58 protein-coding genes and 3 tRNA genes (1 of these 61 cut by a window edge) are annotated in these 56,857 nt (G+C 50.6%); 42 read left to right on the top strand and 19 right to left on the bottom strand.

Annotated elements, in window-relative coordinates:
* The 11 genes from ACFOE0_RS08465 to ACFOE0_RS08415 all read left to right on the top strand — a co-directional run.
* Positions 1–183: the 3' end of a hypothetical protein gene (locus ACFOE0_RS08465; protein WP_248937660.1), read on the top strand. The gene continues 213 nt to the left of window position 1, outside the view; 183 of the gene's 396 nt are visible here — the last part of the coding sequence; its start codon lies off the left edge, out of view; its stop codon occupies positions 181–183.
* 35 nt (positions 184–218) lie between these two features.
* The gene (locus ACFOE0_RS08460) at positions 219–569 is read left to right on the top strand and encodes a hypothetical protein (RefSeq protein WP_248937661.1); all 351 of its coding nucleotides are present in this window, start codon (positions 219–221) and stop codon (positions 567–569) included.
* Between the two features lie 115 nt (positions 570–684).
* Positions 685–1,371: an ABC transporter ATP-binding protein gene (locus tag ACFOE0_RS08455; protein WP_248937662.1), complete on the top strand. Its 687-nt coding sequence runs from the start codon at positions 685–687 to the stop codon at positions 1,369–1,371.
* Complete coding sequence (locus ACFOE0_RS08450; RefSeq protein ID WP_248937663.1) at positions 1,361–2,323, top strand: HlyD family secretion protein; 963 nt, start codon at positions 1,361–1,363, stop codon at positions 2,321–2,323. Before ACFOE0_RS08455 ends, ACFOE0_RS08450 begins: the two co-directional genes overlap by 11 nt.
* A complete protein-coding gene (locus tag ACFOE0_RS08445) occupies positions 2,316–3,488 on the top strand; it encodes an efflux RND transporter periplasmic adaptor subunit (RefSeq protein ID WP_248937664.1) in 1,173 nt (390 codons plus the stop codon). The genes ACFOE0_RS08450 and ACFOE0_RS08445 overlap by 8 nt, the downstream gene beginning before the upstream one ends.
* Complete coding sequence (locus ACFOE0_RS08440; RefSeq protein ID WP_248937665.1) at positions 3,485–4,675, top strand: efflux RND transporter periplasmic adaptor subunit; 1,191 nt, start codon at positions 3,485–3,487, stop codon at positions 4,673–4,675. Before ACFOE0_RS08445 ends, ACFOE0_RS08440 begins: the two co-directional genes overlap by 4 nt.
* A complete protein-coding gene (locus tag ACFOE0_RS08435; protein WP_248937666.1) occupies positions 4,672–5,916 on the top strand; it encodes an ABC transporter permease in 1,245 nt (414 codons plus the stop codon). Before ACFOE0_RS08440 ends, ACFOE0_RS08435 begins: the two co-directional genes overlap by 4 nt.
* A gap of 56 nt (positions 5,917–5,972) precedes the next feature.
* Complete coding sequence (locus ACFOE0_RS08430; protein WP_248937667.1) at positions 5,973–6,359, top strand: VanZ family protein; 387 nt, start codon at positions 5,973–5,975, stop codon at positions 6,357–6,359.
* 492 nt (positions 6,360–6,851) lie between these two features.
* Complete coding sequence (locus ACFOE0_RS08425; protein WP_248937668.1) at positions 6,852–9,653, top strand: ExeM/NucH family extracellular endonuclease; 2,802 nt, start codon at positions 6,852–6,854, stop codon at positions 9,651–9,653.
* 410 nt (positions 9,654–10,063) lie between these two features.
* Positions 10,064–10,816, top strand: a complete 753-nt coding sequence (locus tag ACFOE0_RS08420; RefSeq protein WP_248937669.1) for an SDR family NAD(P)-dependent oxidoreductase — start codon at positions 10,064–10,066, stop codon at positions 10,814–10,816.
* Between the two features lie 77 nt (positions 10,817–10,893).
* Entirely contained in the window at positions 10,894–12,156 is a 1,263-nt protein-coding gene (locus ACFOE0_RS08415; RefSeq protein ID WP_248937670.1) for a DUF418 domain-containing protein, read from the top strand.
* Between the two features lie 2 nt (positions 12,157–12,158).
* Here ACFOE0_RS08415 and ACFOE0_RS08410 read toward each other — a convergent pair whose 3' ends face one another.
* The 7 genes from ACFOE0_RS08410 to ACFOE0_RS08380 form a co-directional block, all read right to left on the bottom strand.
* Positions 12,159–12,476 carry a YdbL family protein gene (locus tag ACFOE0_RS08410; protein ID WP_115138206.1) on the bottom strand — a complete coding sequence of 106 codons (318 nt, stop codon included), beginning with the start codon at positions 12,474–12,476 and terminating at the stop codon, positions 12,159–12,161.
* Positions 12,477–12,489: 13 nt separating this feature from the next.
* Positions 12,490–12,672 carry a YnbE family lipoprotein gene (locus tag ACFOE0_RS08405; protein WP_240317127.1) on the bottom strand — a complete coding sequence of 61 codons (183 nt, stop codon included), beginning with the start codon at positions 12,670–12,672 and terminating at the stop codon, positions 12,490–12,492.
* Between the two features lie 19 nt (positions 12,673–12,691).
* Entirely contained in the window at positions 12,692–15,823 is a 3,132-nt protein-coding gene (locus ACFOE0_RS08400) for an intermembrane phospholipid transport protein YdbH family protein (RefSeq protein ID WP_248937671.1), read from the bottom strand.
* 8 nt (positions 15,824–15,831) lie between these two features.
* Positions 15,832–16,677 carry a D-hexose-6-phosphate mutarotase gene (locus ACFOE0_RS08395; RefSeq protein WP_248937672.1) on the bottom strand — a complete coding sequence of 282 codons (846 nt, stop codon included), beginning with the start codon at positions 16,675–16,677 and terminating at the stop codon, positions 15,832–15,834.
* Between the two features lie 115 nt (positions 16,678–16,792).
* Positions 16,793–17,392 (bottom strand): DUF938 domain-containing protein, encoded by a 600-nt coding sequence (locus ACFOE0_RS08390; RefSeq protein WP_248937673.1) that lies wholly within the window; start codon positions 17,390–17,392, stop codon positions 16,793–16,795.
* A 13-nt stretch (positions 17,393–17,405) separates the two neighbouring features.
* Positions 17,406–17,984, bottom strand: a complete 579-nt coding sequence (locus ACFOE0_RS08385) for a VOC family protein (protein ID WP_248937674.1) — start codon at positions 17,982–17,984, stop codon at positions 17,406–17,408.
* A gap of 17 nt (positions 17,985–18,001) precedes the next feature.
* Entirely contained in the window at positions 18,002–18,475 is a 474-nt protein-coding gene (locus ACFOE0_RS08380; protein WP_248937675.1) for a L,D-transpeptidase family protein, read from the bottom strand.
* A gap of 197 nt (positions 18,476–18,672) precedes the next feature.
* Here ACFOE0_RS08380 and ACFOE0_RS08375 point away from each other — a divergent pair, with 197 nt between their 5' ends.
* Positions 18,673–19,503 (top strand): ion transporter, encoded by an 831-nt coding sequence (locus ACFOE0_RS08375; protein WP_248937676.1) that lies wholly within the window; start codon positions 18,673–18,675, stop codon positions 19,501–19,503.
* Between the two features lie 13 nt (positions 19,504–19,516).
* Positions 19,517–20,962, top strand: a complete 1,446-nt coding sequence (locus tag ACFOE0_RS08370) for an MATE family efflux transporter (RefSeq protein ID WP_248937677.1) — start codon at positions 19,517–19,519, stop codon at positions 20,960–20,962.
* Positions 20,963–21,027: 65 nt separating this feature from the next.
* On the opposite strand, the gene ACFOE0_RS08365 is transcribed toward ACFOE0_RS08370, so the two are convergent.
* On the bottom strand, positions 21,028–21,240 hold the full coding sequence (locus ACFOE0_RS08365) for a DUF2986 domain-containing protein (RefSeq protein ID WP_115138215.1): 213 nt from the start codon (positions 21,238–21,240) through the stop codon (positions 21,028–21,030).
* A gap of 152 nt (positions 21,241–21,392) precedes the next feature.
* On the opposite strand from ACFOE0_RS08365, the gene yqfB reads away from it, so the two are divergent.
* Positions 21,393–21,698, top strand: coding sequence for a N(4)-acetylcytidine aminohydrolase (yqfB, locus tag ACFOE0_RS08360; RefSeq protein ID WP_248937678.1), 306 nt, complete (start codon positions 21,393–21,395; stop codon positions 21,696–21,698).
* 359 nt (positions 21,699–22,057) lie between these two features.
* Here the strand turns inward: yqfB and ACFOE0_RS08355 are convergent, their stop codons facing one another.
* On the bottom strand, positions 22,058–22,216 hold the full coding sequence (locus ACFOE0_RS08355; protein WP_248937679.1) for a YqaE/Pmp3 family membrane protein: 159 nt from the start codon (positions 22,214–22,216) through the stop codon (positions 22,058–22,060).
* A gap of 153 nt (positions 22,217–22,369) precedes the next feature.
* On the opposite strand from ACFOE0_RS08355, the gene ACFOE0_RS08350 reads away from it, so the two are divergent.
* Genes ACFOE0_RS08350 through ACFOE0_RS08335 form a run of 4 tightly spaced genes read left to right on the top strand, consistent with a single transcriptional unit; the run spans position 22,370 to position 24,238 of the window.
* On the top strand, positions 22,370–22,825 hold the full coding sequence (locus ACFOE0_RS08350; protein ID WP_248937680.1) for an SMI1/KNR4 family protein: 456 nt from the start codon (positions 22,370–22,372) through the stop codon (positions 22,823–22,825).
* A gap of 8 nt (positions 22,826–22,833) precedes the next feature.
* The gene (locus tag ACFOE0_RS08345) at positions 22,834–23,250 is read left to right on the top strand and encodes an ABZJ_00895 family protein (RefSeq protein ID WP_248937681.1); all 417 of its coding nucleotides are present in this window, start codon (positions 22,834–22,836) and stop codon (positions 23,248–23,250) included.
* Positions 23,251–23,262: 12 nt separating this feature from the next.
* Entirely contained in the window at positions 23,263–23,697 is a 435-nt protein-coding gene (locus ACFOE0_RS08340; protein WP_248937682.1) for a VOC family protein, read from the top strand.
* Positions 23,648–24,238 (top strand): hypothetical protein, encoded by a 591-nt coding sequence (locus ACFOE0_RS08335; protein ID WP_248937683.1) that lies wholly within the window; start codon positions 23,648–23,650, stop codon positions 24,236–24,238. The genes ACFOE0_RS08340 and ACFOE0_RS08335 overlap by 50 nt, the downstream gene beginning before the upstream one ends.
* 6 nt (positions 24,239–24,244) lie before the next feature.
* Here the strand turns inward: ACFOE0_RS08335 and ACFOE0_RS08330 are convergent, their stop codons facing one another.
* Positions 24,245–24,670 (bottom strand): hypothetical protein, encoded by a 426-nt coding sequence (locus ACFOE0_RS08330; RefSeq protein WP_115138223.1) that lies wholly within the window; start codon positions 24,668–24,670, stop codon positions 24,245–24,247.
* 65 nt (positions 24,671–24,735) lie between these two features.
* Here ACFOE0_RS08330 and ACFOE0_RS08325 point away from each other — a divergent pair, with 65 nt between their 5' ends.
* The 4 genes from ACFOE0_RS08325 to ACFOE0_RS08310 all read left to right on the top strand — a co-directional run bounded on the left by ACFOE0_RS08325 (position 24,736) and on the right by ACFOE0_RS08310 (position 27,923).
* Positions 24,736–25,437: a hypothetical protein gene (locus ACFOE0_RS08325; RefSeq protein WP_248937705.1), complete on the top strand. Its 702-nt coding sequence runs from the start codon at positions 24,736–24,738 to the stop codon at positions 25,435–25,437.
* 279 nt (positions 25,438–25,716) lie between these two features.
* On the top strand, positions 25,717–26,724 hold the full coding sequence (locus ACFOE0_RS08320; protein ID WP_248937684.1) for a 2Fe-2S iron-sulfur cluster-binding protein: 1,008 nt from the start codon (positions 25,717–25,719) through the stop codon (positions 26,722–26,724).
* Positions 26,725–26,821: 97 nt separating this feature from the next.
* Positions 26,822–27,529: a DUF445 domain-containing protein gene (locus tag ACFOE0_RS08315; protein ID WP_248937685.1), complete on the top strand. Its 708-nt coding sequence runs from the start codon at positions 26,822–26,824 to the stop codon at positions 27,527–27,529.
* Between the two features lie 34 nt (positions 27,530–27,563).
* Positions 27,564–27,923 carry a VOC family protein gene (locus ACFOE0_RS08310; protein ID WP_248937706.1) on the top strand — a complete coding sequence of 120 codons (360 nt, stop codon included), beginning with the start codon at positions 27,564–27,566 and terminating at the stop codon, positions 27,921–27,923.
* A gap of 228 nt (positions 27,924–28,151) precedes the next feature.
* On the opposite strand, the gene ACFOE0_RS08305 is transcribed toward ACFOE0_RS08310, so the two are convergent.
* The 4 genes from ACFOE0_RS08305 to ACFOE0_RS08290 all read right to left on the bottom strand — a co-directional run bounded on the left by ACFOE0_RS08305 (position 28,152) and on the right by ACFOE0_RS08290 (position 33,360).
* Entirely contained in the window at positions 28,152–28,784 is a 633-nt protein-coding gene (locus tag ACFOE0_RS08305) for a DUF2238 domain-containing protein (protein WP_248937707.1), read from the bottom strand.
* 127 nt (positions 28,785–28,911) lie between these two features.
* Positions 28,912–30,261, bottom strand: coding sequence for a sodium/glutamate symporter (locus ACFOE0_RS08300; RefSeq protein ID WP_248937686.1), 1,350 nt, complete (start codon positions 30,259–30,261; stop codon positions 28,912–28,914).
* A gap of 278 nt (positions 30,262–30,539) precedes the next feature.
* Complete coding sequence (asnB, locus tag ACFOE0_RS08295) at positions 30,540–32,204, bottom strand: asparagine synthase B (RefSeq protein WP_248937687.1); 1,665 nt, start codon at positions 32,202–32,204, stop codon at positions 30,540–30,542.
* A gap of 409 nt (positions 32,205–32,613) precedes the next feature.
* On the bottom strand, positions 32,614–33,360 hold the full coding sequence (locus ACFOE0_RS08290) for an HAD-IIA family hydrolase (protein WP_115138230.1): 747 nt from the start codon (positions 33,358–33,360) through the stop codon (positions 32,614–32,616).
* A gap of 261 nt (positions 33,361–33,621) precedes the next feature.
* Between ACFOE0_RS08290 and ACFOE0_RS08285 the strand changes: the two genes are divergently transcribed.
* Together ACFOE0_RS08285 and ACFOE0_RS08280 are read left to right on the top strand one after the other, a co-directional pair.
* Positions 33,622–33,792, top strand: a complete 171-nt coding sequence (locus ACFOE0_RS08285; protein ID WP_248937688.1) for a hypothetical protein — start codon at positions 33,622–33,624, stop codon at positions 33,790–33,792.
* Complete coding sequence (locus ACFOE0_RS08280) at positions 33,792–34,049, top strand: hypothetical protein (protein WP_248937689.1); 258 nt, start codon at positions 33,792–33,794, stop codon at positions 34,047–34,049. Before ACFOE0_RS08285 ends, ACFOE0_RS08280 begins: the two co-directional genes overlap by 1 nt.
* 76 nt (positions 34,050–34,125) lie before the next feature.
* On the opposite strand, the gene purN is transcribed toward ACFOE0_RS08280, so the two are convergent.
* Together purN and purM are read right to left on the bottom strand one after the other, a co-directional pair.
* Complete coding sequence (gene purN, locus ACFOE0_RS08275) at positions 34,126–34,770, bottom strand: phosphoribosylglycinamide formyltransferase (RefSeq protein ID WP_115138232.1); 645 nt, start codon at positions 34,768–34,770, stop codon at positions 34,126–34,128.
* Positions 34,770–35,807, bottom strand: coding sequence for a phosphoribosylformylglycinamidine cyclo-ligase (purM, locus tag ACFOE0_RS08270; RefSeq protein ID WP_115138255.1), 1,038 nt, complete (start codon positions 35,805–35,807; stop codon positions 34,770–34,772). The genes purN and purM overlap by 1 nt, the downstream gene beginning before the upstream one ends.
* 393 nt (positions 35,808–36,200) lie before the next feature.
* Between purM and upp the strand changes: the two genes are divergently transcribed.
* On the top strand, positions 36,201–36,827 hold the full coding sequence (upp, locus tag ACFOE0_RS08265; protein ID WP_115138233.1) for a uracil phosphoribosyltransferase: 627 nt from the start codon (positions 36,201–36,203) through the stop codon (positions 36,825–36,827).
* A gap of 137 nt (positions 36,828–36,964) precedes the next feature.
* On the opposite strand, the gene ACFOE0_RS08260 is transcribed toward upp, so the two are convergent.
* On the bottom strand, positions 36,965–38,284 hold the full coding sequence (locus ACFOE0_RS08260) for a Na+/H+ antiporter family protein (RefSeq protein ID WP_248937690.1): 1,320 nt from the start codon (positions 38,282–38,284) through the stop codon (positions 36,965–36,967).
* 269 nt (positions 38,285–38,553) lie between these two features.
* Here ACFOE0_RS08260 and ACFOE0_RS08255 point away from each other — a divergent pair, with 269 nt between their 5' ends.
* Together ACFOE0_RS08255 and ACFOE0_RS08250 are read left to right on the top strand one after the other, a co-directional pair.
* A complete protein-coding gene (locus ACFOE0_RS08255) occupies positions 38,554–39,159 on the top strand; it encodes a peroxiredoxin (RefSeq protein WP_115138235.1) in 606 nt (201 codons plus the stop codon).
* A gap of 118 nt (positions 39,160–39,277) precedes the next feature.
* Positions 39,278–39,829, top strand: a complete 552-nt coding sequence (locus ACFOE0_RS08250) for a hypothetical protein (protein ID WP_248937691.1) — start codon at positions 39,278–39,280, stop codon at positions 39,827–39,829.
* Positions 39,830–39,870: 41 nt separating this feature from the next.
* Here the strand turns inward: ACFOE0_RS08250 and rnt are convergent, their stop codons facing one another.
* Complete coding sequence (rnt, locus tag ACFOE0_RS08245; RefSeq protein ID WP_248937692.1) at positions 39,871–40,557, bottom strand: ribonuclease T; 687 nt, start codon at positions 40,555–40,557, stop codon at positions 39,871–39,873.
* Between the two features lie 147 nt (positions 40,558–40,704).
* Between rnt and ACFOE0_RS08240 the strand changes: the two genes are divergently transcribed.
* On the top strand, positions 40,705–41,574 hold the full coding sequence (locus tag ACFOE0_RS08240; RefSeq protein ID WP_248937693.1) for a flagellar protein MotY: 870 nt from the start codon (positions 40,705–40,707) through the stop codon (positions 41,572–41,574).
* Positions 41,575–41,617: 43 nt separating this feature from the next.
* Here ACFOE0_RS08240 and ACFOE0_RS08235 read toward each other — a convergent pair whose 3' ends face one another.
* Positions 41,618–43,885 (bottom strand): TonB-dependent receptor, encoded by a 2,268-nt coding sequence (locus tag ACFOE0_RS08235; protein WP_380711769.1) that lies wholly within the window; start codon positions 43,883–43,885, stop codon positions 41,618–41,620.
* 242 nt (positions 43,886–44,127) lie between these two features.
* Here ACFOE0_RS08235 and ACFOE0_RS08230 point away from each other — a divergent pair, with 242 nt between their 5' ends.
* The 14 genes from ACFOE0_RS08230 to ACFOE0_RS08165 all read left to right on the top strand — a co-directional run bounded on the left by ACFOE0_RS08230 (position 44,128) and on the right by ACFOE0_RS08165 (position 56,671).
* Positions 44,128–45,129 (top strand): LacI family DNA-binding transcriptional regulator, encoded by a 1,002-nt coding sequence (locus ACFOE0_RS08230; RefSeq protein ID WP_248937694.1) that lies wholly within the window; start codon positions 44,128–44,130, stop codon positions 45,127–45,129.
* Positions 45,130–45,215: 86 nt separating this feature from the next.
* Positions 45,216–46,463, top strand: a complete 1,248-nt coding sequence (locus ACFOE0_RS08225; RefSeq protein WP_248937695.1) for an MFS transporter — start codon at positions 45,216–45,218, stop codon at positions 46,461–46,463.
* Between the two features lies 1 nt (position 46,464).
* Positions 46,465–47,958, top strand: a complete 1,494-nt coding sequence (locus tag ACFOE0_RS08220; protein WP_248937696.1) for a trehalase family glycosidase — start codon at positions 46,465–46,467, stop codon at positions 47,956–47,958.
* A gap of 668 nt (positions 47,959–48,626) precedes the next feature.
* Positions 48,627–50,789, top strand: a complete 2,163-nt coding sequence (locus ACFOE0_RS08215; RefSeq protein WP_248937697.1) for a prolyl oligopeptidase family serine peptidase — start codon at positions 48,627–48,629, stop codon at positions 50,787–50,789.
* Positions 50,790–50,955: 166 nt separating this feature from the next.
* Positions 50,956–51,354 (top strand): tol-pal system-associated acyl-CoA thioesterase, encoded by a 399-nt coding sequence (ybgC, locus tag ACFOE0_RS08210; RefSeq protein ID WP_248937698.1) that lies wholly within the window; start codon positions 50,956–50,958, stop codon positions 51,352–51,354.
* Positions 51,344–52,033 carry a protein TolQ gene (tolQ, locus tag ACFOE0_RS08205; protein ID WP_248937699.1) on the top strand — a complete coding sequence of 230 codons (690 nt, stop codon included), beginning with the start codon at positions 51,344–51,346 and terminating at the stop codon, positions 52,031–52,033. The genes ybgC and tolQ overlap by 11 nt, the downstream gene beginning before the upstream one ends.
* Entirely contained in the window at positions 52,033–52,470 is a 438-nt protein-coding gene (gene tolR, locus ACFOE0_RS08200; RefSeq protein ID WP_115138242.1) for a protein TolR, read from the top strand. Before tolQ ends, tolR begins: the two co-directional genes overlap by 1 nt.
* 22 nt (positions 52,471–52,492) lie before the next feature.
* On the top strand, positions 52,493–53,407 hold the full coding sequence (tolA, locus tag ACFOE0_RS08195) for a cell envelope integrity protein TolA (protein ID WP_428848490.1): 915 nt from the start codon (positions 52,493–52,495) through the stop codon (positions 53,405–53,407).
* Positions 53,408–53,416: 9 nt separating this feature from the next.
* Positions 53,417–54,745, top strand: coding sequence for a Tol-Pal system beta propeller repeat protein TolB (tolB, locus tag ACFOE0_RS08190; RefSeq protein WP_248937700.1), 1,329 nt, complete (start codon positions 53,417–53,419; stop codon positions 54,743–54,745).
* A 29-nt stretch (positions 54,746–54,774) separates the two neighbouring features.
* Positions 54,775–55,320, top strand: a complete 546-nt coding sequence (pal, locus tag ACFOE0_RS08185) for a peptidoglycan-associated lipoprotein Pal (RefSeq protein WP_115138244.1) — start codon at positions 54,775–54,777, stop codon at positions 55,318–55,320.
* Between the two features lie 21 nt (positions 55,321–55,341).
* Positions 55,342–56,088 (top strand): tol-pal system protein YbgF, encoded by a 747-nt coding sequence (gene ybgF, locus ACFOE0_RS08180; RefSeq protein ID WP_115138245.1) that lies wholly within the window; start codon positions 55,342–55,344, stop codon positions 56,086–56,088.
* Between the two features lie 136 nt (positions 56,089–56,224).
* A tRNA-Lys gene (locus ACFOE0_RS08175) sits at positions 56,225–56,300 on the top strand.
* Between the two features lie 86 nt (positions 56,301–56,386).
* Positions 56,387–56,462, top strand: a tRNA-Lys gene (locus ACFOE0_RS08170).
* Positions 56,463–56,595: 133 nt separating this feature from the next.
* Positions 56,596–56,671: transfer RNA gene (locus ACFOE0_RS08165), tRNA-Lys, on the top strand.
* Positions 56,672–56,857: the final 186 nt, after the last annotated feature.

Genomic DNA, 56,857 nt, shown 5'->3' with positions numbered 1-56,857 from the left:
GGCCAGTATCTTGGTGCTGAAGCCCTGGCTGAGGCGTTGGAGCAAGCAAGACAGAACAAGATTATGACCATGAAGGATGCCAGCGATCTGCGAGGCCTTATGGCAACTTACAAGGATAAATGTAAAGCCATTATGGCGGACCCCAAGGCCAGACTGGATTACTGGATCATGGCAACAATGTAATTGCGCTGGCCACATTAACTGGCAGGAGAAATCGGATGACACCAGGAATATTGGTTGCGGCCTTTTTAGCACTGGCTGTATTGATAATGCAGTTAAAAGAGCTGAGAGGGGAGTCGTTGGAAAACGGCGTTTCCCAGCGTTGGATTGCCGGACTCATGGTTCCTCAGGTGTTGGCGGTTATCGTGTTGGCGGCCGCCGGTTTCGAGCTGCTTAATCTTGGCCAGAATTACACTTTGTTACTCTTTATCGCTCTGCAGTATGCCCTGGCCGCCATCTGGGAAATCTACCGATTGAGCACTGAAGAAAGCCCGGCGAAAAGCCTTTCTCGCTGGCTATGGTTGGTGCAGGGGGCAGTAACTGCGGTATTGCTCTCAAGTTTTTTGTAACCGTTATTCGTTGTGCGGCTTTGCATGGATTGCAAATTAGTTTAAACAGTATTGGCTTGTCTGCCATTGCAAGGCAGACTGCTGAACTGGCAGGGAAAGTTGTGAGCTACATAGAATGATAACAGTAAACGGGCTGACCAAGTCCTACCGCATGGGGGAGGCAGAAGTTCAGGCCCTTAAAGGGGTCGGCTTCGAGATTAAGGCCAATGAATTTGTGGCCATTATGGGCCCCTCAGGTTCCGGTAAATCCACTCTGATGAATATTATTGGTTGCTTGGACCGCCCCACGTCCGGCAGCTACCGTCTTAACAACCGTGAAGTCGCAGAACTCTGCGACGATGACCTTTCGGCAGCCCGTAATCGGGATATCGGGTTTGTATTCCAAAGCTTCCACCTGTTACCCCGTCTGTCTGCACTGGACAATGTGCTCTTGCCACTGCGTTTCTCTGACTCTCCTGCGGGTGATGAAACCCACGCTAAAGCCCTGCTTACCAGAGTTGGTCTGGACACACGCATGGACCACAGACCCAATCAGCTGTCGGGTGGTCAGCGTCAACGGGTAGCCATTGCCCGTTCACTGGTCAATCGACCTGCCATTTTGTTGGCTGATGAACCTACCGGGGCGCTGGACAGTAAAACCTCGGTGGAGATTATGGAACTGTTCACCGAGCTGCACCGGGCCGGACAAACCATCATTTTAGTGACTCATGAAGAGGAGGTCGCTGCTTATGCCCAGCGAATCATTCGCATGCGGGATGGTCAGATAGTCAAAATAGAAGAGCGTGATAATCATGCTGCGTAACCTTTCTCTTTGTTTAAGTCTTGGTGCACTGTTGGCCATTCCTCTACCTGCGTCGGCATTGGTGCTGTCAGGGCAGATTGCCTCAGCCGAATCCCAGCGTTTTACTGTCCCCAAAGCCGGCAGAGCCTGGCGCTATCAGATCCAGTGGATGCTTCCCGAAGGGGAGGTAGCCAGTCCGGGGCAGACAGTGGTGATATTTGATAAAAGCGAGATCGATAATCAGATTGAGCAGTTGGAAGCGACTTTGCTAAGGGTAACGGCTCAGGAGCAAAGTCAGAAAAATGAGCTTCAGGCTGCTTTACTGCAGGCCAGATTTAATCTCAAAAAGACCAGACTGGAGGTGGAAAAAGCCGGTTTGGATGCCGAGATCCCGGCTGAGTTTATTGCGGCAAAAGAGTACGCCGATAACCAGTTTAATTTGCTGCAAACCAGGGCTGAATTGAGCAAGGCCAAAAAAGCCCTGGAAGAGGCGGAGGCCAGGCAGAAAGCAACGATGGAAAAGCTGGCTCTGGACCGCGAAGAGGCGCGGCTCAAATTGGAACGCGCCATGACAGATCTCGACAGTCTGGAGTTGAAAGCCAGATTTGCCGGCCCCTTACTTTATGCCTACAACTTCCGCTCCAAACGCAAGACAGAGGTTGGTGATACTGTGCAGGTCGGACGCTTGATTGCGGATATTCCAGCCATGGATGGTTTGCAGGTAAAAGCCTGGGTGAATGAGGTTGATATCGACAAACTGGCCATAGGCGACAGTGCCACACTGAGACTGGATGCCCAGTTAGAAAATGAGTTTAACGCCAGAGTCACCCGAATCAGTAGCCAGGCACAGCAGAAGCAGGCCTGGGGGCAAAGTAACTGGTTTGAGGTGGAGCTGAGTATTGATGCTCCGGATCTGGTGTTGCAACCGGGCATGAGTGTGCAGGTGGTATTGGAGGAAAAATCCAATGGCTGATAACAGAAACCTGTTGGCATTGCTGATGGCGACACTGGTCCTGTCCGGCTGTGAAAAAGCCCCTTTGACTGAGGTGACTCAGGGAGCCTTGCCTCAGTCCATTGAAGTGACCGGAGAGTTGGAATCTGCCGGGACTGTATCCATGATGCCACCGGCACTGAGGCGGGTTTGGCAATATCAGGTGAAGCAGTTAGCACCGGAAGGAAAGCAGGTCAGCGAAGGGACTGTGGTGGCCAGTTTGGACACCTCGGAAATTGCTCAGCGACTTCAGGTAAAGCAGGCGGAGCTGGATGCCACAGTGCAGGACATAGAAACCTCACGACTCAGAAATGCACAGAAGATAGAGGAACTTAAACTGGATCTTGCTCAGGCTCAAATGGAGCATGAAAAGGCAGATATGAAGTTCAACATCTCTGATGACACTGTTGCCAAAATTGACAGGCTCAAATATCAACGGGATGCGGAAATCGCCAAAGACAGAGTAGCCCTGGTTAAACGTAAGCTGGAACTGGAGAAAGCGAGTATCACCCAGCGCGAAGCCATGCTGGAAGGCGACAGGCAGAAGTTTGCATCTGAGGTGAGTGCTCTGCAGAACGCGATTAAGGCGATGACGCTCAAGTCCCCAAGAGAGGGGATTCTGGTTTATGGCACAGATCCCGAGGGCAACAAAATTCAGGAAGGTCAGTCTATTTTTGCCGGTGGCACGGTCGTCAGCATCGCTGATTTGACTATGATGCGGGTCAAAATGGAGATACCTGAAGTCGAAGCCCGACGTTTGGCTTTGGGGCAAAAGGTGAGTATTCGTCTCGATGCCAACCCAGAGCGCAGATTTCTGGGGCAGATCACCGAGCTTGGCGCCGTATTCAGGCCCAAGAATCAGGAGATGCCGTTAATGGTATTCGACGCCCTGGCCAGTATTGACGACCCGGATACCGAACTCATGCGTCCGGGGATGACTGCCAAAATCAAAATTGAGCTGCCTTCCCGTGCCGATGCGATGTTATTGCCCAGCAGGGCCGTGCATTACGATGCAGGAGAAGCCTATGTGTTTGTGCCATCCCTGTTTGGTGACCGACGCCAGCCGGTTGAAGTCGGCGTCAGGGGAGATGGCATGGTAACCATAGTCGACGGTTTGACCCCGGGTGATGAGGTACGCATGCCATGAGACTGATTTATGCAATGTTTACCCTGGGGCTGTTGGCTGCCTGCAGTGATGGTGCGCGCCAGGATGTATTGACCATGACTGTGGCCGACTCCGGGCTGGAAGTCAGGATCCCCGCCCAGGGAGAGCTGGAGGCCAGCCAATCCACAGCGGTCACGGTTCCTCCCCGCCTCAGAGGACCTCAGTCTCTGGCCTGGATCAGGGACAACTTCAGTGAAGTAAAGGCCGGGGACGTTGTTGCCAGACTGGACCCTTCACGGGAGAGCCACAATCTTGAGCTGGAGCGTTTTGCCTTCGACAAGCTGGGTCTGGACAAAGAGATACAGACTGAGAAAGACACTACTGCCAGTCGCCAGCTGAACCTGGATGCTGACGTCAACGATGAAGAGTTGGAGCTGGCAAGACGGTTTTTCAGCGAGGATGAGCGTGTCTACACCAAGATAGACATTATCGATCAGATGCGTAATCAATCCTACCTGGAAGCCCGGCAGGACTATCTGGGGTGGGGACTTGATCAGCATGACAGTCAGGCACAGGCGGAGCAATCTTTGCTGGAGCTGAAACAGAAAAGCCATTTGAGCAAGATGAACCGATACGAGAACAATCTGGCCTTTATGGAGATCAAGGCTCCCCATGATGGCATTTTTGTCTATCGCCGTGGCTGGAGTGGTGAAGAGCCAGCGATTGGTGACATGGTGTGGTCGGGCATGGAGATAGGCATATTGCCTGATACATCCAGGATGCAGGCCAGACTCTATGTACTTGAGTCCGAAGCCGCGGGACTGGCCGTTGGCAAACGGGCTCAGGTGAGGCTGGATGCATACCCTGAAAGGGTTTTCACTGGCACAGTATCTCAGGTGGACGCGCTGGCCAAACCCAGAGAGAAAGACAGCCCGGTGAACTACTTTGAGCTGGTGGTCGCACTGGATGAGACCTTGCCCGGGTTGATGAAACCCGGACGTCAGGTCACCGCCAGCATAGATGTGCTGGATTTGGACACTGGCATTACCGTGCCTAACCAGGCTTTGTTCCAAAAGGATGGTGAGTATTGGGTATTTGTTCGCGATGGCGGCGAGTTTCGTCAGCAAACAGTGGAACCTGCGCAACGCAGCCTTAACCGCACAGTGATTGCCAGTGGATTGCAATCTGGTGATGTCGTGGCACTGACCCGGCCGGGAGAAATAAGATGAGACAGTCGGGGATCTGGCCGGGTATTAATCAGGCCTTTGCTGAAATGCGCCACCATAAACTGCGTACTGCTCTGACGTTGTTGGGGATGATATTCGGTGTCGGGGCAGTGATTGCGATGCTGAGTGTGGGGGAAGGGGCGGAAAAGGAAGCGCTTAAGATGATTGAGTCCATGGGCGTACGCAATCTGGTGGTGGACAGTCGTCCTCTGACAGGTGAGTCGCTTAAAGCGGTGCGGGAGCACAGTGTCGGTCTCAGCCTGCGGGATGTGGATTCGGTTGGTGATACCTTGCCCTTTATCACCCAGTGGAGTGCAGAGAAGCAGATAAAAACCTATAGCCTGTTCAGCGCCAATGGTACCAGTGATGCCAGAGTCGTGGGTGTCACGCCCAGCTATTTTTCACTCAGTGCCATGAAGCTTGCTTCCGGGCGGGCGATCAATGAAGACGATGAACTTCACTATACCCAGGTGGCGGTATTGGGCCCCGAGGCTGCCAGAAGTTTGTTTCCCCGGGGACAGGCGCTTGAGCAACTGATCAAGGTCAATCATCAGTGGTTTACCGTGATTGGGGTGCTGGCCGAGGGGGAGGAGATTAAGTCCAAAATTGAAGGCGTTAAACTCGGCGGCGAGCGTAACCAGGTGTTTATTCCCCTGAGTACCGCACTGAAGAAGATGAATATTGCTCCACTTGAAGATCAGCTGGACAGGCTCAAGCTGGCTCTGGCCGATGGCGTAGAACCGTCTTTGGCCGCGGCATCTTTGAATCATCTGCTGTCACGTCGCCATGGTGGTGAGCAGGATTTCGATGTGGTGGTTCCGGCGGATCTTTTGGCGCAACACCAGCGCACCCAGAATATCTTTAATATCGTGATGGCTTGTGTTGCCGGGATCTCCCTGCTGGTAGGGGGGATAGGCATTATGAATATTATGCTGGCCACCATTCTGGAACGAACCGGGGAGATCGGGTTGCTCCGGGCGCTGGGTGCCAGACAGAAAGATATTGCCAGACAGTTCCTGCTGGAGAGTGTGGTGATTTCAGCCACAGGCGGGCTTATTGGTATTGCCATGGGCATGTTGTTGGCTATGGTGATTGCAACCGCGGCGGGTTGGCCGGTTGCCTGGTCCCCTTTTGCTATTTTGCTGTCGCTGGGGGTTTGTATGGCGGTAGGCATAGGCTTTGGCCTGTACCCGGCCAGAAAAGCGGCGCAGCTTGATCCTATAGTGGCATTGCAGCGGGATTAATACCCAAATTAAAGAAGGGAGCATCTGCTCCCTTCTCCATTTATATGAGTATTGAAATGAAGTATTGGCTTTCAGCACTGGCTCTGGGCTTTTTCGGATTTATTCTTTGGGTTATCTATCTGGCCAATACTGGCCAGCAGAGCATCTTTTTTCAGTTTATAGCAGGAGTCCCCTACGGCGATAAGTTGGGGCATTTTGGCTTGTTTGGAATGCTGACCCTGGTCGCCAACCTGGCCTTGTCCTGTCGATATTGGCGTATTGGCAGGGTGACGATATTAACAGGGACTTTATTGGTTACCCTTTTTGCATTGTTGGAAGAGGGCAGCCAGGCCTTTCTCCCTAATCGCACTCTCGACTGGCAAGATTTATTGGCAGATGCAGCCGGGATTATTTTATTCAGTTTTGTGGCTGTGAAAATGTATGCCTGGATGAGCCGCCACTGAACAGGACTATATCTCTGCCACTAAAAGGTTTAACTGCGCTCACTAATGAATCGGGATTAAAGTGAGAGCCAATGACTATTGTCCTGACAAATACCAGGGTTATATCTAAGGTAATAATTGTCCTGTAAATAAATTTGATAAACTCAACAAAATAAATGGAATGGCTGTTTTTGTTTATCACGCTGTTTTTTATTGGTAAATATAATTTTGTTTCGAGCCTGTTTTCTCAATAAAACAAACAAATGATTGTGGTGGTTAATATTTGAGCGGTAAATACCTATAGAGAGTAAATATGCAGTGACATAGGTTGTATGTTGCTACTTTGTTGACATTTTATTGTAACTCCTGTCTTGTATATTAGCGTAATCTGGGGTTGAGTTATGCGGTATCAAATCCCGGCTGAAAACTAAAGGCAAACGTGAAGCCTGTACCGGCTTACACCTTGGTTAATTTGCCAAGAAATAACTGTCAATAGACTTTTAGGGGTTTACCATGTCCAATTCAAGACGTGTGCTGGCGCTCGCTTTGAGCGGGGTCAGTATGATGTCCTATGCTGCCGATGATCTTATTATTACTGAATATGTAGAAGGCAGTTCTCTTAATAAAGCGGTCGAAATATATAATCCAACTTCTGCTTCTATCGATTTATCCGCATATCAACTCGATATCTATTTCAACGGTTCAACCAGTGCCAATACCCGAATTTCACTGAGTGGAAATCTGGCCGCCGGTGACGTTTATGTTGTTGCCGATGATGGTGCTGATCCTGCTATTTTAGCGGTCACTGATCTCACCAGTTCAGCCAGCTTTTTTAATGGTGATGATGCCATTGTGCTGCAAAAGAACGGCACTGTGGTAGACAGTCTGGGCCAGGTGGGCGTTGATCCGGGTAGTGAGTGGGGCAGTGGTGACCTGTCTACCGCCAACAATACCCTGCGCCGTACTGAGTTGACTGCCGACACTATAGTGGACGATGCCGTGACTCTGGCAGGCTGGGAAGGCTTTGCCAATGATACCTTTGATGATCTGGGCAACTACGACGGTGGTACTACACCGCCACCTCCACCGCCGGTAGATTTTGCCTGTGATATTGAAGCAACAGCGATTCATGCTGTTCAGGGTAGCGGCGATGCCAGCCCTCTGGTCAATACCACCGCGGACGTTCAGGCCGTGGTTACTGCTGTCATGCCTGGACTGAAGGGCTTGTACGTACAGACGCCTGATGCGGACGTTGATGCTGACGCCGCGACCTCTGAAGGTCTGTTTATTTACCTGGGGACAACGGATATCAGTTATCAGGCAGGTGATCTGGTGCGTTTCCGTGGTCAGGTGACTGAGTTTTACAATCTGACTCAGTTGGGCAGCATCAGTGATGAGCTGCTGTGTGGCAGCGATCAGGTTATGCCTTCCTCTGTATCGGTAAGCTTGCCGGTGACTGAGGTCGGTGATTTGGAAGCCTTTGAAGGCATGTTGGTGAAGTTCCCGCAGAATTTGGTCGTCAACGATGTCTATAACCTTGCCCGCTTTGGTGAAGTGATTCTGGGCTCAAGTCGCCACTATATTGGGACTCAGGTCGCTGAGCCGGGCGCGCCTGCACTGGCGGTATCCGCTGCCAATGCCAAAGACTCGATTGTGATGGATGACAATCAAACCGCGCAGAACCCGGATCCTGTTGTATATCCTGCACCTGAGCTGAGTGCGGCCAACACCCTGAGGGTGGGGGACAGCGTCACGGATCTGGATGGCGTGCTGCATTATTCATTCAGCAAATACCGTGTGATGCCGACCGAAACCGTGAACGTAGTTCACACCAATGCCCGTACTGAGGCGCCTTCACTTGAAGGTAACCTCAAGGTAGCCAGCTTTAACGTACTGAACTACTTCAATGGTGATGGCGTGGGCGGTGGCTTCCCAACCCCACGTGGTGCAGATACTGCTGAAGAGTTCACCCGTCAAAGAGACAAAATCATCAACGCTATGCTGGCAATTAACGCCGATGTGTTTGGTTTGATGGAGATTGAAAACGACGGATATGGTGCTGACAGTGCCATTGCAGATCTGGTTAACGGACTGAATGCTGCTGCCGGCAGTACCGAGTTCGCCTACCTGAACCCAGGTGTATCGCAAATCGGTACCGACGCCATTGCAGTTGGTATTATCTATCGTCCGGCTGTAGTCAGCCCGCAAGGTGCTGCTTCTATCCTGGACAGTGGTAACTCTCCACTTGATGCAGATGGGCAGCCGCTGTTCCTGGATACCAAAAACCGTCCAATGCTGACTCAGGCATTTACCCATGTCGCCACAGACGAATCCATGGTGGTAGCGGTCAATCACCTTAAGTCCAAGGGCAGTAACTGTGACAGCCTGGGTGACCCGGATCAGGGCGACGGTCAGGGTAACTGTAACCTGACCCGTACCCGTGCAGCTGAAGCTATCCATACCTGGTTGGCCAGTGAGTATCCTGAGCAGGCTATTGTGGTTATGGGTGACCTGAATGCTTATGCCATGGAAGATCCTGTGACTGAGCTGGAATCTGCAGGTTATGAAAACCTGTTCACCCTGCTTGAGAAGCCTGATGAGTACTCCTATGTGTTCTCCGGTGAAACCGGCAGTCTTGACCATGCATTGTTGAATGCCGCTCTGGCCGAGAAACTGGTGGATGGTGCACATTGGAATATCAATGCCGATGAGCCAAGGGCGCTGGACTACAACACTGAGTTTAAATCTTCGTCCCAGCAAATCGATTGGTATGCAGCAGATGCTTATCGCTCATCTGATCACGACCCTGTCATTCTGTCTTTGGATATGACGCCGACCAATGCCTTGCCGGAAGCTGCCTTTGAATATCAGGCAAACCGTAACCGCGTGCGTTTCACCTCAACCTCAACTGACTCTGATGGTGAGATTGTCAATTGGATGTGGGACTTTGGTGACGGCAGCACAGGCTCTGGCGAGCAGGTCAACCACAGGTTCGGTGCTTCCGGAGATTATCAGGTTACTTTGACAGTGACAGATAATGCGGGAGGTCAGGCGAGTGTGACTCAAACCGTGACGGTAGATGCCGGTCGCTCTCCGGTTGCCCGGGTTTATCATGCAAGCTTCTTCCGTCTGCATTTCTTCCTGTCGCGCAGCTATGACCCGGATGGTCGTGTTGTCAGCCACAACTGGGAGTTCAACGATGGCACTGTCAGAAACAGCCGCTTTGCCATCTATCGTGGTCGCGATGCCGATGAAGTGACACTGACAGTGACCGATGATAATGGTCTGCAGGACAGCACCAGTGTGAATTTCTGACACTGATTCTGTTGTGATTAAGCCGGCGCTGTCAGCGCCGGCTTTTTATTTTCGACATCCTGTGAAGTATTAGGGTCTGTTGACCTTTCATGGTTGAATTTTGCTCGAGATAGACGCGCTTTAATCGCGACGGAAGGTGTGCCGCCTAGTGGGCCTAAGCAAATACCTTGCAACAAAGAGTAAAGCGCGTATAGCCGAGCCCTTCGCGCAGCGTTTGTCGTCGCTTTCTACTGCATTAACGCTCATTTATGTAGAACAACTACACCGCAATCGCGTTGCTTTGTATAAAACAACGACAAAGAGCTGCAAAAACCATCTTCAAAGGTCAACAGACCCTATTAGTCCCGCAAGACGATTTCCCGTTTTTGTCATCATGACAAGCTGTATCTGTATTGGGATAACCGGGAACTATGATGAAACTAATTGGGAAAACTGCGCTTATTACAGGTGCCAGCAAAGGGATTGGAAGAGCCATTGCCAGGCTGTTTGCCAGTGAGGGCGCAGTGGTGATCTGTTGTGCCAGAAACCAGACTGAACTGGACCTGCTTATCTCAGAGATTGAGTCAGATAATGGGCGTGGAGTTGCAGTGGTTGCTGATGTTACCAGGCCAGAGCAGCGCCGGGCGTTGATGGAAAAGAGCGTCGCGGTCAGCGGTAAAATTGATCTTCTGGTAAATAATGTTGGCGGAGGCGGCCCCAACAACGCATTGGAATGTCAGTCGGAGCTTCTTGAAGAGCTATTTGCCTTTAATGTGACTCCGGCATTCGCTCTGACTCAGTTGTGCGTGCCTTATATGGGTGATGACGGGGCGATTATAAATATCTCCTCAGCGGCAGCTCGCTACATACAAACCCAGTTTACGGCTTATGGAACGGCTAAAGCCGCTTTGTCACATTTAACCCGTTTATTGGCCCAGGAGCTAGCTCCCGGTATCCGGGTTAATGGTATTGAGCCCGGTCCTGTGCTGACTGATGCCTTATTGGCTGCGGCCCCGGAGCAGATGCTGGATACCATGTGCAAACGCACTCCACTCAAGCGGATGGGAACCCCGGAGGATGTTGCGCAGGCTGCACTGTTTCTTGCCAGCGACAGCTCAAGCTGGATAACCGGCAAGATGCTGGAGTTGGATGGCGGCGCTGAACAGACTGTCTGGCCCGGTTGAACACTATTACCTGACCAGCTCGACTCTTGTTGGCTCCTGTGCCAGCATGGTCAAAATTTAACTGGAGAGGTTCGGATTTGTCAGGGAAAGAGTTGGGTACAGGCGCGCCCACGGGAGAGAGGCTGAAGAGTCTGGATATTATCAGAGGGTTTGCGCTGCTGGGCTTGCCCTTTATGAATATTATTAGTTTTGCCATGCCCATGAGTGCCTATTTGAACCCCATGTCATGGGATACTGATAATCCTCTCAATTACCCCTTCTTTGCTGTTTCTTATCTGTTTTTTGACCAGAGGTTTATGGGGCTGTTCGCTCTGCTTTATGGGGCCGGGGCCGCTTTGTTATGCGACAAGCTTAGAACCGAACAGGGCAGTGCAGGCGGCATTTTTATCAGACGCCAGTTGTGGTTATTGGTGATCGGGATAAGCCATGCCTGGTTTCTCTGGAACGGCGATATTCTCACCTTGTATGCCATGCTCGGCTTTATGTTGTTTCCTCTGCTTAATCTCAGAGCGGTTAACTTGATGATCATCGCCGGCCTGTGTTTGGCTGGCGCGGCTTTCCTGGGAACCATGGATGGCGTCAGTCATGAGGCATTGGGCGATGCGGCCTGGCGGGATTTGGGGGCTTTTTTTGCGCCGGATGCTGAACAGCTGATTGCGATGAAAGCCTTCTATCAGGGTGATTATCAACAACTGATGCATTTTCTGCGAGGGGCCAATTGGGATGGTGGCGAAATGGCTACCGGAGCTGACTTCGTGTTGCTGAACTGGTTTTTCTCTGTGGCACTCAAGGCATTTGCCATGATGTGTATCGGCGTTGCTCTGCTGCGCATGGGGTGGCTCAGCGGCAGCGCGCCAGTCCGGCTCTATCAGAGGTTGGCATTTGCAGGTGTGGGCGGCGGTTTTGCATTGTCTTTGTTCGGGCTTTGGTGGAATCATGATATGGGTTGGAGTATGTCCGCCTGGTTCAGTTTTGGGCTGGTGCCCAATATTCTGGCGTCGACACTCATGTCCCTGGGATACCTTGGACTCCTTTGCCTCTGGATCGGGAGGGGAGACGGGGGGAAAACGCTGCAAAAAGCATTGGCCAATGTTGGACGCATGGCATTAACCAATTATCTGGGGCAGTCATTGATTATGGCGCTGATCTTTTTCGGCTATGGACTTGGTTGGTATGCGCAGTTGGGCCGGGAGGCACTGTTTTTGGTGGCTGTGTGTATAGGCTTGATGCAGATTGTCGTGAGTGGATTGTGGCTGGCGGTATTCAGGCAAGGACCTATGGAGTGGCTGTGGCGGGCATTGACCTGGTGGACTCTGCCGCCACTGCTTAAACGCAATTAGGGTTATTTCTTAACCCAGCTACCCTGAGCGCTCTGAATAAATTCTCCGGACTTGGCAGCGGCAATCGCCTTGGCACCAACTTGCTGCTCCACAAAAGCCAGACTTACGCCATTTTGTTTGGCGATTTTTTGGTACTGAGCTTTACGCTTGGTATTGACTTCCAGCATCACTGCGGCGGCGTCACTGTTGGCAACCACCTGGCCCAGATAGCCATTAAGTTGCTCACCCAAATACCCCTGTGACTTGGCTTCCTGCAGTGTCATGGCAAAAGCACTGGCACACAGCATCAGGCTTATCATCAGGCCGGCAAGATATTTCATATCAGGACTCCTTTTAAAACAGGCTTTTATCAGTCAACAAGCTATCCAGCTCCTTGTCGACTTTGATGCGGATGTCGTGTTCAACCTTGACATTAAGGTCTATCACTATGGGCTTGTCCGGGGGCTCAATTTTGACCGTTGGAGTACAGGCTCCCACTGCCAGCAGCAGTAGAACAAGTGTCGACGTCTTGGTGATTACATTCACTGAAATTCCCCTATTCGAGTGAGTCTTGCAGCTGTTGTTGCAGTGTGTTGCCTATTTGCAGGCTTTGCAACAGTTGCAGCAGATTTTCCTCATGGTTGTAGTTGAATTCTATAGGTCTTTCTATACCGGGACTGCGGCCTTTAACCTGAACCTTAAGCTCGGCTTCCCCCCCGGGTTGCATATCAAAGGTACTGGCCAGTGTGTTGTACTCCAGATGTTCCAGCGCATTAAATGCAAAATCCAGATGTGGCTGAGATTGCCTGAGTGACAGCACAGTTGGGTTGTCGGTCACCGCAATCAGCCCTCCTGGCGCTCTGGCTGCAAGACGACCGCCACTGACACTGATCTTGCCCTTTTCAATTTTAGCGGGCAAAACACCATCAAAGATTCCGGTTGCGGTGACGCCTTCCAGTGGTTGTAACGCCAGCAATTGCGGCAAGCTTAATCCCTGTAGTACCAGATAAGCATGGGAAGTATCGTTGCGGCTCAGGTTAAACTGAGGCAATAAAAACTCACCACCCAACAGCTCGCCCCCACCTTTGATATTCAGTTCGCCCCCATCGCCCAGGGTGTCAATATCCATTTGGCCATCGAGTGTAATGTCGTTGATCGGTAGCCCAGGATTAAAGGTCTCCAGTGTGACAGCCAATTGCTGACAGTTAACTGAATTTGAGTCCGAGGAAAGCTGGCATACTGCCGAGACTTTGCCATTCTCAGCACTGACAGCGCCTTTACTGGCTTTAACCAGACTCAGCCTTGGCGCAAGCTTAAGCTGCCATTGGCCAAGCTGCATCTTCCGGGCTTGAGGCTCAATCTTGTCATCACCAAGAAGAGGGCGACTGAGAATTGGCAGGGCTAAATTCGCCTGGCCTGACACCTGGGTTTCCAACATACCACTGAGGCTAAGCTCCCTGGGGCGATATTGCTTCCACATTTCTGCGGGCAGAGTGGAGGCCAGTAGCTGCTCCAGCGTGGGCAGCAGGCTTTGATTTTGCCATTGTCCGGTAAGGCGCCAATTCTGTTGGCCCATATTCACAAGCTGGTGGTGACTGGTGACAGGCAGGGCGCCAATTTGCCAGGTCTCACTGGTGGTCATTTGTCCCGTTTGGCCGGTAGCCGTGGGTTGCCACTGCAGAGACTGTTTCAGGCTGGTAAGAGGCAGGTTCCATAGCTCCCCTTGCTGATTGAGCTTCAACTCTCGGGCTGAAATATCCAATGACATGGCCTGTGGTGCCTGTTTGTCCAGCGGTTGCCACAGAGCGAGTTGCTCACCACTGGCACTGAGCTCTGCGACGCCGGAAAGCTCACGGTTTAATGAGATGAATCTAAAACCCTGTGTGGACAGTGCAAACTGAGGCTTATGCAGGCTCAGTTTATCGCCATTCATGCCCAGACTCAGCTCAGCTTTCATAGAGGGGGAGGTGAGTGACAGTCTCTGCTGGTTCTCAGCCATTTCACCATCAAGCTGGTTTGCATCCAGTTGCAAACTTGCGCTCAAGAGCAGCTGGGAAGAGGCGGGCTGTGGAGCGTCAGCCTGCTTTTGAGAACTCTTCTCAGGGCTAAAAGCTGCAGTCAGCTTGCCTTCTCCTTTGAGCTTGCCCTGTTTGATAGACCACTGGTTTAACTGTGATGCATTTAGGTGTGATGTACTTGACTGAGATAAATGTGCAGGTGGCTGTGTGCTCTTATTTTTAGCTGAGTTGCCGGCAATAGAGTGAAGGGGCCAATTGAGTTCCTGGAACTGGAGCTTGGTGTACCAGTCCGAGCTCACACTGCAACCTTGTGCGCAGCTGAGTTCAGTTTGCCTTAGCGACAAAGCTTGTTTGCCTGCACTTAGCCGCAACTCTCCCGGGCTTTGCACTCTGAGGAAAGTGTTTGTCCGGTTATCTTCCACAACGGCATGGGAAACCTGTATTGGCTGTTGCCAGGCAAGTTGAAGTTCACTGCTGTTATTCAACTCCAGTTTGTTGGTGACAGCCAGCCAGTTATCTGATTGAGGCAGCAGAGCGAAGGCGTTATTCAGCTTTAGGCTGCCGGGCGATAGCGTGATGCTGGTTCCTTTACCCCTGGCTGAGTCTTGTGAGCTTGAGCTCAGGGAAAATTCGATACTGTCTGAACCTAGGGAGATAACTTCAGCATTTTCCCGGGTATCTGGGGTGGCGCTGGGTTTGTTCTCTTCTCCGACTATATCTTTGGTTGTGCCTGTCCCGGAAAATTTGGCAACCAGAGTGTTCAGAGGGGCGGAGACAGACAATGACCTGACTTTTCCTGTTAACAGCAGCTGTCCATCAAACTGATAATCAAGATCCAGATGGGCATTCCCTTCGAGCTGTAATTGGCTGATAGCCTCCAGTATTTCCCTTGTTTGTGCCGGGATTAAGGCTGTGAGGAGTGGGTGCTCCTCAAGTTGCTGTAGCGTTTGATTCCACAGGCCAAGGGGACTTTGGGCATCCAGATGCACCGCAGAGCGGCTCAGTTCACCGGTTAATTGGATTAATGGCTGCTGTGGCGCTTGCTGAGAATTTGATAAGTAGGCTGGATAAAGATCCCCTGCAAACCTGATGCTGTTGGCAGCGCTGCGCTGAGCTTTGTCTTCCCCTGTATCTGCGGGGCTGCTGTTTAAGCCAACCTCTTCAAAACTAATGTTTCCAAGTCCAACGTTCTCAAAACTAATATTTCCAATTCTCAGGGGCAGTCCGGCGAGATTGAGTTGGGCTTGCCGGAGCTGAATTGAAGGCAGCGGGGGCAAAGGTTCGGATTGGGAACCGGGGGCCGTTCCCGGGGTTATGCTTTTGCGGGGCAGCAATGCCGGGGGCAGGCGGATCAGGTTTAAATCCAGCCGTTGCAGTTTAACTTGGGTCTTGCCAACTTGTTCCATGGAGAACTGGTAGAAGGGGACGGGAAGCTCTAGCTGTAAGCCGGTCAGGGTGAGCTGATTTCCCCGGTTTTCAAGCTGTAACCGGTCAACAGCAATGGTATCAGAGTCAGTGAGTTTGAAATCAAGCTGTTGAATTTGGATTTGGTGGGGTTCAAGTGCCTGATTGACGAGCGTTTTGGTCAGCCATTGATAGTTGAGCAGCAAGATGACAGTGGCTGCCAGCAGTATGCCGGTCAGCCATAGCAGCAGTTTTCTGCCTGTCATCAAAGGGCCTAGAGCCAGCGAATGCTTGTGGTCAGAACATGTTCCTGCCCCGGCTCCAGTACCAGTTTATCTTCCAGTACGTTAGCCGCTTCATGGCAAACCATGGTCAGGTAATCTTCATCGTTAAAACGACTCAGCCACTTTGATTTGTCAATCCAGGGGTTCCACAATACTGCTGACTGACTGTTTTCACGGCTCACTTCTATGGTGCCGTCCGGTGTGTGCAGCAGCTGAACCGGTCCCAGCTCGGTATAGACTCTGTCGGTTTCTTTATCGAATCTGACTTCATCTCCTTCCTGCGGATAGGGACCTTTGGCAAACTCGATATACTTTGCACCGCTGAAACCTGTCGCTTTCAACTGATGAATATCGCCAATGGGGAAGTAAGTATGTAAAGCCTGAGTCAGAGTGATTGTGTCATCGCCAGAGTTGCGGTTGATGAGGCTGACTTTGAGTGTCTCTGTCAATTCAAACTCTACGGCAACCTGAGTGTTGTGGGGCCAGAAAACCTTGTCAGCTTCGTCGATATTAAGGACAAACCTCAGACGCGCCACTTCATTTTGCATTTTGACCGATTCCAGCGACCAGATGCGGGTGCGGGCAAAGCCATGTTGCGGGAACCCCTCTTTATCGCTCATGCCAAACCATGGCCAGCATACTGGAATACCGCCGCGGATCCCGTTCCCGGGCTGATAGTCATCGGCTTCAGAGACCCACAGCAGCGGGCCTTTTCCTGTCGGCTCAAAGTAATCGATTTGCGCACCTTGCATAAAGATGCGGGCCTTGCAAAGTGTGGTGTTGATTTCAACATATTCCAACCCGTTGGAATGGGTTTTAGTCGTCACAGAGCCCATGATAATTCCTTAATTTGTCTCTAATCCGCTTAAGCTTACCCCTTTACGTCTGTTGGTATAAGTCGACTCGTGCGGAAAAGTGTTTCACTTGATGAAAATTCATCAAGGTATTGGCTTAGATAGATTTTTTGAAAACCAACATGCGATTATTAGCTGGCATGGGAAGGTCTTCCAACAGACTCAGACCAGCGTTATCTGCCCATAGTCTCAGTTCGTCCATTTCCCGTAATCCTGACAGAGGATCCCTGCTTTGCAGAAACTGGTCGAACTCCCTGTTTGACTCCGAAGTGTATTCACCCTGATAGCGAAAGGGGCCATATACAAACAATGTCCCGTTTGCATGGAGATGGCTGGCTGCACACAGGAAGAAATCCGGGACAGCTGAGCCGGGCATAATATGCAGTGTATTGGCGCTGAATATCGCATCATACCTGCACTCACCCCTTGAGCGGGTAACATCCAATTCAACCACTGTCGGCAGGTTGGCACGTTCAGTCTGGTTTTGTCTCAGCCTCAGGTGAGGCAGGTTCGCAGCAAGATCTGACATCTGCCATTCAAGCGCAGGCAGATTGGCAGCAAAAAAGGCTCCATGCTGGCCTGTTCCGCTGCCGATTTCTAATAGCCTCAGCGCCTGTTTCAGCCTTGGTTTCAACTCGTCGAGGATCGGCTGTTTGTTGTTTTCACAGGCCTGGGAAAAGGGCAGGGATGAGGCCATTGGGATCTCCTTATTACTCTGCTTGCTCGCTGGCAATCACAGCTTCAATGGTATGGGCATGAACTTTGACGCAGATGCCATCACGCTTGAAGGCAATCGTCGGGTTGGGCAAGCGCTCCTGCTCACCTTTTGGGGAGCTGAGTTTTACCTTGATATCACGCTTACCATCCAGTACCGACTGGATTTCAGGCACCCGGCTAATCAGAGCTTGAGCAAGGGTATCACAGTCTTTGGCATCAACCGTCAGCACCAGTTCAGCATGTTCCCAGCCTTCAACCGGATAGAGCTTGTCGCCGGGGAACGGCAGTTCGACACAATACACAGACTGGTCGCCAAGCATCAGCGGCTGGTGGAGTTTAATGATCAGTATCGGACGACCGTTGATAATATTGTTGGAGATTATTTCGCCCCTGGCTGCGAAGGCATCAGCCAGAGCCTGTGCTGTATCGGCACTGTTTACCCGCAAAGCGACGTGGTCGCATTCAAGTCCCAGCTCGGCCAATCCCAAATCTGTGGTAAAGGCCTGAATACGGCCTGCAAAATCCGGCCAGCTCAGCATCAAGGTGTCCAGGGTTAACTTTGTGTCGGTCATTCTTTTATCTCAGGTGTTCAGGGCCAGATTTCAATGGGGGTGCCGGGGCGGATAAGTTGCCACAGTTCATCCATCTCTTTGTTGGTGACGGCGATACAACCATTAGTCCAGTTGAATGCCTGCTGCTCCTCTGGGGAGAGTTGCGAGTTGGGGTTTTCACCGTGGATCATAATCTGGCCGCCTGGGCTGACACCCAGCGCTTTGGCGCGCAGACGATCTGCTGCGTTGGGGTATGAAATATGAATTGAGCGATAGTAGGCGCTGTCTTCTTTCTTGTAGTCCAGAATATAGCGGCCCTGAGGGGTTCGCTGATCTCCCTCTTTAATCTTGTGTCCCGCAGGCGAGTCACCCATGGCGATATGGTAGCGTTTTATCTCCCGGTTGCCGTCATACAGCGTCATAGTGCGGTCCGCTTTTTGAACCACCACCAGATCCACTGCCTGCAGCGGCAAACTTACTATCAGGATACACAGGCAAAGCAGTGTGCGCATTTCGTCTCCATGGGGCTGGGCGCGGTATTTTATCGCTGCATCTTACACTAATTAATCCCGCTGACTCTCGTTTCCTGTTGATTTTCTTAACTTGACGTCAGCAGGGAATTTCCGGACAAAGGTCACATATTCTGTCGTATTGGTTTAAAGTATCGGCAGTTTTTATGACAAAGAAACCATGTAGGCAGGTTAAGTGTATGACCAAAGAAGCTGATGACAGTGTGTTACGACTGAGACTCAGAACCATTATTTTTGGCACAGACACCCGGGCAGGCAGGTATTTCGACATTGCGCTGATTATCTGCATCGTGCTGAGTGTGGCCTTGGTATTGTTACAAACAATAGGCCATGTTCAGGTGGAATATGGTGAGCAGATCATGATGTTGGAGTGGTTTTTTACCATCATCTTTACCATTGAATATGCCCTTCGCCTGTACTGCTCGGCAGCTCGACTGCAATATATGCGCAGTTTCTATGGTGTGGTGGATCTGCTCTCAATTCTGCCCAGCTATCTGGAGCTTATCTTCCCGGGCGCACATATGGCGCTGCTGATCCGGGTACTGAGGCTCTTCCGTATCTTCCGGGTACTTAAGCTGATACGTTATTTAAGTGAAGGCAATATGCTGCTGCGGGCGATGAAGTTGTCCGGCCGCAAAATCTTTGTGTTCTTTTTCTCTATCAGCCTGTTGGTCATGGTCCTGAGCACCATAATGTATGCGGTGGAAGGACCGGAGAATGGCTTTACTTCGATTCCTCAGTCTATGTACTGGACCATAGTGACCATTACCACTGTGGGCTATGGCGACATTACGCCGCATACGGCGCTGGGGCAGGCGATAGCCGCTCTGACCATGTTGCTGGGCTACTCCATTATTGCCATTCCCAGCGGCATAGTAACGGCGGAAATACATCAGCAGATGGTGCACAGACGCGATCTGCGCCGCTGCCCAAATTGTTTGAAAACCGGGCATGACCCCGAAGCTCACTACTGTAATCGCTGTGGTGGTGAGTTACCGGAAGATATCTAAAAAAGGGAGCTACATGGGCGAAGCCAAGTTTGTCAGTGGCAGCATAATGCGCCATATCTGGGTAATGAGTTCCACCGCAGCAGTGGGGATCTCAGCCCTGTTTATAGTGGATTTGCTGGATATGTTCTTCCTCAGTCTGTTGGGACAGGAAGAGCTGGCTGCCGCGGTAGGGTATGCGGGAACCATTTCGTTTTTCACTACTTCAATTGGTATCGGACTCTCTATTGCCCTCGGGGCTGTGGTGTCCAAAGCCATAGGCCAGAAAGACTTTACTGCAGCCAGACGCCTGCTGCTCAACGCAGCGTTGGTGACTCTGGTCACCTCTGTATGTCTTTCTATCATAGTGACATGGAACATTCCCAATCTGTTGGAGTTGGTGGGAGCCAGCGGCAAGACCAAGGCACTGGCAGAGGATTATCTCTATATTCTGGTGCCATCTTTGCCCTTCATCTGTTTGGCCATGGCACTTGGCGCTGCCCTCCGGGCCGTGGGCGATGCCAAACTGTCGATGATGTCGACTCTGGCTGGTGGTGGCGTAAACGCGGTACTGGACCCTATTTTTATTTTCCTGTTTGCCATGGGAGTAGAGGGGGCGGCAGTAGCTTCTGTACTGGCGAGGTTCTCTGTGCTGCTAGTATCTGCCCGGGGCGTGATATTCAAACACCAGCTACTGGGCCGCTTCTGCTGGCCTGACTTTAAAGCAGACCTCAGACCGATACTGGCCATCGCCATTCCCGCCATTTTCACTAATATTGCCACGCCCATTGGTAATGCTGTGGTGACCCGGGCAGTGGCAGAATATGGCGATGCCTATGTCGCGGGGTGGGCCGTTGTTGGGCGGGTTATTCCGGTAGCCTTTGGAATGATATTCGCCCTGTCCGGCGCCATAGGGCCCATTGTCGGCCAGAACTTTGGGGCTCAGTCATTTGACAGGGTGCGGGAAACCCTGACCCGGGCCATTCAGTTTTGTACTGCTTATGTATTGGTGGTGTCGCTGGTCCTGCTGCTGTGCCGCGGCCCACTGATTGACGCTTTTGACCTGTCTGGGCAGAGTGCCGATATTGCCAGCTTTTTCCTTACCTATATTGCCGTATTCTTTATTTTTAACGGCATATTGTTTGTCGCCAATGCGTCATTCAACAATCTGGGCAAGGCTAAATACTCCACCTTCTTTAATGTAGGCAAGGCAACCCTGGGGACCATTCCATTTGTCTATCTGGGTGGCCTGTGGGGCGGAGTACATGGTGTGCTGCTGGGGCAGGCGCTGGGTTCAGTAGTATTTGGCCTGGCCGGCGTATATACCGCTTATCGTTTGGTCGAGAAGGTGCGCAAAGCCCACGAGCCGGAAGCGGAGGAGGAGGAGTTTGATGATCTTACGCCTGCCAGTTCCAGTGCCTTGTCTTCATCCTGCGTACAGATGCAGTTGGCTGATGCCGGTGACGCTGAAGATAAAAAATAGCGAAAAACACCCAAATTTTGGAACAAAAAAGCCCCGGGAACGGGGCTTAATGATCAGAGGTGAACTTATTCCTGCTCTGCAGATGGGGTTGCGTCGGCCTGACCTTGTTCTTCCTGCTGTTTTGCTTCTTCGGCAGCCAAAGCTTCCAGTTTGGCGCGCTCCGCTTTGGAGATATATCTTGGCTTTACCTTAGAGCTTGGGTTCGGCTTCTCTTTCTTGTTTTCTCTGGCCTTGGCACGCTTGGCCATCTGTTTCAGTAACTTCTGTTTCTTGTTCACGACGTACTCCTGGACCGGCTTTTCGGGGCGGTCGACTGCGTTGGGCGCGCATTCTACCTTAATGACAGATCATTGTCATATGCGGGACTGAATTGTCGTCATATAATCCAGCTTTGGCACAAACTACAGTGGGTATAACCATGACACAGCCAATGCATAAGATAACATTTTTTGAGCGATTTGAAGCGGACATTCTGGCCGGCCGTAAAACCATTACCCTGAGGGATGAAAGTGAATCCGGGGTGATAGCGGGTCAGACCCTGCCGGTCCATACTCTTGAGGCCGACCGTTGGTTTTGCGATATCCGTATTATTGCGGTGCAGGAAGTGGAGTTTGATGACTTGTCTGATAAGGAAGCGCAGCAGGAGAATATGACTCTGGAGCAGCTTAAACAGGTGATTCAGGAGATCTATCCCGGCATCACACACTTGTATAAGATTAGCTTCGAGCTTTGTTAGTTATTGGACCTTACTGACTTTAGGCAAGATTGCCAGCAGTATCAGCGTCAGCAATGGCCAGCAAAAGTCCAGCATTGTCAGGGATGACAATGGCATGTCCGCGCTATAGATTATGCTTCCGGTCAGCTGCCCCGACTTAAACAGGCTGATGAGCAGCAAAACAGGGTAAGAGGTGATTATCAACTTCCGGCCAATCGTGTTAATCAAATCCAACTGAGCCCCTCCTTTGTAGCCGCCCCCTCCATTATTAACCTTCCTTATTCACATCACGGCGACTCACTGGCTTAAACATAAAACGGCCAACAATCTTGCTGGCCGTAATAAGGTTTCCAGTGTAATTCACACCGGCTGACATGCCATCAGCGGGTGATGACCCACAGGGCGTGGATCACCCCGGGTACAAAAAACAGCACACACAGGACGATATTAATGATCAGGTCCTGACCCACACCTTTTTTCAGAAATACCGCAACAGGCGGCAGCAAAATAGCCAGAATAATCAGCAAAATCTTGTTCATGGTTTTCTCCTTGTTTTAATTTTGTTAAACACAGTTATCATAAAGCCCGGTCGGTTGCAATTTGCTGATGTTGCAGTGAGATGCACCGGATAACGGTTTTGGGTTGGCAGGGTGTTTCGTTTGGCGTGGGTTGGAAAAGGAGATAGTGGGGAGTTGGACTTTACAGCACTGATGGCGCAATTGGTGGCGGCAGACCCGGATTGGCAATGTGCCGGACCGCAACCTATGGAGAAAATCAATGAGGTAGCCGCGCAATTTGACCTGATATTGCCTGACTCCTATATCAGCTTCCTTAACCAGCTTGGGTGTGCGGATTACCTGGATTGTCATTACGCCGGGTTGGATGAAGACTATCTGGATCCTGAGTATGGGTTTATGTGGCCAACTCATGTTCTGCGTGAAGAGAGTGATTTGCCCCATCATCTGTTGTGTATCGAGTATGACCATGATGCCCATCAATTGCCCTGCATTGATCTCAGCACGCTTGTAGATGGTGAATGTCGGTTGGTTTGGTTTGACATTAACCTCAGGGCGGTTGTGGGTCACTGCGCTGATTCATTCGCCGGGTATTTTTTTCAAAGGGTGTCCCCCTGGTTGGATAAAGGATAAATCTGAATATGACGATGATGGGATTCTGGGGAAGGTTTACATTGATCTACGTGGGATTGTCAGCTTTGGTGATGGTCTTGCTGTATTTGACAGGAATTGAGGGTAATTCAGGTGTCAGTGCCGGAATTATGGTGGGCAGCATATTCTGGGCCTATAGCAATTTCTATAACAAGAATGGACGTCTGTTTACCTCTTCAGAGGTGTGGCTGGCAGTATTGGGAGTGATAACGACTCAGGTACTGCTGAGCTGGATGGGGCTGTTGTTGATGGGTTATGCACAAGGGCTTGAGATAACGGCGACCATGCTCATGCTCGCATTGGGGCTGGGATTACTGATATACGGTTTGGGAAGTTATATTTTTATCAGGTTTATTGGCGGCTCAATTGTCAAACAGGCTGAAAAAGCCGCTCAACAAAAGCGATGAAAAAGGATATTCATGGAGCTGAATCAAGTCACTTTGCCTGTCAGGGATATGGACAGGGCAACCACCTTCTATCTGGCACTTGGCTTTACCCAGATAGTCGACACTCCCCACTATGCAAGGTTTGCCTGTCCGAATGGTGGCAGCAGCTTTTCTTTGTCGCTGGAGCAGGGAAAGTTCAGTAATGGAGCCGTTATTTACTTCGAAGTGGTTGAACTTGAACGCAAGGTGGAGTCACTGATCCACAAAGGGATAGTGTTTGACCAGTTGCCAACTGAGCAAAGGTATCTGTGGACCGAGGCGGTTTTGCATGATCCCTCAGGCAACAAAATCAAGCTTTACCGGGCTGGAGAGAACAGGCTTAACCCTCCCTGGCGGGTAGATATCAGAGCAGGAGAAGATGATGATAGCGGCGCTGGTATTGACCGTCAGTCTGACTCAAGGGACTGAGATAAACACAGGTAATGCTGCGCCTGAATCTGTTGGCTGCTCCTATGTTCATAAGCGCAGCCGGGAGCTGGAGTTAACACAGCAATGCGGTGTGCTGGCAGCTGATGGATTACTGCAACTAGATGATGAGGTCCTGAGGCAGCTATCCTGGAGTCAATTTGGGTTGGAGTGTATCCACGTGTTCGGCAGCGAAATCCAAAACGGATGGTACTTTATTAATCAGTCCGGTTTGGGGCGTTGGGCCCCTTTCTCCCAGGATAATGACTGCGCACCATTTACCCAGGGCGTCGCGGTCGGACTCTCCCGGGGCAAGGTGATATTTTATAATCAGCTGATGCAGATTGAGCAGCTTACCGATTACAGTTGGGCCAGTGGTTTTTATCAGGGCGCGGCCAAGGTGTGTCGGGGAGAGCTGGTCAAAGAGTTCGACACTTTTGGAGAGCATTACAGCTACCTTGGTGGAGAGTGCGGTTTTATCAATCGGGACTTTGAGGTTCTGGTTCCTCTGGTTCACCCCTATGAATCGACTCCCAGCCCCTGAGTGACTTTAGTTGGTACTGGTACCAAATCTGGTCATATCTGAGTCGCTGGCACCTTCGTTACACTCACCTTTCAGTTCTCCTCTGTCGGCCTCAACCATACGGAAAAGCTCAAGGTAGCCATCGCGGCAATAGCCCGTCATTTCAAGCGTTCTGGCCAGGCCAAGATCAAACTGTTCTTCAAAGTCCTCTCTGGCCTGCTGCATTTGTCTGGCCATTTTGATCGCTTCCCGCTTGCTTTGGGGTTGCGCTCTGCTCAAGGTCGGCATCATTGCCAGCGAAGCTCTGTAGGTAAAGAGTTTCAGTCCGTTATCTTTAATGTCTGTGGTGAGTTGATCACGAATTTTCCCTGCATACTTTTCGGGAGAGGGGGAAGAGCTGCAGCCAGACAGGAGTGCAGACATCAACAGGAGCAGGGTAAGGCGATTCGACATCTTAGGGATCTCAATATTATGCTTTTTTATATCATAACCTTATTCGGACATCAGAACCTGTGTCAATTTGGGTTGAGCTGACCACAAGAGCATCTGAAATAGACTGGCAATGGACAACGACAGATCTTGCTGCGTTGTTGATGCTGGTACTTTGGTGGTGGCTGATTTGGCCCAGCAAAAACATGGCCGTGCTGTTGGAAAACCGGTCACTGCAGCGCAGGTTGCTGTGGACACTGATGGGGATCAATCTGCTCTGGATGCTCAATGCCAGTATATACAGCCAGCTGCATGTTCATTTTCTCGGACTGGTGGTATTGATGCAGATGTTCGGTTGGCGACTCGCCAGTATCGGCGTGATCTTCCCTGTGGCGCTGTTTTCCCTGTTGGTACAGGGGCAGGCTGGTTGGATAGCTCCTTATGCTTTGTTTGGTGCGGTTTTACCTCTGTTTATCAGTTTTCTGGTATACAGCCGATGCTTCCACCTGCTGCCCAGAAACATCTTTGTCTATATTTTCTGTGCAGGCTTTTTCAATGCCGCGCTGGTGTTGATAGGCCATATGTTGTTCTGGGCAGTATGGCTTTGGTTGACGACAGATTACCTGTGGGCGGAACTTGTAGACAGATATTTGAATTTGATCCCTTTGTTGGCATTTCCGGAGGCCCTGCTCAATGGAATGGCGATTACCCTGATGGTGGTGTACAAGCCGGAGTGGTTGTACGATTTTAGAGACAATCAATACTGGTCTAACAAAAATAATAAAAATTAAATTAATTCAGGAGATTAGTTTGATTTCCCTGATGTTTTAGCGATTTCTTGCCAATTGTGGGGCTTGACACTCGATATCAAAGACATAGGCTTAATTGAAAGAAACCGCTTTCATAATCGTATCTTGCCGAACAGGATCATTAACTGAGAGTCGTTTGCAAATAATAGTGCTGATATTCACTCAGCAACCATAATAAAAAAGTAACAGCCGCTGATTTGGGCCTCTGGTCCGGGTGACTTCCTTGTGTTCGCATTGGTTTTGACTGGCATTGGTGGGGAAATGACACTTTTTTATTTGGATAGCCACTCTTTTCATGCCCAACCGGGCGAAACCGTACTGGATACCTTGCTCAGGTATGAATATCCAGCCAACTACTCCTGTAAAAAGGGCCGTTGTCGTTCCTGTCTGTTGCAGTTCATCGAAGGGGATTTAACCATGATCTCCCAGCGGGGACTGGAACCTGAGCAGAAGAAAGCCGGGCTGGTGTTTGCCTGTCAGTGTATTCCGTCACCGAAAATGGTACTGACCACCCCCGAGCCCAACGACCTGTATCTGGACACCCCAATCATAGAGAAGCAAGTACTGACAGATAATATTGTCTCAGTGACTGTCGGCGTCCCCGAAGATCAGAAATATCAGGCTGGGCAGTGCGTTAACCTTCGTCGTCCCGATGGTGTAAGCCGCACTTATGCGATAGCGCGCGTGTCCGCTCCCGGTGCCGTAGAGCTGCATGTCAGACGTAAGGTTAACGGGGATTTCAGCCAATGGCTGTATCAGTCTGCCAGGTCACAGGACCTGTTGCAGATGCAGGGGCCCTGGGGTTTTTGTCACTATTTTCCAGGACTGCCTGATGACACTTTGGTGCTGATAGGCAGTGGCACCGGGCTTGGCGCTGTGGCCGGTATTGCCGAGGAGGCATTGAGCCGTGGACACAGAGGAGAGATCCACCTTTATCACAGCGCCCGCAATCTGGCAGATCTTTATCAGCATAAAGAGATGTTGAAAAAGATGTTGTTACACAGGAATTTCTTCTACCAGGCCTGCATCAGTGCAGAGTCAGAAAAGCATGAGGTCGATGGCAAACGTGTACGCCTGGCGGACCCGCTGGAGTTGGCCGCCGGTCGTCATAATTATGACCGCAGCCACAGAGTGTTTTTGTGTGGTGAACCCAAAATGGTGTTGAAGGGACAGGAGCGGGCATTTCTTGGCGGAGTCCCCATAGAGCGAATTCATGTGCTGTCGTTCGATTACCGGGAGCTTCGTAAACATCCCCGTACCTGGGTATAACACCTGAAAATTGGAATCTTACCGGCTGCAGAGTGCAGCCGGTTTCGTTTACAATAGCGACCAGCTTCATTTTACTGATTTGCATGAGGAAGTTTCCTTGAACAAGAGTTTGGTAACCAATCTGCTGGCGGCAGCTCTGGTCGTGGCAGGTTATCTGCTGCCCAACGATATTCTTTTTACCGTGGGCCTGTTCGCCCTTTCCGGTGCTGTAACCAACTGGCTGGCAGTGCATATGCTGTTTGAAAAAGTGCCCGGCCTTTATGGCTCCGGAGTGATTCCTGCCCGTTTTGAAGAGTTTAAAAGCGCCATTGCCCGATTGATGATGGAGCAGTTTTTTACCCGGGAAAATATCGACCGCTTTCTGAGCCAGTCTGACGGCAGCCCGGCGCATCTGGATCTGGGGCCTGTGATTGATAAGGTGGATCTTGAACCTTCGTTTAATGCTCTGGTTGATACTGTGGCGCAATCTTCACTGGGAGGCATGCTGGCCATGTTCGGTGGCACCGATGCCTTGCAACCTTTGAAAGAGCCATTTATCGAGAAGATGAAGGCCTCGCTGAAAGATCTGTCAGAGAGTGAGCAATTCTATGAACTCTTGAAACAGGAGCTGGAGCAGCCGGATAAAATGGCTGAGATGCAGAATAACATTGAAGATATTGTGCGCCAGCGTCTGGATGAACTGACACCGCAAATGGTTAAGATTATGGTGCAGCAGATGATACGCGAGCATCTGGGCTGGCTGGTGGTCTGGGGTGGTGTCTTCGGTGGGGTAATTGGATTTGCCGCGGCCTTGATGCAGAGCTAAGCTGAGGTTCTGAGTCCTTCACATGAGTAAGGCAATGGAACATCACAACAGCATTAACTATATCGAGATGCCGGTCAGGGATCTCGATGCCACCAAATCCTTTTTTACCCGGGCATTTGGTTGGCAGTTTGAAGATTATGGTCCTCATTACAGCTGTTTTATCAATGCGGGCATTAATGGCGGTTTCTATCAGGATGCGCTGACATTTAATGTAACCAAAGGCTGCCCCCTGGTGGTGTTGTTCAGTGAAGATCTGGAGAAAACCCAAAGTGGAGTTGAGCTTGCCGGCGGTGAAATCACCAAGGCGATATTCAGTTTTCCCGGAGGTCGGCGTTTTCATTTCGCTGATCCAAACGGCAATGAGTATGCGGTTTGGGGCCACGAGCCGGAATAGCGGAGTAGTCCCTCGGATACTAGAGTAAACAGGCCCCCATAGGCGACCAATTCCAATAAGAAAGCCCCGACCAGCTCGGGGCTTTTGCTTATCTAACTCTGTGCTGACGCCAATGTCTTGAGCTGACGGTCATGCAGTTTACTCAGGGTCGACAGCGCTACAATTGCGCCCATTAAGGCGTATCCCATATCACTCTGCTTGTATGTGAGCCCACTCAATCCCTTACTATTAGCCTGCCTTTAACTGGCTATGACTGGATAATCTTGCCAACTGTCTGTCGTGGATCTTGCTTAAGGTGAGCAGGGCGACGATAGCACCCAGCAGGGCATAGCCCATGTCGCTTTGAGTATCCCACTCGTAACCCTGTGTGCCGAGGAAGGCTTCGGCGCCTTCACCCGTGCCGATAGCAACCCACCACTCGATTAGTTCGTAGAAAGCACTGAAGGCGAGACAGAAGCAGACAATAAAGAAGTTGCGCCAGGCACCAGAGTTAAACACCTGGCGTCTGATGGTTATTTCACGGGCAATCATCACGGGAATAAAGCCCTGGGCAAAGTGTCCCAGTTTGTCGTAGTTGTTTCTGTCGCCCCCGGTGGCGTCTCTTATCCAATCAAACAGTGGCACTTCAGCATAGGTGTAATGACCGCCTACCATAAGGATGACGCAGTGGATCAAAATCAAGGTGTATAGCAGGGGAGTAAAGGGGAAGCGTTTTATTGTGCCTGCCAGCAGCACAAAGCCGATAATGGCGGGCAGCACTTCCAGAAACCAGGTAAATCTGTCAAAAGGATTGATAGCCGACCAGATAAAAACCAACACAAAAATCAGGCTGTAACTGACCAATAAAGGTTTGGATGTCATATGCTTGCTGCCGTTATGGAAAACTACCATTATGTGGCAAATTCCGGCATGACTCCAGCGCATCACTTTGCACTGTCATTAATGAGGCTGGCCAGTGGCAGCCCCCATAATGCTGCCACTGAAGGGGTTAAGCTTGTTGAAGCTCAATTCCAGAGTGGTTTTTACGGCGCAGTAACCGGTACCAGAGCACCAGAACCAACGCCAGATAGCCAAAGCCCACCAGGAAGGCTTCCGCCTGATAGCCTTTCACCATGGCTATAGGCATCATGGAGATAATAAAGACATCTGTGATGCTGCCGGGCACATAGGCGATGGCGTAATCATCCAGCACTGTACCTTTCATCTTGGGGTCGATAACCCGCAGCAGTGCAATACCCATGGCGACAGTACCGGTCAGCCAGCCCCAGGAGAATATGCCCTTTTCAAACCAGTCATCTCCCAGCATTCGAGGCGCGACCCAGAGCACCAGAAACAGGGTAAAAAGAATGCCTCCGGTAAGCAGCAAAATCATAGGCAACAGGTACTGGGTCAGTACGGTAATCTTGATGGCCGATATGCCAAATACAATCAGAAAGTCTGTGGTGGTGGCGCCTGCGTGGCTGAAAACCTTGTCACACAGGTAGCGCTTGCCCCCGGTTCGTTTGGCTATCGCCCTGACCAACATACCGCCGATAAATGCAGTGACAAAGTTGGGGATCTGCATTTGCCCCATAAGAGATGAGAGATAGTTGGCACTGTGATAGGCGAATGCTGTGACGCCCGCGACGATAGCCAGATGAATGGCAAAGGAGTCCACCGACAGGGCGGACAGGGTTTCCCGCATAACCGGTTGTTGCTCAGAGGGAGCTATCAATCCCTTTTGTTGGTAGCTGTCCATTTTGTCGAAGCAGGTAAAGCCCTTCACCAGCCCGAATTTTACCGCACCCTGAAGAATCACCATGCCCAGGCTGATAGAGATAAACACGCCTGCGGTGGCAAAGGTCAGACCCAGTGTCATGGCATCGGCCCAGCCCAGCTGGCCAAAGATGTTACCGACAACCACAGAGGTCCCGTGGCCACCCATAAAACCGGCCGACAGCACCAGACCAAAGCCCGGGTTCAGCTCAGGCCAGATAAAGGTGGCCATTATCAGCCCCATGAGGGCGGCAAACAGCCATTGAGACACAGTAGCTACCTGATTAAAGGCCCAGAGTGACCCTGCTCTTTGTGCCAATAAGCGGGGTGAGGGCAGATCGGTTGTCAGTCCCAGAGCAGCAAACAGCGCGGCAGTGAGCAAACTTGCGTTGGTGGCGAATCCCTGGCTCCAGGGCAGTATGTTCAGGCCAGATGGACCCAGAAATAAACCGATAATACCGGCGAGGACGGCAGCGGGAAGATACAGACGCTGCAGTGGCGGGCAGTATACCCGCAGGATTTTGCCAGCCAGTAACAGGGCACCGGCAAGGGCGAAGTCAGTAAGCATGACCCATTCTGTCATTTAACTGTCCTTATGAGTTGAATTGTGAGAGCAGGGCGATAGCACCCTGATAAATTGATGTCATCGCGATGACAAGGTGTCTGGTCATGGGATCCCAGACTGTGCCCGGTTAAGAATCCGGACAGCAGAGGTTGAAGTGGCACACCTTAATGAAATAAGTGGGATTTAAAATGAATCTAATGGGAATTTGTGATCTTAAGCGGACAATTTAATCTTTGGAGGCAGGAGAACGGCAAAGCCCCTGAGAAGGGGCTTGGGTAACAGGTTTGATTTTACTGTCAGTAGCTGTCCGAATGCACCGAGCGAACTGCGCGACCTGAAGGGTCAATAACCCCACTGAGACTTTCATCCCAGGCCAGCGCTTCAGGTGTTGAGCAGGCGACTGACTTACCACCGGGTACCGTTTCTGCTGCCGATGACAGTGGGAACAGTTCCTCGAAAATGCTGCGATAGAAATACGCCTCTTTGGTTTCCGGCGTGTTGTGACTGAAGCGGAAGTGGGCGTTGGCCAGATCTTTGTCGCTGACATGCTCAGCAGCCTGATCCTTAAGGCCATCAATCCAGGAGTAGCCTACGCCATCGCTGAACTGCTCCTTCTGACGCCATGCCACTTCTGCCGGTAACTTATGTTCAAAGGCTTCACGCAGGATCTGCTTCTCGATTTTGCCCTCCACCGACATTTTGGCCTGAGGGTTAATTCGCATTGCCACGTCCATAAACTCTTTGTCCAGGAAGGGCACTCTGGCTTCCACTCCCCAAGCAGCCATCGCCTTGTTGGCGCGAAGGCAATCAAACAGGTGCAGTTTATCCAGCTTGCGAACCAACTCTTCATGGAATGCCTGAGCGTCAGGCGCTTTGTGGAAGTAGAGATAGCCGCCAAACAGCTCATCCGCTCCTTCACCCGAGAGCACCATCTTAATGCCCATCGCTTTGATTTTACGCGCCATCAAATACATGGGCGTGGCGGCACGAATGGTGGTGACATCATAGGTTTCCAGGTGATAAATCACATCACGAATAGCATCCAGTCCTTCCTGGAAGGTGAAGTGAATTTCATGGTGTATGGTGCCAATCTGATCGGCAACTTTTTTCGCTGCTGCCAGGTCTGGCGCGCCTTCCAGCCCCACAGCAAAAGAGTGCAGTTGAGGCCACCAGGCATCGGATTCACCGTCATCTTCGATTCGACGCTTGGCAAAGGTCTGGGTAATTGCCGAGATAATCGAGGAATCCAGCCCGCCGGACAGCAGCACACCATAGGGCACATCTGACATCAGTTGGCGCTTGACCGCGGCTTCCAGCGCGTCTCTGAGCTGCTCTTTATCTGCCTCGTTGTCTTTGACTTCCTCGAATGTCATCCAGTCTCTGACATAATAACGGCTGGCTTGCTGCAGCTCTGAGCTCTGAAAGCAACCTGGCTGAAACTCGGCGACGGTTTTACACACCGGGGTCAGGGACTTCATTTCAGAGGAGACATAGAAGTTACCATCGGCATCGTAACCTGTGTACAGCGGGATAATACCCATATGGTCGCGGCCGATCAGCCAGCTCTTGTTGCGCTTGTCGTACAACACAAAGGCGAAGATACCATTGAGCATATCCAGAAACTCAGTGCCATATTCCTGATACAGAGCCAGGATCACTTCACAGTCTGAGTTGGTACGGTACCTGTATTTATCACCCAGTTGAGCTTTAAGTTCTTTATGGTTGTAAATCTCGCCATTCACCGCCAGAACCAAAGACTCATCTTCACTCAGCAGGGGCTGAGCACCATGGTCTACGTCGACAATAGCCAGACGTTCATGAGCCAAAACAGCATAGTCATCCGCGTAGATACCTGACCAGTCAGGACCGCGATGACGCATCAACTTTGACATTTCCAGTGCCAGGCTGCGCATGGATTTGGCGTCGGACTGAATATCTAAAATGGCGAAAATGGAACACATAAGGGAAAACTCCAAAGGATCTTCAAAATCTGTTGGATTTACTTTGCCATTCAAAACTCAAATTGCCAAATCGTTAATTGATGAAAGTGGTGTTATCTTGGGTGTTTTTCTGGTTTATATCTTGATTTTGGTGGGGGATTTTTGGGGATTGTTCAGTATTTCTGTGTTTTGTTTGAATTTTTTCTGATTGCTTACCGTCTCTGCGCCGCCTGATTAAGGATCCCTTAACTGACTTGGTGCTTTTGATTTTTTTCGATAATTAAGCCCTTTGTATGACAAAAAGCCCGCATTTATGCAGGCTTTTTCAGAATCCCTTTGTTAACAGGGGTAAAGCTTAAATAGCTTTCATTGTTCTAGCTGTTAATACGCACTGGCAGTTGCAATACGCCGGGACTGTGACAAACACATGCTAAATGACGTCGATATCACCGGCGCAGGCGAAAATATGGTTGGGTCGGAAGGGCTCCTTGTCGATATCTTCCAGTTGACTGACCCCTGAGGTCACCAAAATGGTTTCCAGCCCCGCCTGAAAGCCCGCCAATATATCGGTACGCATATTATCGCCAATAATCACGGTATTCTCTGAGTGAGCATTAATACTGTTGAGGGCAGAACGAATAATCCAGGAGGAGGGCTTGCCGACAAAAAATGGCTTTTTACCTGTGATACGTTCGATGGGCGCGCACATAGCGCCGCAAGCCGGGCTAAACGAAGGGCCATGGGTGTCCGGGTTGGTGGCAATAAACTGTGCGCCCTGAGCCACGAATCTCGCTGCCTTGTGGATCATCTCCCAGTTGTAGGAGCGGGTTTCGCCCACAATCACAAAGTCCGGGTTGATGTCCGTCATGGTAAAGCCTGCATTATAGAGCTCATGGATAAGCGCACCTTCACCGATAACAAATGCCTTGTTCCCCTCCTGATGCGTTAAAAAATCTGCGGTGGCCATCGCCGAGGTATAGAAGCAGGATTCGGGAACCTGAATACCGGCAGAGCCGAGTCGGTTTTGCAGGTCTTTGCCGGTTTGCACCGGATAGTTGGTCAGTATCACCAGAGGATTTCCCTGTTCAACCAGGCGGTGAATAAACTTGTCTGACCCGGGAATGAGTTTATTGTTGTGCAGCAACACGCCATCTATGTCGCAAATTACATTTTTCATTACTTTTCATCTCTTTTGCCTTTTGTCTCAATCTATAGCGCATTTGTGATGTGCATCAATGAAAGATTTGTTAATTCCGCTGCTTATTGAAAATAAATCCTGATATATCAGTATTCTTGATTGCGTATCTCAGTGGTTCAAACTGTGAGCGATGTCAGGTCCTTGTGCTTTTTTTCAACTAAATCAGCTGGTAACCTGTGCAACTAAGCAATAACAAAGTGCACAAACTGATTTTAAATCTACCGGAGTGGAACGACAGGGATGCAGAGGTTGAAGTTCGACGAAGATCTTCGGGATATTGAATTGGCCAGACAAATTGCCGAAGTCAGAAAAATCAAAGCCGAAACTGCGGATAATATAGTGAGCTTGCTGATCCTGGTTGCGCTTTATGGCGCGGCAATTACCTGGCTTGGTAACTGGATGTTGGGGTAATGGCAGACGTGATGAAAGATGTCGATCATCTTGCGCCTGACAAGGATGATAAAAACGCAGGCGTAAAAGCCGCCATCGAGCGCCAAAAGTCTTTGATTATCAGAACCAAAGAGCTGGAGATTGCTCAACTGAAGCTGGAAACTCTCAATATATACGCGTCCATCTTTATCAAGTTCCTGCTGTTGCTCTTAATGGTGACCATATACCTTAATTGGGATACGGTCAGCTTACTTTGGAGTGTGGTTGCTGACGTGTAAACACAGTACCGCAGAGGCAGAAATTAATGCATAACAGCAAAAGAAAACCCGCCAAATGGCGGGTTTTTTAATGGAGTTAATCCGGTGCGTAACCGTTGGGGCCAATGAGCTCCCCATCCAGCCAGGCCTGGCCGTCCTTCATCTGCAGACGTCCCTGGCTGAACCACTTCACGACCAGCGGGTAGATGGCGTGTTCCTGCTCATGGACACGTTCAGACAGAGTTTCTATGGTGTCGTCGCCATACACTGGCACCTTGGCCTGCAAGATAACCGGGCCGGCATCCAGAGCCGGGATTACAAAGTGCACGCTGGCACCATGTTCGCTGTCGCCGGCCTCCATGGCACGGGCGTGGGTATGTAAGCCCGGGTAGAGTGGCAGCAAAGAGGGGTGAATGTTCACCATGCGGCCCTCATAACGCTCTACCAAAGCCGGGCTCAGAATCCGCATAAAGCCTGCCAGTACAATCAAATCTGGCTGGTAACGGGAAATAGCGGCATCAAGACGAACGTCATACTCCTCGCGGCTTTCTCCTTCACGAGATATCACGCAGCTGGTGTCGATTTCGTTTTGATGAGCCCGGATCAGACCATAGGCATCCGGATTGTTACTGATGACGCCGACAACATCGGCGTTCAGATTGTCATAGCAGCTATCAATGATAGCTTGCAGGTTACTGCCATTGCCGGATATAAGGACCAGAATGCGACAGCTTGATTCCATTAGCGGATCTCCACTTGCTCTTCATTGCCGTCGCGGTTGGCGATCTCACCGATCAGCCAGGCCTGTTCGCCTTCGGCATTGAGCAGTGACAGGGCAGCGTCTACCTTGTCTTTTGGCAGTGCGACAACCATACCAACACCACAGTTAAAGGTGCGGTACATTTCGTACTGTTCAATATTTCCCTGCTCCATCAGCCAGTCGAACACTACAGGCCATTGCCAGGAGTTACCGTCGATAACGGCTTTGCAATGTTGAGGCAGCACTCGTGGGATATTTTCCCAGAAACCACCACCTGTAATGTGGGCCATCGCATGAACATCAGATTCTTCAATCAGCTTCAGCAACGATTTGACGTATATCTTGGTAGGTTCCAGCAGGTGGTCTATCAGGGGCTTGCCTGCGAGATCCTGCTGGGGGTCGGCCTGACTCACTTCCAGCACTTTGCGGATAAGTGAATAGCCATTGGAGTGAGGACCACTGGACGCCAGAGCAATCAGGGCATCACCTTCGGCGACTTTAGTGCCATCGATAATCTCGGCTTTCTCGACCACACCCACACAGAAGCCTGCCAGATCATAATCTTCGCCTTCGTACATACCTGGCATTTCTGCAGTTTCGCCACCGATCAGGGCAGCGCCTGACTGATGACAACCTTCTGCAATACCGTTAACCACAGAGGTGGCGGTATCTACATCCAGCTTGCCAGTGGCATAGTAGTCCAGGAAGAACAGGGGCTCAGCACCCTGAACAATCAAATCATTGACACACATGGCCACCAGGTCGATACCTACGGTGTCATGCTTTTTATAGTCAATGGCCAGACGCAGCTTGGTGCCAACACCATCGGTACCTGATACCAGCACAGGGTGCTTGTATTTGGTTGGCAGTTCGCAAAGGGCGCCAAAGCCTCCCAGATTACCCATAACTTCAGGGCGGTGGGTGCGCTTAACGGCAGATTTGATGTTATCGACCAGTTGGTTACCAGCATCGATATCGACACCGGCATCTTTGTAGCTCAGTGGGGTAGGCGTGCTCACAGAGGTCCTCTCGGGTACATCGTTATAGGATTTTATGCGCGGGTATTCTAGCAGCTTGGAACCTGTGCCGAAAGGCGCCATTTTCCTGTGACAAGAACGGAGTATGTTGAATTGTGTGCCCATAAAAACCAATTTCCGGGAGCAGATTTGCTATTCATGGTGATCAGTTTCTGTCACAGAATCTGAGCCAGAGCCGGTGGCATAAGGGAAGCAGGGCTATATACTCGGACAAGTTGACCCCGGGCGCGTACTTTGTGGGCAAACCTGACGGGATGGCGCGATATGCTTCACGATTTGGCGCCCGGAAGAAACTTTATGTTTGATAGCAAAAACAAATGCTCTACACTCGGAACAATTTGCTTTCTGGCTACGCAAAAAATACAGGAGACACCCATGAAAGTCGTTGAGGTTAAGCACCCTTTGGTTCGCCACAAAATCGGTCTGATGCGCGAAGGTGATATCAGCACCAAGCGTTTTCGTGAACTGGCCGCAGAGGTTGGCAGCCTGCTGACTTATGAAGCGACCGCAGACTTCGAAACTGAAACTGTGACTATTGAAGGTTGGAACGGTCCGGTTGAAGTTGAACAGATCAAAGGTAAGAAGGTGACCGTAGTTCCTATCCTGCGTGCCGGTCTGGGCATGATGGATGGCGTTCTTGAGCACATGCCTTCCGCCCGTATCTCTGTTGTGGGTATCTACCGTGACGAAGAGACGCTGGAGCCAGTACCTTACTTTGAAAAACTGGCAAGCAACGTAGATGAGCGTATCGCGCTGATTGTTGACCCTATGCTGGCAACCGGTGGTTCTATGATTGCAACCATCGACCTGCTGAAGAAGCGTGGTTGTAACTCAATCAAGGCCCTGGTTCTGGTTGCTGCGCCTGAAGGTATCGCAGCCCTGGAAAAAGCTCACCCTGATGTTGAGCTGTTCACCGCATCTATCGACAAGTGTCTGAACGACAAAGGCTACATCCTGCCTGGTCTGGGTGACGCCGGCGATAAGATTTTCGGTACCAAGTAATTTCACCCTGGCGTGATTGGAAAAGGAGCCTCATTGGCTCCTTTTTGTTATCTGTTATTTGACAATATCTGTGACGCCAGATTTAAGTGAAACAAAAAAGCCCTCAATCAAGAGGGCTTTTCATTGTGTATCCTTTCTTACAGGACCATGGCCGCTACCCAACCAAACACCAGCAGCGGGATGTTGTAGTGGATAAAGGTTGGGATCACACTGTCGCGCATATGGTCATGCTGGCCGTCAGCATTCAAACCCGCAGTCGGGCCCAGGGTGGAATCCGATGCCGGAGAACCCGCATCACCCAATGCCGCTGCCGTGCCGACGAGTGCAATGGTCGCAGGAACCGAGAAACCGAAGCTCAGCGCCAATGGCACATATATGGTGGCGATAATCGGGATAGTAGAGAATGAAGAGCCAATCCCCAGGGTGATAAGCAGACCCACCGCCAGCATCAGGAAAGCCGCAAGGGCTTTATTGGGACCGAGCATACCTTCGATAGCCTGTACCAGAGTAGATACTTGACCTGTCTCTTTAATGACGGCGGCAAAACCTGCAGCGGCAATCATAATAAAGCCGATATTGGCCATCATGCGCACGCCCTGATTAAAGATATCCTGATCCGCTACATGCTTAAGGGCACCGGAGAAGCTGAACACCATAAAGCCGACCAGCGCACCGAAAATCATTGAGTCGGTATATAACTGCACAGACAAGGTGGCAGCAATGGCCACCAGAGCAATAAAGATATTACGCTTGTTGAGTTGCTCTTCCGGCTCTGCGGCCAGGATTTTGCTTTCATTGTACTCGCGCGGTTTGCGATAGCTGATAAACACAGCGGTCAATAACCCGGTCAACATCCCCAATGCAGGTAACAACATTGCCGGAGGGATCTGGTCTGCGGTGGCACCCAGGCTGTTCTGATTCAGGTTGGCCAGCAAAATGTCGTTAAGGAAGATGCCACCGAAACCTACTGGCAGAATCATATAAGTGGTGACCAGACCAAAGGTCAGTACACAGGCTACCAGGCGACGGTCCAACTTAAGTTTGGACATTACGTGCAGCAGTGGCGGCACCAGAATCGGAATAAAGGCGATATGGATAGGTAGCAGGTTTTGAGAAGAGATCGCCATTGCCAGCAGGGCCATCAATAGCCCCCAACGTACCATCTTGGTATTGCTGTCATTCGGCTCTTTCCCCAAAGAGCGGATCAACTTGTTTGACAGTAGGGTTGTCAGTCCGGAATGACTCAATGCGACGGCAAATGCCCCCAGCAAAGCGTAACTCAAGGCAATTTGGGCTCCCCCTCCCAAACCAGTATTAAAGGCGCTGATTGTCTGATGCAGGTCCAGTCCCGCCACCAAGCCGGCCACCAGAGAACTGATGGTCAGGGCGATCACGACATTGACCCGAGCCAGGCTTAACCCCAGCATCAGAATCACAGCGACAACGACTGCATTCATATTGGATTTCTTATTCTAGGATGACAAAGCCGATAGTTTTTACAGGGTTTTGCCTCAATGTCCAGCTATATAAGTATGTTTGCATAAAAAGTGCGAACTGTTTGAGCGAGCCCGGATAATAAACCCACTGAAATCGCGGGTTTGAATCAAAAATTCGGCAAAACCTTGATATTGATCCTAAATAGGTTGTCACGCCTATTGAAGCTCTTATAATGCCAATTGATTTACAGGAACAATCCAATAGCTCAATCCATAGATGGAGGTAATCAATGAGCGTATTAGTAGGCCGTCCGGCACCAGACTTTACTGCAGCAGCTGTGCTGGGTAACGGTGAAATTGTTGACAACTTCAACCTGACTGCTGCCATCAAGGGCAAGCCAGCGGTTGTGTTCTTTTACCCACTGGATTTCACCTTCGTATGTCCTTCCGAGCTGATCGCATTCGATCACCGTATGGAAGAGTTCAAGAAGCGCGGCGTTGAAGTTATCGGTGTATCTATTGACTCTCAGTTCACCCACAACGCATGGCGTAACACCCCAGTTGATAAGGGTGGTATCGGCCAGGTTCAATACACTCTGGTAGCTGACGTTAAGCACGAAATCTGTAAAGCCTACGATGTAGAGCACCCAGAAGCTGGTGTTGCTTTCCGTGGCTCTTTCCTGATCGACAAAGAAGGTATGGTTCGTCACCAGGTAGTGAACGATCTGCCACTGGGTCGTAACGTTGATGAAATGCTGCGTATGATCGACGCGCTGCAGTTCCACGAAGAGCACGGTGATGTGTGCCCGGCTGGTTGGGAAAAAGGCAAGAAGGGCATGTCTGCCAACCCAGACGGCGTGGCTTCTTACCTGTCTGAAAACGCTGACGACCTGTAACAGGGATTCTGCGATAAGTTCCTTTAAAGCTGCCTGCGGGCAGCTTTTTTTATGCCAGTCTTGAACCTGACGCCCTCGTTGATTAGCTTATCCTAAAAAAATCGGGAGACAGGGCGGTATGGAAAATAAAAGCTGGTTTCAACAACCTGAGATGATCGTTGGGCTGTCGGCACTTCTGGTCAGTCTGGTGGCCGTGGGGGTAGCGCTGTACTCAGCGTATATCGATAGAGCTTATGCCAGAGCCTCTGTCTGGCCCAGGCTGGAGGTGGGCAGATCATTTAACTCTGACGTCTATGCCTATCTGGTCACCAACAATGGTACCGGACCTGCAGTGGTAAAATGGGCCGAACTGACGCTGAAAGGCAAACCTCAAATTCATTGGCATCAGTACATGGCCAGCATAGCTGGGGACAAAAAGCCGGACGCTGATAAGATTCACTATGGCCAATCCCATATCTCAACCAGTGTCCTGCCAGCCACCAAACAGATTAAGGTGATGTCCAGTGATGAGCCTGAGTTGATTGCGATGTTGCATCAGGCATCATCAGAAACTGATCTTAAGCTCTGCTATTGCTCCATTTATGATGAGTGTTGGACGACCAGCTGGAAGCAGCCTCAGCCTCTTGCCGTGGACGACTGCATTACGCCGCAGCAGGCTTTTAGCCAATAAAAAACCGGACTCTAGTCCGGCTCTTTATCACTGCGAATGAATTATTCTGCTGTGTTATCACTGTCACTTCCTGGTGCGTCAGATTCAGCATCGAGGACAGGTATTGGCCAGCCACCCAGGGCTTTCCAACGATTCACGATATAGCAGAACAGCTCAGCGGTTCGCTCTGTGTCGTACAGGGCTGAGTGAGCTTCTTTATTGTCAAAGGGAATGCCCGCCATCATACAGGCTTTGGCCAGCACAGTATGGCCGATAGCCAAGCCTGCCAGTGTAGCGGTATCAAATGTCGCAAATGGATGAAAAGGCGAGCGTTTCAGGTCATTGCGTTCGATGGCTTTACTGACAAACCCATGATCAAACGCCGCATTGTGAGCCACGATAATACTACGATGACAGTCTGCTGCTTTCTGGGCTTTTTTCACTTTTTTGAAGATATCCAGAAAAGCTTCTTTTTCGCTGACAGCACCACGCAAAGGGTTATTGGGGTCGATACCGTTAAAAGCCAGAGCTTCCGGTTCCAGGTTGGCACCTTCGAATGGTTCGATGTTGTAGTGCAGGGTTTGATCCAACTCCAGCAAGCCCTCATCGTTCATCTTCAGCATAGTCACTGCAATTTCAAGCAACGCATCGGTTTGGGCATTGAAACCTGCGGTTTCCACATCAATCACCACGGGGAAATAACCGCGAAAACGGTGTTTCATTTTATTTGCGTCGCAAATGTCGCTCATAACAAACTCAGGCAGAAAATCGAGCGGGTATTATGCTAAAGATAGATTCGGGTGTCATGCTCGATTGATTGAATTATCGTCTAAAGGTTTCAATAAATTCGCCGATACAAGAATAGTTTCCAGTATCTGCGGGGAGTTGCAAATTACATGACCAGAACACTGCTAAGTTTCCTTTGCCTGACGGTGTCCTTTTCTGCGGCAGCAGAGCTAAGGCACTACCGTGCGGGTTTGGAAAATTCCCAGTGGCAGTTCAGCCAAAGCCCCCGCATAGAGTGTCGGTTGGAACATGATATTCCAGCCTATGGTAAAGCGGTTTTTGTCAGTCGCGCGGGTAAAGATTTGAATATGGCCTTTACCCTGGATATGTGGGTAAAGCCTGACTCAGCAACAAAAGCTGTATTGATGAGTAACGCCCCTCAGTGGCGCCCGGGGATTCCGGCCCGGGAAATCACTTCATTGACCTACCAAAAATATTTTAATGGCGAAGTCCCGAAAAAGGCGGCCTGGTCAATGCTGACTGAGCTGGAGCGTGGCATGGAACCTACGTTTTACTATGGCGATTGGTATGAACAGCGTAATCAGGTTGCCGTAGGTCTGTCTGCCGTTAACTTTGGCAATAAGTACAGTGACTTCAAAGCCTGTCTGTCGTCGCTTCTGCCATACAGTTTTGAAGATATTGCTTTTACTGTACTCAGCTATCACAGTGGTGGCAGTGAGTTGACTGAGTTCTCCAAGCAACAACTGGCAAGAGTACAGGAGTACCTGACCTATGACCCTGAGGTGGAACTGGTGTTGGTTGATGGTTACACCGACAGTCATGGCGGTCGCAGCGTCAATAAGAGGGTATCGGAACGGCGCGCGGGGTCGGTTAAAGAGTTTCTGATGGCTAAAGGCATTCCCGAAGAGCGCATTTTGACGACAGGTCACGGCGAAACTCGGCCGGTAGGACCCAATGGAACGCGCGAAGAAAGGGCGCTGAACCGCAGGGTAGTGGTACGAATTAATAAACCTATGTAAGAAAAAGCCCGGTTAAATAAACCGGGCTTTTTAATATTCCAACTTAGAAAGAATAGGTTACAGATAAAACCGCACTTCGGGGCAAGATATATCTGCCATTGGGGGCGGACGGGTTTCTTGGGTCACCCTCGGTGATTCCCTGTTCGTCCGTCAGGTTGTCTACCGAGAGCTGGACAATGATGGACTCCATAGGTTCAAGCATCAATCCCAAATCCACCTTTTCATATCCGTCCAACACCACTGTATTGGCGTTGTCGGCAAACCTGTCATCCACTGCTGTCAGGGTGCCATAAACAGAGGCATACATATCGGCAATTTCAAACTCATAGCTGGGGGTAATTCTCAGTTGCCATTGAGGTTGTCTCTGACTTTGCTTGCCTTCGTTGTCAGGACTGTCGGTAATTTCAGTATCCTGCCAGGTGGCATTCATATTCACAGAGAAGCCGGAGTCATGGTCATAGTTATAATCAAGCTCAAGTCCGAGAGCTTGGTTGGTGAGGGTTTCTACCGGCGCACCGGGACGACGGACAAAGGTATCTCCCTCCACCTCATTGGCAAATAGCGTGGCAAACAGGCTCATTGAATCGCCGATGAACTTATAACCCAGCTCCGCCTGAGAGACCACTTTGATTAGTTCTTCACCCGCCTCATAGGCGCCGAAATTGTCTCTGAAGTCGTCAAAGTAAGGCATTTTGTAACCCTTATTGACCCGGGCAAACACACCGGAGTTCGAGTCGAATTGGTAGTTTACGCCGGCCGTCCAGGAGGTTTTGCGGGTATCGTAGTCCACATATTTGCTGATTTTGCCATCCAGACCTTCATCGACACTGTATTCCACCTCATGCTTTTCGTTTCGTATTCCAAGGTCCAGCGTAACCGCATCTGTGATATCCCAGGACAAGGTGCTGTAAAGTGCGAAGGTACGGGCATCTCCCGTGGAGTTAATGTCATAGTTCCAGGCACACCCCTGAGCTTCATTATTACAGGCGATACCGGCAAGAGCCTCTTTATTGCCGCCAAGCACCATATAAGCGGTATTACCCAGACTCCACCAATCATTGGCTGAAGTGGTCGCCGTGTACATGCCAAGTGAAGCTTCAATGCTGTCAAAACGCTTGCTGAACGCCATATCATTGGTGAAGGCTTCGATCTCTTTTAATACGACCCAGCGACCATATTGCTGTACCTGAGTATCGCCACCATAGTGATTGCCGGTGACGGCACCGGTTGCGTCAGTACCGTTGTCTGCCACAGAGCTCAAAGCGACCGCGCCGCCATTGGGCACCAAACCAAGAGTGTTGGCATTGCCCTTAATCAGGTTAAATCTATCGATAAACTGCCAGTCGCCCGGCAGGGAATAGCGAATACTGCCACCTGTTATGTGTCCATCCCAGCCTCGACCATCAGCAAGATCGATATCCAGCATCTCATCGTCTGCGCCATAGTAGATACTGGCCTGCCGGTTCAAGGTACCAAGCTGAGTATATGAAGCGTCTATGCCATCAATATTCAGGGGGGTAGGCAGGTACCATGCGCCGGTATCGTCGGTAATTCGGGTATAAAAGTTAATTTCGCCATCATCCAGTTCCTGCACCAGATTCAGGGTAAATTGCTGGCCTTTTTCTGAAGTGAAGCCCGCATCGCGAATACCGGGAGAGCGTTTGATGTAGCCACCCATCATGTAGTAAAGGCCGTCGCTCACTTCGCCACTCAGCACCATATCGACCCGTTGCAGGTCATAATCTGAGGTGGAGTATTTCACCAAACCTTCGGTTTCTTCCCGGCCTCTTTTCAGCAGAAAGTTGGTGGTTAACCCAGGCTGGCCGTTAGAGACGACAGGGTTAGGGCCTCCTCGCAGTGCTTCTACCATGGCAATGGTTTCATCCAGACGAAACAGTGAAGAGTTTTCCAGAAATGACAGTGTCGGCGCGGGGTAAATTGGCGAACCTTGCAGGCTGACTGTCAGAAAGGGCGCATCGCCACCACCCGGAAAGCCGCGGACAAACACGTTGGCTCCAGACTCTCCACCAGAACTTTCTACCCAAACCCCGGGAACAGCTTTAAACAGATCTGCTGTACTTTTAGGGGCCAATCTATTGATATCAACAGCATCAATATTGGTGACGGCAAAAGCGGCTTCAGACTTTCTGATACCACTACCGGCAGGCGTGCCGGATACCACGATAGTCTCAATATCTTTATTGGCGGCTTGCTTATTTGAAGCTTCTTCGTTTTCTGCTGCCTGGCCCGCAGTGCCTAAAATTGATGCTATCAGACCGGTGAGCAGTGGTACGGTGAATCTGTTTTTCACAGCGTTTTCCCCATATCTTTTGTTATTTTTCTCCTGTTATCCAGCGAGTTAACAGGGGCTGGACACCCAAACCATAGTCGATATCTGGTTAAGGGCTCGGAAATTAACATAAGACTCTATGCAAACGTTTGCAATAGGCTTGTTACAATAAATTTACAAAGTGTTCTGCTGTGTCTGGGGTATACTGGCGAATCTTCGACAGCTAACTTGCAGATATGCAAGCAGTTAAATGGAATATTTGGATGACTGGAAATAAGCTGACATTGGCCGGGCTGGCCAAACTGGCTGGTGTATCTACCTCTACGGCTTCCAGAGCCTTGCACAACAACCCTCTGATTAAAGCGGAAACACGTCAGCGTATTCAGGATTTGGCTAAGACCCATAATTTCAGTCTCAATGCGGCGGCCTCCAGGCTCAGGTCCCAAAAAACCAATGTCATCGCGGTTATCCTTAATCTTGACTATGAGACAGAGCAATCTATTGACGATCCGTTTCTGCTCAAGGTGGTTGGCGATATTAATCAAGCAGTTAACCAGCAGGGGTATGAATTGTTGCTGTCCAATTCCCGCATGGCCGGAGAGGATTGGTACGGCTATTTTGTCGCCGGCAGAAGGGCTGATGGTGTGATTGTTGTCGGCCAGGGCAAACAGCAAACCCAAATTGAGCGGGCGTTTGCAGCAGGAACACCTCTGGTTGCCTGGGGCGACCCCAGCTCAGAGTCCGATTACCCGGTTGTGGGCAGTGACAACTTTCGAGGTGGCCAGTTGGCTGCCTGCCATTTGTTGGAAAAGGGGGCGGGGAGAATCCTGTTCCTGGGCGACCCCGACCACGCTGAGATAGGTGAACGTTATCGTGGCTGCCTGGGAGAGCTTGAGGCTGCCAGGGCCAGTTTGGAACTCCTGCCAATCGACCTTACCAGCGAGTCGGCATACAGGGCGATTAATCTGAGGTTGCAAAGTGCCGGCCTTAATTTTGACGGGGTATTTGCCTGCAGTGATATGGTTGCATTTGGTGCCATGAAAGCCTTGAAAGAGCGATATGTCAGTGTCCCCAATGATGTCAGGATTGTAGGCTTTGATAACATTGCCATGGCTGAAGTGAGCTACCCTTCACTAACGACGATAGCGCAAAACACCCGTATGGCAGCCCAGTCTTTGGTCTCTAAGTTATTGATTCAGCTGGAAGGGAAGAAGACCTGTGCAGAGCAATTACCGATTGAGCTTATCTGCCGGCAATCCAGTTGATGAGTGTTGATGTTGTGCAAACGTTTGCAAAATGTTGAGGTGGTTGTTAGGCTGCTTTCCAGAACTAACCCGCTTTGGAGATGCCGATGCACAGGGCAAGGAGTATTGCCGCACTAGTCAGTTGCTACTTTCTGTTTGCAATATTGATGAACAGCGTGGGGACCGTGATTTTACAGTCGACGTTGTCATTTGGAGTATCCAAAGCACAGGCTGCCAGCCTTGAAGGTTTTAAAGATATTCCCATCGCGCTGGTATCTTTGTTGCTGGCTTCCTTTATTCCGAGAATTGGCTACAAAGTAGCGCTTACAACCGCCTTGTTAGCCCTGTCTATTGTGTGTGTTGTGGTTCCCTCAATTCCTCATTTCTGGACGATTAAGCTGCTGTTTGCCGCCATCGGCAGCAGCTTTGCCCTGGTAAAAGTGAGCGTCTACTCCCTGGTGGGGGAGTTATCCGACAGCAAAGCCGCGCACTCAAGTTTACTCTCTACCATAGAGGGAACCTTTATGCTTGGGGTGCTGTCTGGATACTGGTTGTTCCCTCTGTTTTTTGGTGATGCAGCCCTGTCGTTTGATTGGCTGAATGTCTACTATCTCCTGGGGGGCATGCTGTTATTGACCGGTGGCCTGGTGCTTTTTACTCCCTTGCCTGAGCCCCAGCGTAACAAGGATGGCAGGGTATCCGGCGGATTGAGGGAGAGCTGGATGCAGATGATTCGTCTCGCCATCGAGCCTTTGGTGCTGGTGTTTGTGTTTTGTACCTTTCTGTATGTCCTGATTGAACAAGCGGTAGGAACCTGGTTGCCGACATTTAACCATGAATATCTTGGGTTACCTTTATCGGTCAGTGTTCAGTTAACCAGTGTTTTCGCCGCCAGTCTGGCGCTTGGACGGCTGGCTGCGGGACTGTTGCTGAAGTGGATACCCTGGTTCTCACTATTGACCGGTTGTGTGCTCCTGATGGCGCTGTTGGTATTACTGGCTTTGTCCTTTGAGCCTTCAGTGTCTGGGTCGGTCACAGGCTTAACCGATATTCCCGCCGCGGCCTGGGTGATGCCCCTGATAGGCCTGGTCATGGCTCCTCTGTATCCGGTCCTCAACTCCTTAATCCTGTCGAGTCGTGAAAAGAGTCAGCATGCGTCGATGACAGGCTTGATTGTGGTGTTTTCAGCACTGGGAGGGACAACGGGCTCCTATATCACAGGGTGGCTGTTTCACCATTTCGGAGGGCAGCAGGCGTTTCTGCTGACCATAGTGCCAATGATCATTCTGCTTTTTTGTCTGATTGGCTTTCGCAGATTAACGGCGCCAGCCACAAACCTGCTGCAGGGGTCCTGATATGCCGATTATCAACCACCTATTTATTGCCGTGCAGCAGGCGGGCTTGTTTGAAGACTGCAAGACGTTTGCTGATGCTATCCCTAAAAACAGCTGGGACGCAGCAGAGAGAGCTTTCCTGGCGGAAAAGCCAGAGCAGTCGAGAGACTCGTTAACCCGGTTTGTTCATCAACACTTTGTTTTTGCAGACTCTCCTGAGCTTCAGGCGCTGCCTGATTGCCATTCGGTCACTGAATATATTCGGGCGCTGTGGCCCCGGCTTGAACGCAAGGCGAGCAAGGGCAATCTTGGCTCTCTGCTTTCTTTGCCCCACGACTATATCGTGCCAGGGGGACGCTTTAATGAAATCTATTATTGGGACTGCTATTTCACGGCGCTTGGGCTTAAAGATGCAGGCTGTTTCCAACAGATAGAGGATATGCTGGATAATTTTCTGCATTTGATTGCCACCCATGGACATGTGCCAAACGGTAATCGGAGTTATTACCTTGGCCGATCCCAGCCACCAATAATGGCTTTGATGATCGAACTCTTGTGGGAGCGGCGCAGCAAGGAGCCAGATTGGCTGGCGGCGTGTTATTCGGGGCTGCGTACAGAATATGACTTCTGGATGGCAGGTGAGGGTGTAGTTTCTGAGCAGCTAACGGATTTTCGACGGGTAGTCCGCATGCCCTGTGGTGCGATCATGAACCGTTATTGGGACGACAGATCCGGCCCCCGCCCTGAGTCATACCGCGAAGATATTGAGTTGGCCTGCCGAATACCGGAAGAGCGCAGGGACAGCTTCTATCTGGATATCCGTGCAGCCTGCGAATCGGGCTGGGATTTCAGCAGTCGCTGGCTCGATGATGCCGGTGATCTGGCCTCTATCGCCACCACGACCAGAGTCCCGGTTGATCTTAATACCTTTTTGTACCTGACGGAGATGATGCTGCTTAGGTTGGGAGAGGCGCTGAATGCACCTGAGCAGACTGAGTATCGTGTCAGAGCCCAACAGCGGAAAGCCAACATACTTAAATACTGCTGGTCAGCCGAACAAGCCTGGTTTATGGATCTTGATATCCGGGACTGGCAACATACTGCCGCTGTGTCTCTGGCCGGTGTGCTACCGATGTTTGCAAACATTGTCCCTGAAGATAAGGCCTGTGGAATGGCCGCAAATCTGCAAAACCGCTTCTTAAAAGTCGGAGGGTTAGTGACGACACTGCATACTACCGGGCAGCAATGGGATAGCCCCAATGGTTGGGCACCTCTGCAGTGGCTTGCCGTAAAGGGGCTGCAGAACTATCAGCATCATTCGCTGGCCGGGTTAATTATGCGTCGGTGGCTGGATATGGTGGAAACTGACTTTAATCTGCATGCCTGTCTGCTGGAAAAATATAATGTATGTGAACCCGGACAATTGGCTGGTGGCGGAGAGTACAGGGTGCAGCAGGGCTTTGGTTGGACCAATGGTATTACTGCGCAGTTTTATCGTCTTTTGAATGAGGCTTAGGCAGATTTGAGATAAAAAAAAGCCCGCTATCAGGGGTAGCGGGCTGCAAATTAAAGCATTGCAATCAACAAATTGAAGGAAGGAAGTCAAGCATAAGAACCAGGGATAGACAGATGTGAAGAGTTCACACAAGTCTGAAGTTCTTGTTTTCACTGCCCGCAATCGGCGGGAGCTTCCTGAAAACGAGGTGAATTCTAGGCCGATTCTCTCGACTGAACAAACGAGAAAAATTCCAATTTCAGATAAATAAATCTAATGATAAATTCGGTGATCTCAGTCACGCTGAGTCACTCGAATCGCTTTAATCGCGTTGGTTTTCAGCAGATTTGCATAATTATTCGGTTTTCGTTCCCGGATTATGAAAATAGATTGTTAAATGTTGAAATTTCAATTTGTCGAATAAGGATTTCCCCCCTGTTTTCTGACGGCTGTCAGCTTTTTTGGACTTGGCTTTATCCGATTGTTTTTGTTGTGCCTCTGCTGATATTACATTTACTCACATTCCCGCCCCGCGTGCGGCGTTGCTTTGTTATCAATTCTTTGTATAGTAGCGAAATCCTGGCGCACAGGGACGCCGGCGAAATAATCGGCATTGATGTTGGGCAAAGCCTGTATTTTTACCCTTTCAAGCAGTGCTGATGACATAAGAAAGATAACAAGGAATCACGATGACGACTCTCACAGGAATGAAGCGCAGCGCTCTTGCGTTGCTCTTGGGCGGTGCCTTGAGCGCCTGCCAGTCTACCGACACAGCCAGTGTCGACAATCAAGCCTCTGCAATTACCTACCCAACTACAGCTGCCGATGATCTGGTTGAAACCATTCATGGTGTCGACGTTGCTGATCCCTATCGTTTTCTGGAAGTGAATGATGGGAAAACCAAAGCCTGGGTAACCGAGCAGCAGGAATTTGGCAACAATTACCTGGCGGCGATTCCGGGTAAGCAGGTGCTGGTGGACCGTATTACCGAACTTTGGAACTACGAGAAGGTCTCTGCGCCATTTGAATATGGTGATAACCAATTCTATTTCCGTAATGATGGACTGCAGGCGCAGTCAGTGCTTTATGTGAAAGGCAAGGATGGCAATGAGCGGGTACTGCTGGATCCCAATAATCTGTCTAAAGACGGTACCATTGCACTTTCAGGCCTATCGGTCAGTAATGATGGTAACACCCTGGCTTACGGTGTATCCAAGTCAGGTTCAGATTGGCAGCAGTGGTACTTCAAAGATGTTTCGTCCGGTGAAATGCTGAAAGACACACTGGAGTGGATTAAGTTCTCTTCTGCCCAGTGGGACCACGATAACAAAGGCGTCTATTACTCCCGTTATGATGCGCCGGCCGGCGGTGACAAGCTGGCGGACGTCAACTTCAACCAGAAGGTTTACTATCATAAGCTGGGAACAGATCAGAGCGAAGATGTCTTGATCTATGAACGTCCCCAGAACAAAGACTGGGGCTTTTACAGCACGGTATCGGATAAAGGCGATTACCTGCTGATTTCTGTCTCTCAGGGCACTGATTCCCGTAACCGTTTCTTCTATAAGTCGCTGACAGAAAAAGACGCGCCTGTGGTTGAGTTGATTAAGGATCTGGAAGCTGAGTACAGCTTTGTGGGTAACGATGGCTCAGTATTCTATTTCAAGACCGACCTTAATGCGCCGAAAGGCAAAGTCATTGCTATCGATGTCAACAAGCCTGCCAAGGCTAACTGGGAAACTCTGATCCCGGAAAACGAAGACACCATGCGTTCGGTGGAGATTGTTAATGATCACTTCGTTGTGACCTATATGCACGACGTACTGGGCAAGATGTCTATCTATAGTATGGGCGGCGTGAAGCGTCAGGATGTCAAACTGCCGGGGCAGGGCAATGTATCCGGTGCCAGTGGTAAGCGCAGCAAAGATTACTTCTATTACAGCTTCAACTCTTACGTTCAGCCTTCCACCATCTACAAGTATGACTTCCGCAGCGGCGAGTCCACTGTATTTGCTGAGCCAAAAGTCGCTTTCAACCCGGATGACTATGTCTCTGAGCAGGTGTTCTACACCAGCAAAGATGGTACCCGTGTACCTATGATGGTGTCCTACAAGAAGGGAATGAAGCGTGATGGCGACAACCCGACACTTCTGTATGCCTATGGCGGTTTCTCTATCTCACTGACGCCAAGATTCAGCCCGGCCAATATCGCCTGGATGGATATGGGAGGTGTGTATGCAGTTCCTAACCTGCGTGGCGGTGCTGAATACGGTGAAGCCTGGCACAAGGCCGGTATGCTGGATAAAAAGCAGAATGTATTTGATGACTATTATGCTGCCGCCGAATACCTGATTGATCAGGGTTACACCAATTCAGGCAAGCTGGGCGCTTATGGTCGCAGTAACGGTGGCCTGTTGATGGGTGCGGCCCTGACACAGCGTCCAGAACTTTTCTCAGCAGTACTGCCAGCCGTGGGCGTACTGGATATGTTGCGCTTCCACAAGTTCACTATTGGTTGGGCGTGGGCCAGCGAGTATGGCAGTGCGGAAGACCCTGAGCAGTTCAAGACTCTGCTGGCTTACTCGCCATATCACAACGTGACCGAGCGTGAGTATCCGGCAACCATGGTGATGACGGCTGATCACGATGACCGCGTGGTACCGGCTCACAGCTTTAAGTTCGGTGCCATGATGCAGCAAAAGCAGCAGGGTGATGCGCCTGTGATTATGCGTATAGAATCAAAAGCCGGACATGGAGCGGGTAAACCTACTGCTATGCGCATTGATGAGTACGCAGATATCTACCTCTTCCTGTGGGAAAACTTTGGTCTGAAAATGCCAAAGAGTCTGTAACAAATGCAAAATAAATAAAAAAGGGGCACTTTTGCCCCTTTTTTGTGTCTGAATGCAAACAAGCCCTGTACCTGTATGCTCCGTGTGCTGCGTGGCATTCACATCACCGAGGATGGCAGGTATAGTTAGGCATCATTTAACGCACTGAATTTGCAGTACCGTACTTATGTTTCATTGGCCTATTTCAGTTTATTACGAAGACACAGATGCGGGTGGTGTGGTTTATCATGCCAATTACCTGAAATTTTTCGAACGGGCCAGAACGGAATGGCTCAAAGCTATGGGTATCGGCCAGACCGAGTTGCTGGCTGAGGATATTGCCTTTGTTGTCAGCCATGCTGACATTAACTTTCGCCGTCCTGCGCGCTTTGAGCAGGAACTCGAAGTGGTATCTGAAATCACCATGCTGAAAAAGGCCACCCTCAAGTTTCATCAGCGTCTGTTGGATACCGACGGCCAGTGCTATTGTGAGGCGGAGATTACGGTCGCCTGCGTTCAGCTTTCCCGCATGAAGCCTCATGCGATCCCACCATTTATTGTTCAGGAGTTTCAAAGTGCACGCTGATATGTCGTTTATCGGGCTGTTTATGCAAGCCAGTTTGTTGGTAAAGCTGGTGATGCTGACCTTGCTGGGGCTGTCCATTATGTCCTGGGCTGTGATTATCCAGCGTCGTAACCTGCTGACATCGGCGAAGCAGCGCCTGCAAAAGTTTGAAGATAAATTCTGGTCCGGTGTGGATCTTAACCGTCTTTACACCGAGCTGCAGGCCAGGGGCGATCAGAACTCCGGTCTGGAAGCCATGTTTGTCGCCGGTTTTAAAGAGTTTTCCCGCCTGAGCCAACTCAGCGGTCGTACTCCGGGTGCTGTGATGGACGGTAGCTATCGCGCCATGCGCGTTACCCTTAACCGTGAGGTTGAGTCCCTGGAGGCAAACCTGCCACTGCTGGCGACCATTGGCTCTGTCAGTCCATACATAGGTCTGTTTGGTACCGTATGGGGGATCATGAACTCCTTTATCGCGCTGGGTGCGGTGGAGAACGCTACGCTGGCTATGGTCGCGCCTGGTATTGCGGAAGCGCTTATTGCGACAGCAATTGGTCTGTTTGCCGCGATTCCTGCGGTGATCGCCTACAACCGTTTTGCCACTCAGGTTGAAAAACTGGAACTGGCCTATGCCAACTTTATGGAAGAGTTTTCCAGCATCTTGCACCGCCAGGCATACAGTGAGAAGGAAGCTGTGTAATGGTGCCTGCATATCAACGCAAGCGCCGCCGGCCGGTCGCTGAAATCAACGTAGTGCCATACATAGATGTGATGTTGGTACTGCTGATCATCTTTATGGTAACCGCCCCGATTGTCACTCAGGGGGTGAAAGTGGATTTGCCTCAGGGGGAAGCTGAAGCCTTACCGGCTGAAAGCAAGCCGCCTGTGGTTGCCTCGATTGATGAGTTTGGCGATTACTATCTGGATGTGGGCTCAAGTTCCAGTCGTGAAACTCTGGATCTGGAAGAGATTGCTACCCGGGTGGCAGCCATAGTGCAATTGGAGCCAGAACGCCCTGTGGTGGTTAAAGCAGATAAATCTATCGCCTATGAGCGTGTTATCCAGTTAATGGTCACTCTGCAGGGGGCGGGTGTGCCTTCCGTAGGCTTGATGACTGAATCGCCGGAGGATAACTGAGTTGGCCAGGCAGGACTTAACTATGCCCATGCTGATTTCAGCAGGGCTTCATCTTGGCGTGATAGCTATTCTGGTGGCCGGTGTCGATTTTACCAGTGAGCCGCCAAAACCAACACCTGCTGCGCAGGAGCCTATCGTTCAGGCCGTGGTAGTTGACCAGCAAAAGGTGGCTGCTCAGGTTGAGAAACTTAAACAGCAAAAGCTGGATGAGCAGCGCCGGGAAAAGGCCAGACAGGACGAGCTGGACCGTAAGGCCCGTGAGGCTAAACAGGCCCGTGAACGCGAACAGCAGCGTATCCGTAAGCTGGAAGCCGAGCGCAAGCAGCAGGAGATTGAAACCAAGCGTGCTGCTGATGCTGCCAAAGCGGCCAAGCTGAAAGAGCAGGAAGAAAAGAAAAAGGCGGCTGCTGCAGAAGCGGACCGCCAACGTAAAGAAGCTGAGCGTAAAGCGTCAGAAGAAGCCGCTCGTAAAGCTGAAGAGAAGCGCAAAGCGGAAGAAGCCGCTGCCAAAAAAGCCGCCGAAGAGCGTAAGCGCCGTGAAGAAGCTGAACGTAAGCGTCAGGCTGAAGAGGCTGCTCGCCGCGAGCAGGAGCGTCAGATGGAAGAGGCCATGGCCGCAGAGCAGGCCGCGCTGGCTGCCCGTCGCAATCAGCAGGTTGTGTCTGAAGTCTCCCGTTACACCGCCATGATTAAAGCGACCATTCAACGTAATTTGGTGGTGAACGAAGCGATGCGGGGCAAGACCTGTCAGGTGTATATTCGTTTGGCAAAGGATGGCTTTGTGACAGCAAGCCGGGTTCTGTCTGGTGACAGCACAGTATGTCGTGCCACTGAAGCCGCCATCAACCGGGCTGGCAGATTGCCGGTTTCACCTGAGGCGGATGTGTATCAGCAGCTCAAAGAAATCAATCTCACAGTACAACCTGAGTTTAATTAAGGAAGTCTCATGAAAATCCTGGGGAAATTTTTAGCCCTGATGTTGATTGTGTTCAGTCTGCCGTCGAAAGCGGCACTGGACATTGTGATTACTGAAGGGGTGGATACGGCACGTCCTATCGCCGTGATGCCCTTTGCGTGGGAAGGAGCCGGGCCAGTACCTGAGCAGATTGCCAATGTGGTGATGTCAGATCTCAGCCGCAGCGGTACCTTTAAGCCGGTTGATGTTATCTCGCTGCCACAGCAGGGAATTAGCATGGTGTCGCAATTTGACCCGGCAGCCTGGGCAAATTTTGATGCTGAGGCTCTGGTAATGGGCTCCATCAAGCCCTACGGCACCAACCAGTATCTGGTGAAGTTTGAGCTGGTGGATCTGATCAAGAGTCAGATGCAAGTTGCTCAGGGCAAGATTGATAAAGCCGATTTGTCACTGGACGCCCGTGAAACGGTTATCTCTGCTTCTCAGTTCCGTCAATACGGTCACCGCATCAGCGACATCGTATTTGAAAAGCTGACCGGTATTCGCGGCGCCTTCCTGACTCGTATCGCATATGTGGTGGTGGATCACAACAAGTCCAACCCTTATCAGCTGATGATCTCTGATTATGATGGTTACAACGAGCAGATGCTGCTGAGCTCGCCTGAGCCACTGATGTCACCGTCCTGGTCGCCAAACGGTCGCGAGCTTGCCTATGTGAGTTTTGAAAACCGTCAGGCTGAAATCTTCGTGCAGGATATCTACACCCAGGCCCGTAAAAAGGTGACCAGCTTCCCAGGCATCAACGGTGCGCCTGTGTTCTCTCCCGATGGTAAAAAGTTGGCGGTCACTCTGTCTAAAGATGGCCAACCGGAAATCTATGTGGTGGATATCGCTACCGGCGCGATCAAGCGTGTTACCAATCACTACGCCATTGATACTGAGCCTTCCTGGTTCCCGGATGGACGCGCCTTGCTGTTCACTTCTGAACGTGGTGGTCGCCCTCAGATATATAAGGTTGATCTGGCCAGCGGAAAAATTACCAGACTGACCTTTGAAGGTGAGTGGAATCTGGGTGGCAATATTACCCCGGATGGACGCAGCATGGTGTTTGTGAACCGAACCAATGGCAAGTTCAATATTGCACGCATGGATCTACAAACCGGATTTATGCAGGTACTGACTTCAACCCGTCTGGACGAATCGCCCAGCACTGCACCTAATGGTACCATGGTGATTTACGGTACTACTCATAACGGACGACAGGTATTGGCGGCGGTTTCAATGGATGGTCGATTTAAGGCGCGACTGCCAGCAGGGCAGGGAGAGGTGAAATCACCTTCCTGGTCCCCATTTCTCTGATTAACGATTAAAACGAAAAGGATAAAAACATGGAACTGAACAAATTATTGAAAGCAATGGCTGTGGCTTTGCCTTTGCTTGCTTTGGGCGCCTGTAGCTCAACGTCCGAATCTGAAACCGATGCCAGCGGTAGCCTGGGCTCCAACACTGGTTCATCTTCCGGTGTGGTATCCGGTGGTGTTGAAACCGGCAGTGCCAGCCAGATCCTGACACCAGAAGAACAGCAGCAGTTGAAAGAGCAGGAACTGCGTAAAGAACACATCATCTACTTCGACTTTGACCGCAGCGAAGTTCAGCCACAGTTCCTGGAGATTATTCAGGCTCACGGTAATTACCTGGTTGAGAACCCAAATGTGCGCGTACTGATTGAAGGTCATGCTGATGAGCGTGGTACCCCTGAGTACAACATCGCCCTGGGTGAGCGTCGTGCCAAGGCGGTAGCCAAGTATCTGCAGAGCATGGGCGTACTGCCAAGCCAGATGAGCATCGTCAGCTATGGCGAAGAGAAGCCACTGGATCTGTCCCGCACCAATGATGGTTTTGCCAAGAACCGTCGTGCGGTTTTGGTTTACTGATAACAGGCAGGAACACAACACATGAAAAAAGCGGTTTTGGCCAGCTTGATTTTCATGAGTGCAGGTACAGCAATTGCTGCACCTGCACCGGTTGAAGATCTGGCAGGCGGCAATGCCACCGACAGAGTGGCACGACTGGAACGTATTATTAAAGCCAAACAACAGGCTGATTTTGAACTGCAAAGCCGAGTAGACACCCTGCAGCAGGAAGTACTGGATTTACGGGGTTTGGTAGAGCAACAAAACTACCAGCTTAACCAGATGCTGGAACGTCAACGTCAGCTCTATGATGAAATTGCTCAGCTGCAATCTCAGAAAAACAGCGTGGCGGTTACTCCGGTAGCCACGGCGCCTATATCAACAGGTACCGGTGCAGCGACTTCTACTTTGAATGAAACTGCAAGCTATCAACATGCTTTGGATCTGGTTCGCAAAGAACGTAAGTATGACGAAGCCATCGTTGCCTTTGATAACTTCATCAAGCAATACCCAAATTCCACCTTGATTGCCAATGCCAACTACTGGTTGGGACAGCTTCTCTATAATAAGAGCGACTTCACTGCAGCCAAGCAGGCATTTTCTGCCGTGGTCACCCGTTACAAGGATTCCAACAAAAGAGCAGATAGTCTGTTGAAACTTGGCCTGATCGCTGAGAAGACAGGTGACAAGGTAGAAGCCAAAAACTTCTATCAACAAGTGCAACGTGAGTACGCTGATACCTCTTCTGCCCGCATTGCTGGTCAACAATTAGCTGGCCTAAAGGGTTAATTAATTAAAAAATATGCGCTTAGTCTGTTTTTCAGGCAAGCGAAATGAAAACAGGATTTTGCACTTGCATGCAAAGCCGAAAAAGGTATTATAGGCGCCCTCGGAGCGGCACAGTCCGCAACGAAGCATGATGAATGGGTCGTTAGCTCAGTCGGTAGAGCAGTTGGCTTTTAACCAATTGGTCGAAGGTTCGAATCCTTCACGACCCACCACTTCAGTGTCTTACTTCATACTTGAGTAGATAGTATGGGCTGAAATCGGGTCCACGCTCTCGCGTGTCTTCATCAATAATACCTGTGGGTCGTTAGCTCAGTCGGTAGAGCAGTTGGCTTTTAACCAATTGGTCGAAGGTTCGAATCCTTCACGACCCACCACTTTTCTCGAATAGAGAGATGTGATGTTGAAAGAGCAGTTGGCTGCTAATTCAACAGCGCAATTGGTCTAAGGCAAACCCTCAAGACCACCACTTTCCTTCGGGAAAGCGTTCTTCGGAACACAACACAATATGGGTCGTTAGCTCAGTCGGTAGAGCAGTTGGCTTTTAACCAATTGGTCGAAGGTTCGAATCCTTCACGACCCACCAGTATTGCTGTGATGTTGAAAGAGTAGTTGGCTGCTAATTCAACAGCGCAATTGGTCTAAGGCAAACCCTCAAGACCACCACTTTCCTTCGGGAGAGCGTTCTTCGGAACACAATACAATATGGGTCGTTAGCTCAGTCGGTAGAGCAGTTGGCTTTTAACCAATTGGTCGAAGGTTCGAATCCTTC

It is taken from the genome of Shewanella submarina (assembly GCF_042646185.1).
GTDB lineage: Bacteria > Pseudomonadota > Gammaproteobacteria > Enterobacterales > Shewanellaceae > Shewanella > Shewanella corallii.
Note: the sequence above shows the minus strand (reverse complement) of the source record. Positions and strands in the feature narration are given on the sequence as shown.

Coding starts and splice junctions, on each gene's coding strand:
- ACFOE0_RS08395 (WP_248937672.1), bottom strand. CDS start 16,677: ATGGGCTCTGTGACGACTAAAACCCATTCCAACGGGTTGGAATATGTT.
- ACFOE0_RS08250 (WP_248937691.1), top strand. CDS start 39,278: ATGGAAAATAAAAGCTGGTTTCAACAACCTGAGATGATCGTTGGGCTG.
- ACFOE0_RS08305 (WP_248937707.1), bottom strand. CDS start 28,784: ATGACATCCAAACCTTTATTGGTCAGTTACAGCCTGATTTTTGTGTTG.
- ACFOE0_RS08385 (WP_248937674.1), bottom strand. CDS start 17,984: ATGACCGACACAAAGTTAACCCTGGACACCTTGATGCTGAGCTGGCCG.
- upp (WP_115138233.1), top strand. CDS start 36,201: ATGAAAGTCGTTGAGGTTAAGCACCCTTTGGTTCGCCACAAAATCGGT.
- ACFOE0_RS08330 (WP_115138223.1), bottom strand. CDS start 24,670: ATGTCGAATCGCCTTACCCTGCTCCTGTTGATGTCTGCACTCCTGTCT.
- ACFOE0_RS08320 (WP_248937684.1), top strand. CDS start 25,717: ATGACACTTTTTTATTTGGATAGCCACTCTTTTCATGCCCAACCGGGC.
- ACFOE0_RS08400 (WP_248937671.1), bottom strand. CDS start 15,823: ATGACAGGCAGAAAACTGCTGCTATGGCTGACCGGCATACTGCTGGCA.
- ACFOE0_RS08445 (WP_248937664.1), top strand. CDS start 2,316: ATGGCTGATAACAGAAACCTGTTGGCATTGCTGATGGCGACACTGGTC.
- ACFOE0_RS08425 (WP_248937668.1), top strand. CDS start 6,852: ATGTCCAATTCAAGACGTGTGCTGGCGCTCGCTTTGAGCGGGGTCAGT.
- ACFOE0_RS08310 (WP_248937706.1), top strand. CDS start 27,564: ATGGAACATCACAACAGCATTAACTATATCGAGATGCCGGTCAGGGAT.
- ACFOE0_RS08355 (WP_248937679.1), bottom strand. CDS start 22,216: ATGAACAAGATTTTGCTGATTATTCTGGCTATTTTGCTGCCGCCTGTT.
- asnB (WP_248937687.1), bottom strand. CDS start 32,204: ATGTGTTCCATTTTCGCCATTTTAGATATTCAGTCCGACGCCAAATCC.
- ACFOE0_RS08440 (WP_248937665.1), top strand. CDS start 3,485: ATGAGACTGATTTATGCAATGTTTACCCTGGGGCTGTTGGCTGCCTGC.
- ACFOE0_RS08380 (WP_248937675.1), bottom strand. CDS start 18,475: ATGCGCACACTGCTTTGCCTGTGTATCCTGATAGTAAGTTTGCCGCTG.
- ACFOE0_RS08375 (WP_248937676.1), top strand. CDS start 18,673: ATGACCAAAGAAGCTGATGACAGTGTGTTACGACTGAGACTCAGAACC.
- ybgC (WP_248937698.1), top strand. CDS start 50,956: ATGTTTCATTGGCCTATTTCAGTTTATTACGAAGACACAGATGCGGGT.
- ACFOE0_RS08240 (WP_248937693.1), top strand. CDS start 40,705: ATGACCAGAACACTGCTAAGTTTCCTTTGCCTGACGGTGTCCTTTTCT.
- ACFOE0_RS08460 (WP_248937661.1), top strand. CDS start 219: ATGACACCAGGAATATTGGTTGCGGCCTTTTTAGCACTGGCTGTATTG.
- ACFOE0_RS08290 (WP_115138230.1), bottom strand. CDS start 33,360: ATGAAAAATGTAATTTGCGACATAGATGGCGTGTTGCTGCACAACAAT.
- ACFOE0_RS08390 (WP_248937673.1), bottom strand. CDS start 17,392: ATGGCCTCATCCCTGCCCTTTTCCCAGGCCTGTGAAAACAACAAACAG.
- ACFOE0_RS08255 (WP_115138235.1), top strand. CDS start 38,554: ATGAGCGTATTAGTAGGCCGTCCGGCACCAGACTTTACTGCAGCAGCT.
- ACFOE0_RS08280 (WP_248937689.1), top strand. CDS start 33,792: ATGGCAGACGTGATGAAAGATGTCGATCATCTTGCGCCTGACAAGGAT.
- yqfB (WP_248937678.1), top strand. CDS start 21,393: ATGCATAAGATAACATTTTTTGAGCGATTTGAAGCGGACATTCTGGCC.
- ACFOE0_RS08300 (WP_248937686.1), bottom strand. CDS start 30,261: ATGACAGAATGGGTCATGCTTACTGACTTCGCCCTTGCCGGTGCCCTG.
- ACFOE0_RS08285 (WP_248937688.1), top strand. CDS start 33,622: ATGCAGAGGTTGAAGTTCGACGAAGATCTTCGGGATATTGAATTGGCC.
- ACFOE0_RS08215 (WP_248937697.1), top strand. CDS start 48,627: ATGACGACTCTCACAGGAATGAAGCGCAGCGCTCTTGCGTTGCTCTTG.
- ACFOE0_RS08420 (WP_248937669.1), top strand. CDS start 10,064: ATGATGAAACTAATTGGGAAAACTGCGCTTATTACAGGTGCCAGCAAA.
- ACFOE0_RS08225 (WP_248937695.1), top strand. CDS start 45,216: ATGCACAGGGCAAGGAGTATTGCCGCACTAGTCAGTTGCTACTTTCTG.
- tolR (WP_115138242.1), top strand. CDS start 52,033: ATGGTGCCTGCATATCAACGCAAGCGCCGCCGGCCGGTCGCTGAAATC.
- ybgF (WP_115138245.1), top strand. CDS start 55,342: ATGAAAAAAGCGGTTTTGGCCAGCTTGATTTTCATGAGTGCAGGTACA.
- ACFOE0_RS08230 (WP_248937694.1), top strand. CDS start 44,128: ATGACTGGAAATAAGCTGACATTGGCCGGGCTGGCCAAACTGGCTGGT.
- ACFOE0_RS08260 (WP_248937690.1), bottom strand. CDS start 38,284: ATGAATGCAGTCGTTGTCGCTGTGATTCTGATGCTGGGGTTAAGCCTG.
- pal (WP_115138244.1), top strand. CDS start 54,775: ATGGAACTGAACAAATTATTGAAAGCAATGGCTGTGGCTTTGCCTTTG.
- ACFOE0_RS08335 (WP_248937683.1), top strand. CDS start 23,648: ATGATGATAGCGGCGCTGGTATTGACCGTCAGTCTGACTCAAGGGACT.
- tolB (WP_248937700.1), top strand. CDS start 53,417: ATGAAAATCCTGGGGAAATTTTTAGCCCTGATGTTGATTGTGTTCAGT.
- ACFOE0_RS08340 (WP_248937682.1), top strand. CDS start 23,263: ATGGAGCTGAATCAAGTCACTTTGCCTGTCAGGGATATGGACAGGGCA.
- ACFOE0_RS08345 (WP_248937681.1), top strand. CDS start 22,834: ATGACGATGATGGGATTCTGGGGAAGGTTTACATTGATCTACGTGGGA.
- ACFOE0_RS08370 (WP_248937677.1), top strand. CDS start 19,517: ATGGGCGAAGCCAAGTTTGTCAGTGGCAGCATAATGCGCCATATCTGG.
- ACFOE0_RS08435 (WP_248937666.1), top strand. CDS start 4,672: ATGAGACAGTCGGGGATCTGGCCGGGTATTAATCAGGCCTTTGCTGAA.
- ACFOE0_RS08410 (WP_115138206.1), bottom strand. CDS start 12,476: ATGAAATATCTTGCCGGCCTGATGATAAGCCTGATGCTGTGTGCCAGT.
- ACFOE0_RS08430 (WP_248937667.1), top strand. CDS start 5,973: ATGAAGTATTGGCTTTCAGCACTGGCTCTGGGCTTTTTCGGATTTATT.
- tolA (WP_428848490.1), top strand. CDS start 52,493: ATGCCCATGCTGATTTCAGCAGGGCTTCATCTTGGCGTGATAGCTATT.
- purN (WP_115138232.1), bottom strand. CDS start 34,770: ATGGAATCAAGCTGTCGCATTCTGGTCCTTATATCCGGCAATGGCAGT.
- ACFOE0_RS08220 (WP_248937696.1), top strand. CDS start 46,465: ATGCCGATTATCAACCACCTATTTATTGCCGTGCAGCAGGCGGGCTTG.
- rnt (WP_248937692.1), bottom strand. CDS start 40,557: ATGAGCGACATTTGCGACGCAAATAAAATGAAACACCGTTTTCGCGGT.
- ACFOE0_RS08455 (WP_248937662.1), top strand. CDS start 685: ATGATAACAGTAAACGGGCTGACCAAGTCCTACCGCATGGGGGAGGCA.
- ACFOE0_RS08450 (WP_248937663.1), top strand. CDS start 1,361: ATGCTGCGTAACCTTTCTCTTTGTTTAAGTCTTGGTGCACTGTTGGCC.